We start from the raw sequence: 54,768 nt of genomic DNA on the forward strand, positions 1-54,768 counted from the left end.
TGCCGACCAGGATGGCGCGCTTGCGCTGATCGACGGGAAGGCCGGCTGCCGCAAGGCCGATCACAATTGCGTTGTCGCCGGCAAGCGCGAGATCGATTGCAACGACCTGGAGGAGAGCCGAAAGGCCTGCGGCAGTGAATATTTCCATCGACTAGAAATCCTTGCCTGAAATGAGCGTAGCCCTTTACCGGGACGGGCCTAAAGGCACGGTCCATCGGCGTCAAGACGCAGGGTTGGACATCGCCGGAAAACAAGGCCGGCGGCGTAGGCCCTGATGGAATTAGGGTGGTCGCCGGCAAGCTGGCGAGGCCGAAAACTAGAGCGTTTCACCGTTTCACGGAAACGGCGAACCGCTCTATCTCTTTGTTTTGACGCAATTCCGGACGGGAAACCGCTACGCACTTTCCCTGGTATTGCTCTAGTCGTAGAGGTTATATTTGGCCCAGTCGGATTCCGGAATCTCGTCGCCGATCTTGTAGCGGAACTGCAGCACTTGCATATGGTCCGGCGCGGTCTGGCATTTGAACTTCAGCCGGTACCATTGGCCATTGCTGCGGAAGGCGGCGCCCGAGCTCTTGATGGCATCGGCGCTCATCTGCGGCGTGGCGAAGGCGTAGGCCACGACGCGGTCGGCCTTGTAGTTGCGATCGTCGTGGCTGATCCGGTCGAGCACCTCGGCGTCACAGCGCTGTTCGAGGCGGGTCTGCGGATCGAGTTTCATCAGGCCGGCGCGCAAGGCATTGTCCATCGCCTTGGCCGGCAAGACCGGCGTCAGCGACGCCAGAACCATCAGGCAGAGCTTTTTCATGGGCGCGACAAGCAGCATATTTTATCCGATAAATCAAATAAACGGTGGTTTACCGCTGTCGGTCGCCAGCGCCGCATCGCTTCCAACGATTGCACCGTCTGCAACCCTTGATCGCCGCAAGCTGCGGGCTCATTAATTTGCGTGGAATGTCTGTCTCGTCGATGCCGGAAGCTACGGATTTCAGGCAACTGAACCAGTCGGACTTGCGCCTCTTCTGGAGGTCGCGAAAAGGCCGGTCGCAACGCGTAGTCCATGATAGGCTACATGTAACCATTGCGGAAAATGACTCATGGCATCGGCAAGAAGCGCGAAATCCACGCGTGTGAAGGTGCAGGAACATCGGGAGCGGCTACGCGCCCAGGGCCTGCGGCCCATCCAGATTTGGGTGCCGGACGTGCGCGCCGCGTCATTTAAGTCCGAGGCGCACCGACAGTCGGCGGCGGTGGCCGCGAGCGCCCGTGCGGCCGAGGATCAGGCGTTCATAGACGCGGTATCCGACTGGGACGATGAATGAGGCGGGGCGAGGTCTGGACCGTATCCGGCGGCAGGGACTATGCGGGCAAGCCGCGCCCGGTCGTCATCGTGCAGGATGACAGCTTTGACGCCACGGATTCGATCACGGTCTGCGCCTTCACCACGGACCCGACCGATGCGCCGTTATTTCGGCTTCCGGTGAGCCGAACGAGAGCAACGGGCTGCGCTCTCCTTCCCGGCTGATGGTGGACAAGATCACCTCGGTTCCGAAGTCGAAGGTCGGCGACCGGATCGGGCGGCTCGACGACGAGGATATGGTTCGGCTCAATCAGGCGGTGATGGTCTTTCTCGGCCTGGCGGTATCGCCGAGGCTTGGCCGGAAAGGGGAATGCTGGGCGCGCGTCGGCGCCCCCTAGATGGGGCGATTTCTCGTGGGAGATCGCGATTTGGTCAGGCGCAACAAGCCCAAGCAATTATCGGAATCAAAGCTGAGGCGGTTCCTGGCCGCAGCGGAGGCGCTGCATCTCAGCATCACCGGGCCGCTTATATCGCCGCACTGCGATCATTACCGGGCCACGCGAGGGTTGCATGAAGCGCTGTTGCGGGCGGTAAAGGAAATCACCGGCAAGGACGCCGAATTCATCCGCTGGAACACCACGGGGCCGGCTCGCTAAAAAGTGTCCACGCGGTTTGCCCTGGCCGTCCTATGCCCTTAAACGTCTTTCTCGATTGTCAATTTAAGGCGCGCCACATGGCAGATTTCGTTCGGGGAACAGTGATCCCCAATAAACTTGTCCCACTCATTGGACTATTCGTCGTCCGGTTTAGCGCGATGGAATCGGAAATGAACCGGCTCATTTGGCACGTGGCGGGACTAAGCGAAACGGCAGGACGTGCCGTCACTGCCAGCATCCCGAACTATTATCCGCGCGCTCGGCTTCTGGAATGGTTATCCCAGGAAATTGCAGACCCTACCGATAGCAAAAAGGTCAAAAAACTTGCCGATTCATTCATGAAAATCGGCGATTTTCGGAATAGGCTGATTCACGATGAAGCCCACTGGTATAGCCACAACAATGAAACTGTGGGGATGTGGCAAGCCGATATAGGATTTGTAACAAGAAAACCAACAGAGGTTTCCGAAGAAGCGATTAATTACTATTCTGCACTTTCGTGGGAGGTCCAAGCGCGAATGCAGCAATACAGTACCAAGAATTCAGTATGGTCCGATGACGCGCATTTTCCTTGGCATAGCAACCCTCCAAAGCCGCCTCAGAAAACGACGTTTAATAAGCAGGGCGGCACGCTTGGTTGACCTTTATCGGCGTGATTGCAATAGAGCATGAAATGAACGCCGTTGTTGTTGGGCTGAGTCGATAGCAGCGCTCATCCCGTGATCGTTATTCGGTGAAAGTCTTGGCGCTTCGTGCTGGCATTGATGCAGGTCGTTCTGGTTCAGGCATTTACGCTGTCGCCGCCGTTGCATTCAGCTATGGCCGAGCAAAAAAAGCAAACAAGCAATGGCAACGTCTGCTCGACGGGCGCACGTTCCATATGACCCACCTGAACGCCCGGAAAGGCGATTTCGAAGGCATAGACGATCGTAAAAAAAAACAGATAATGCATGGCATAGTCGAAATAATAAAGAACAACGCCTCCTACATAGTTTGTACATCCTATGATGACAGCACAATAGAGGAGAAATTTCCGAAGCTTTCCAACAATGAAAAGGCTGTTGATGAGTTTCTCTATAGGGCATTTAGGACAAAGTACGGCCCAATGATTCATATGTGCATGTGGACCTTGGGAGATTTTGCGAATGATGGCGCAATGAAGAGAAATCATATCTCGTATGTTCTGGAAACAGGAGATGATGGACAAGGAGGATTTATTGACTATATTCGATTCCTGAATAGTAATAAGGAAAGGCAACCTGTATATAAACACGTTTTGGAGCAATATTCTCTCGTTAAACTTATTGCGACACCCAAGGAGGAAATGGAAGGTGTCTTCCACGCGGCAGATTTCGTAGCGTGGGAGTGGGCGCGCCATGTCGAGCGCCAGCGACAAGATTTGCCTATGAGGAAGTCGCTCCAGGCGCTGACAAGCAAAATCCCGGCCCTGTCAGATTATTACGGATTAACGCTCGGCGATAAGAATAGAATTTTCTGCCGGCATTACGCCGAAAAACACGCTAACAGACTTGTCAAATTTCTCCGAGAAACAGCTGAGGCTAAATCAGAAGCGGACATTCGGGCCGCTAACGCCCATTGGGCGGAGACCCGTTTTTAGAAGTTAGCGGTGAGTTCGAACTGGGGGGGGCGATCAATGCTCCAAGCCTACGTTGATGAAAGCGTGTCGATCAATCCGGCAATCTACGTTTTGGCGGGCCTCATTGCCCCTGCCGAAAACTGGACGCGGTTCTCGGCGGATTGGGCCGATATTCTCTCTATGAAGCCTCGCATTGGCCGTTTCAAAATGAGCGAGGCAATGAATTGCGTCGGCGAGTTCGCCTCTTGGTCACAGGATCGGCGTGACGAGCGAATTTTGTTGCTGCAAAATGTAATTTCCGATCACGTCGAAGCGGGAGTTGTCGCTGCGGTTATGGTCGATGATTTCAGTCGGATTATCAAAGGAAGCCAGCTACCGCAGCAATTTCATAGTCCATACTATTTCCTTCTTTATCAGATGATTTTGAAGCTCGCCGATGGCCAAGACGCGCTCGAGCTGAAAGGTCCGGTAAATTTCATTTTCGATGACCAGATGATGGAAAAGAAGAAAGTCCGTAGGGATTGGGCTCGCTACAGATCCCTTTTGCAGGGGCGGCAAAAGCCAATTGGCAATATGCCTGTTTTCGAAAATGAGGAACGCGTGTTGCCGCTCCAAGCCGCGGATATGATGGCGTGGATTATCCGCGCTCATGCCGAGGACCAATTCCAGGGAAAGGAGCGCAGACCGATTCTCGCCGGCAAAAAATCGCGCTTGAACATCCCGGTGATAACGTCGATATGGCAGGCTCGCGAGTTGGAAAATTTGCTGCGCGAAATGCTGATAGCGGCGGGCATAATACGCGGCTCGGTAAAGCTGACGCTAAGCTAGGGTCAGCTGCGGTGGCATCTGAACGGCTAGGCGAAAGCGCCTTCTCCCGTTTACTAAATCCATACAGCGTTTCTGGGTAGGTTCGCGGATCAGGTAACCAAAATCTGAAAAACTCTATAATTTTCAACGGTATTTGGCGGAGGGAGTGGGATTCGAACCCACGGTGAACTTGCGCCCACGCCGGTTTTCAAGACCGGTGCCTTAAACCGCTCGGCCATCCCTCCATCGTGATCGTCACGAGGCGCTTCGTCCTGCCGACCTCAAAGCCCTGCCGGCAACGCAAGCGCCCAATCCTCTAGTGCGCTGTGCAAAGATCTGTCAATCGCGGGAATGGCCCAATGTGTTTGGGATGGCGGCTAGCCGGTTCATGCATTGACAATGCAGCCAACACGCGGCCAATTGGAACCTGTAGTATTTCAAGAGGGGAAGATCATGAAGAAAATCTATGAGAAACCTGTTTTGACGAAGCGCGAGAAGCTCTCGCAGGTCGCCGCCACCGTGTCGTCGGTGCCGCGATAACAGACCGGCAACCCGGTCGGGCCGACCTCGACGCCCGACAATCGTGGCCATGGTGATGCTTTGAAGCGTCGGTTATGGCGCGACGGCCGCTCGATCATCGCCCAGTTCCTATGTCTCGCCACAATCTCGCCCTGTTGCGGCCATAATCGATTAACATCGTGATAAGCAATTCCTGTGCAAAAGGGATTGGGGATCAAGGTGTTGGCCTGGAGGGCGACTTCTGGCCCCGTCTGGTGACAGCACGGTAGGGGACAATCGAGACATGCAGACCCTGACGCGCCCGCGTCTTCGTCGCGCTTCTGCTTTCGCCCTGTGCGCCCTTTCGGGCCTGCTGCTGGCTGCCTGCGCCTCGCAACCCGAACCGAAGGGGATGGTCTACAAGAAGGCCCGCTCCAAGGAATATTTCGCCGAATCCGAATATGGCGTGAAGGCGAGCCCGCGTGTCCAGTTCATGCGGCGCGGCGGTGGCCGCGACCAGCTCGGCAAGCCCTATCAAGTGCGTGGCAAGTGGTACTATCCCAAGGAAGACAAGGGCTACGCCAAGGTCGGCCTGGCTTCCTGGTACGGCGATGCGTTTCATGGTCGTCTGACCGCCAATGGCGAAGTCTATGACATGACGCATCTGACGGCGGCGCATCCGACGATGCCGCTGCCGAGCTATGCCCGCGTCACCAATCTGGAGACCGGCAGTTCGGTCATCGTGCGCGTTAACGACCGCGGCCCCTATCACGAAGGCCGCATCATCGACGTTTCCGAACGCGCGGCGCAGATGCTGGACTATGCCAAGGTCGGCACGGCCAGGGTCAAAGTGGAGTATGTCGGCCGCGCGCCGCTCGACGGCAATGACGACCAGTATCTGGTGGCCTCCTATCATCCCGGCAACAACCGGCCGGATCCTTCGGACGGCCTGCCGACCGGCGTGATGGTGGCCATGAACGGCCCGTCGCCGAGCATGCCGGTCGCGGCGTCTCCGGCCGCCGCGCCGTTTCCGGGCGAGTTGACCAATTCGGGGCGGGCCTTTGCAGCGCAGCCGGGGCTTTCGGATCAGCCGGCCGTGCAGCCGGCCGCATTCGCCGTCCAGGGCGCCAGCGATGTCGCGCTGCCGGATTTCGGTCCAATCGTCCCAGAACGGCCGGATTTCACGCTTCCGCCGAACTCGCCCTTCGCCATGGCCTCCCTGTCTTACGCGGATGAGCGCGTAGAGCGCGCCGATGTCTTTGCCGCGCTCGATTCCGGCGGCATGTCGCCGGCCGATATCCTGCGTTCATGGAAGAAATCGAACCGAGAGCTACAGACGCCTGCGTCCGACTATGTCGCCGCCGGTTCCTTCGACGAGGCCGCGCAGGCAAAGCGTGTGGCCGCAGCGCTCGAGCCGTTCGGCCGGACCGAGATCCAGCGCACCGAGCTCGACGGCAATGACTGGTATGCGGTCAATGTCTATCCGGACGGCCATGGCAGCGTCGACGACCTGCTCCAGGCAGCCTGGTCGCATGGCGCGCCGGACGCGCTTGTTGTGCGTAACTGATCAAATTCGCGCTGCCCGTTGATCCGGCCGGAAAAACCCTGATAGCTTGGCCGTGGGGTAGTCTTTGCGCATTCTGGAGTGGCTCTGCGCTTTCCGGGTTGCTCAGATCGGGTCGACATTTCATGCAGTTCCGCATTTTTCTGCCTTTCGCCAGCCTTCTGGGATTGGCGCTGGTGTTGCTTTGCGCGGCCCCGGCGAGCGCGCAGCTCTTCGAGACCAAGGCGGCGCAGGCGTTCATGATCGATGCGGACACCGGCACGGTGCTCTTCGCCAAGGACCCCGACAAGCCAATCCCGCCGGCCTCAATGGCCAAGCTGATGACGATGGAAATGGTCTTCAACGCCATCAAGTCGAAGCGGATCACGCTCGACGACACTTTCGTCGTGAGCGAAAACGCCTGGCGCACCGGCGGCGCGCCGTCCGGAACCTCGACCATGTTCGCCAAGCTCAAATCCGAGGTCCGCGTCGAGGATTTGATCCAGGGCGTCACCGTGCAGGCCGCCAATGACGGCTGTATCGTGCTGGCCGAGGGAATGGCGGGCTCGGAAGCGAATTTCGCCGCGCAGATGACCGATCGCGCCCGCCAGCTCGGCCTCTCGAAATCGACCTTCGTCAATTCGACCGGCCTGCCGGCCGACGGGCAGCAGACGACGGTGCGGGAGCTGACCATGCTGGCGCTGCATCTGTGGCGCGACTATCCGGAGTTCTTCCACTATTACGGCCAGCCGGACTTCACCTGGAATAAGATCTCGCAGAGGAACCGCAATCCGCTGATCGCCATGGGCATCGAGGCCGATGGCTTCGTGGCAGGTGCCAGCGAGCAGGCGGGCTTCGGCCTGGTCGGCACCGTCAGTCACAACGGCACGCGTGTGATCGCCGCGCTCAGCGGATTGGCCAATGACCGCGAGCGCTCCGAAGAGGCGCGCAAGCTGCTCGAATGGGGCTCGCGGTCATTCCAGAAGACCGAGATCTTCGCCAAGGACGAGGTGGTCGGAGAAGCACAGGTTTTCGGCGGCGCCAAGTCCGGCCTGGCCTTGAAAGCCAAAGGCCCCGTGGACATCTTTCTGCCGATAGCCAACCGCGACAAGCTGACCGCCAGGATCGTCTACCAGGGTCCGGTGTCGGCACCGGTCGAGGAGGGGCAACCGGTCGGGGAATTGCGCGTTTGGATAGGCGAGACGCTGAGCCAGCAGACGCCGCTCTATGCCGCAGAATCGGTGAAGGTGGGTACGCTGCCGCAGCGCGCGTTGGACGCGGCCAAGGAACTCGCTGTCGGCTGGCTGCGGCAGAAACATTTGTGATCGGGCAAGTTCGTGGACCTTTTGTCGGACGGGAGCTATGACAGCGGCCAGCACGGGCAAAGGCAGTCTCGATTGGCGAGCGGATTTTTCATCACCTTCGAGGGCGGCGAAGGAGCAGGCAAGTCGACGCAGATCGAGCGGCTGGCGCGGCGCATGCGCGCCAAGAAATACGAGGTCCTGGTCAGCCGCGAACCGGGTGGATCGCCCGGCGCCGAAGCCGTAAGGCATGTGCTTCTGTCCGGGGCGGCCGAGCCGTTCGGCCCGAAGATGGAGGCGATCCTGTTCGCCGCCGCGCGCTCCGACCATGTCGAGCAGGTCATCCGGCCGGCGGTCGAGCGCGGCTCGATCGTGCTGTGCGACCGTTTCATCGATTCCTCTCGCGTCTACCAGGGCGTCACCGGCGGGCTCGATGCCGATTTCATGAAGGCGCTGGAGGCGGTGGCCATCAACGGCATGATGCCCGACATGACGCTGATCTTCGACATCGATCCCGCTGAAGGCCTGAAACGGGCCGCCGCGCGGCGCGGCGCCGATGACGCCGCCGATCGCTTCGAGAAGGAGACTTTGGCCATCCACCGGCGGCGGCGCGAGGCTTTCCTGGCCATCGCCGCGGCCGAACCGGAGCGCTGCGTCGTCATCGACGCCTCCGCCGATCCCGATACGGTGGAGAACGTCGTCACCGCCGCCGTCTTCGCAGCGCTGGAAGAGCGGATGCCGGCGCAAAGGATTGAGACGGCGCCGGCATGATCTTCGAACGCATCGCCCCCGAACAGCACGACACGCTGGACGGCGTGCCCGAGCCCGCCGAAACGCCGCGGCTGATCGGCCACGCGACGGCGGCAGGGATGCTTGCCAGCGCCTACCGCACCGGCAAGCTGCCGCATGCGCTGATTTTCGCCGGGCCCCAAGGCATCGGCAAGGCGACGCTGGCGTTCCACATGGCGCATCATCTTCTGAGATATCCGGATTTCAAGACGGCGCCCGACACGCTTGCCGTTCCCGATCCGGCCTCCTCGCTGTTTCGCCAGATCGCCACCGGCGCGCATCCTTCGGTGCTGCACCTCACCCGTCCGGCCAATGACAAGACCAAGAGCTTCAAGACGGTGCTGACCGTCGACGAGATCCGCAAGGTCAGCCGCTTCCTGTCGATGACCTCGCATGACGGCAGCTACCGCGTCGTCATCGTCGATCCGGCCGACGACATGAACACCAACGCCGCAAATGCCTTGCTCAAGAATCTCGAAGAGCCGCCGGCGCGCACCCTGTTCATTCTGGTGGTGCATGCGCCGGGCAGCCTGTTGCCGACGATCCGCTCGCGCTGCCAGATGGTGCGGCTGGCGCCTTTGGCCGCCGACGAACTGATGGCGGTGCTGGAAAATGTCGAGCCGCCGCCGCCGGACGATCCGGGCGCGCGCGCGGCGCTCGCCGAGCGGGCAGGGGGCAGCGCCCGCAACGCGATCCTGCTCACCCAATATGGCGGGCTGGAGATCGCCGGCGCGCTCGACACGCTGGTGGCGGCCAGGAAGCCCGACATTGCCGGCGCCCATCGCCTTGCCGAAGCCGTGGCGGGACGCGATCAGGCAATCCAGTTCGACATCTTCAACCGTCGCGCGCTCGACCTGCTTTCGACCGCCGCCAGCGACGCCGCGCTTGCCGGCGATCTCGCCCGGGCCAAAACCCTGTCCGAGGCTTGGCACGAGGCGCTGAACACGATATCTGAGGCTGAGACCTACAACCTCGACAAGAAGCAGCACGCCCTGACCATGATCGACCGCCTGAATTCTGCGATGCGAATGTGACGGCTCGTTCGATGCATGCCGTTGGCCCAGTTTTGGGCGGCATGCATTGGCCTCGGGATGGCAATCGACGTTCCGATACGATATCCACCGCCACAACTCACATTCAGATATTCATGACGGTTCATTCATGTCACGCGACACATTCTACATCACGACCGCGATCTCCTACCCAAACGGCAAGCCGCATATCGGCCATGCCTATGAGCTGATTGCCACCGACGCGCTTGCCCGCTTCCAGCGGCTGGACGGCAAGGATGTCTTCTTCCTGACCGGCACCGACGAGCACGGCATCAAAATGCTGCAGACGGCGCGCAAGGAAGGCATCACGGCGCGCGAGCTCGCCGACCGCAACTCGGCCGAGTTCAGGCGCATGGCCACCGCGCTCAACGCTTCCAACGACGATTTCATCCGCACCACCGAGGAGCGGCATTACGCGTCCTCGCAAGCGATCTGGAAGGCGATGGCCGCCAATGGCGACATCTACAAGGGCGGCTATGCCGGTTGGTATTCGGTGCGCGACGAGGCCTATTACGGCGAGGAGGAGACCGAGGTTCGCCCCGACAATGTCCGCTACGGGCCGCAGGGAACGCCGGTGGAATGGGTCGAGGAAGAAAGCTATTTCTTCCGGCTGTCGGCCTACCAGGACAGACTGATTGCGCTTTACGAGAGCCAGCCCGATTTCATCGGTCCGGCCGAGCGCCGCAACGAAGTGATGAGCTTCGTCAAATCGGGGCTGAAGGATCTGTCGGTCTCGCGCACCACTTTCGACTGGGGCGTGCCGGTGCCGGGCGACGAAAAGCACGTGATGTATGTATGGGTCGACGCCTTGACCAATTACATCACCGGCGTCGGCTATCCCAATGAAAACGATGAGAAATGGCGGTTTTGGCCTGCCGATGCGCACATCATCGGCAAGGACATCGTGCGCTTCCACGCCGTCTATTGGCCGGCCTTCCTGATGTCGGCGGGAATCCCGTTGCCGAAGCGCGTCTTCGGCCATGGCTTCCTGTTCAACCGGGGCGAGAAGATGTCGAAGTCGGTCGGCAACGTCATCGACCCGTTCACCATGGTCGAGCACTACGGTGTCGACCAGGTGCGCTATTTCTTCCTGCGCGAGGTGCCGTTCGGCCAGGACGGCAATTACAGCCATGAGGCGATCGTCAACCGCACCAATGCCGATCTTGCCAACGGCCTCGGCAATCTGGCGCAGCGCTCGCTGTCGATGATTGCCAAGAACTGCGGCGGCAAGGTGCCGGCGCGCGGCGACCTTACCGAGGCCGACACGGCGATCCTCGACGAGGCGGTCGAAGCGCTGGCCGTTTCTCGTCGGGCGATGGCGGAGCAGGGCATCCATCTGGCGCTGGCGGCGATCTTCGGCGTTGTTGCCGAAGCCGACCGCTATTTCGCCTCTCAGGAGCCGTGGGCGCTGCGCAAGACCAATCCGGAGCGCATGGAAACCGTGCTGTGGACGACGGCCGAGCTGGTGCGCCGGGTGACGCTGCTTTGCCAGCCTTTCATTCCCGGATCGGCGGCCAAGCTGCTCGACCTGTTGGCCGTGCCCGCTGACAGCCGCGCTTTCGAGCACGTCCATGCCAACCACGCGCTGGAGCCAGGCACTGCCTTGCCGGCGCCGGAGGGCGTATTTCCGCGCTATGTCGAGCAGGATGGCAATAGCTGATGCTGGTCGACAGCCATTGCCATCTCGACTTCCCGGACTTCGCCGAGGAGCGGACGGCTGTAGTCGCCCGCGCTCTCGCCGCCGGGATCGGCCGCATGGTGACGATCTCGACGCGCGTGAAGCGTTTTCAGCAGGTCCTTGAAATTGCTGAATCTTTCAACGAGGTCTATTGCTCGGTCGGCACCCATCCGCACAATGCGGCGGAAGAGCTGGACGTCGCCACTGACGAGCTGGTGCGGCTTTCCGGCCATCCCAAGGTGGTGGCGATAGGCGAGGCCGGGCTCGATTATTACTATGACAAGGCGCCGCGCGATGCGCAGGCGCAAGGCTTTCGCACCCACATCGCCGCCGCGCGCCGGACCGGCCTGCCGCTGGTCATCCATGCGCGCGATGCCGACGATGACATGGCGGAGATCCTCGAGGACGAAACAGGGAAGGGCGCCTTCCCCTTCATCCTGCACTGTTTTTCGTCCGGACGCAGGCTGGCTGAAGTCGGCGTGGCGCTGGGCGGCTATGTCTCCTTCTCCGGCATCCTTACCTTCAAGAACTCCGCCGAACTGCGCGCCATCGCCGCCGATGTGCCGCGCCACCGGTTGCTGGTCGAGACCGACGCGCCCTACCTTGCGCCGGTCCCGCATCGCGGCAAACGCAACGAGCCGGCCTATGTGGCGAACACGGCCAAGGTGCTCGCCGAGACCATCGGCGTCAGCGAGGCTGAGATCGCCGATATTACCACCGGGAACTTCTTCAGGCTGTTCACCAAGATGCCGCGTCCCGAAACGGCTGCGGGCTGAGGCATGAGCGACCGGCTGCGCTTTACCGTTCTTGGCTGCGGCTCATCGCCCGGCACGCCGCGCATCACCGGCGATTGGGGCAATTGCGACCCCAAGAACCCGAAGAACCGGCGCATGCGCACGGCCGCGCTGGTCGAGCGGATTGCCGCCAACGGCGCGCGCACCACGGTCGTCATCGATACCGGGCCGGATTTCCGCGAGCAGATGCTGCTGGCCTCCGTCAAGCGCATCGATGCGGTCGTCTACACGCATCCGCATGCCGACCACATCCACGGCATCGACGATCTGCGCGGCTATGTGCTTGAGCAACGCCATCGCATCGACATCCATGCCGACGAGCCGACCATGCTGCGGCTGCGCCAGGCGTTCGGCTATTGCTTCGAGACGCCGCCAGGCAGTTCCTATCCGCCGATCGTCAAGTCGCATCTTATCGACCACGCCAGGCCGGTCGTGATCGAAGGCGAGGGGGGCGCCCTCACCCTCGAGCCGCTGCCGCAGTTCCATGGCGACATCATCTCACTCGGCTTCCGCATCGGCGGGCTTGCCTATTGCCCGGATATCAGCGGCTTCCCGGACGCCACCGTTGAGCGTTTGCGCGGCCTCGACACGCTGGTCATCGATGCGCTGCAGTACAACACCCATCCCAGTCATCTGTCGCTCGGCCAGGCGCTGGAGTGGATCGAAAAGCTGGCGCCGAGGAACGCCGTGCTGACCCATATGCATGTGCCGCTCGACTACGCCGTCGTGATGGCCGAGACGCCGGAGCACGTGGTGCCGGCCTATGACGGCATGGTGATCGAAATTCCTTACGAGTCAGAGCGGTAGCGATAGCTGTTCAGTCGGCGCCGCAGTTTGTCTGTTGAACCTTCTGCAGCGATCTCGAAGTCGAAGCGCTGCCGCGGCGTTTGTTGCCGGCAGCGAAAGCCGCAGCAATTCCTGGACGTGCCCGCCACGCCTCAGTTCCATAATCTATCTTATGCGACTTTTGGCATGGCCATGGGATGCCGGAAAGCGCGATGTCACGCAGCCCTGCTCGCCAGCCGCACGGAGCTGTTGCGCATTGACGGGTACGCACAGAATTTGTCCCTCGTTGCGGCAGCAAGTGCTCGGAACTCAACCGCCGAACCTCGCGTTGGCCTGGTGAGCGGTTTGAGGACCTTTGCATGCTTTCACGGCTTGAGTTGGCAAGCGGCACGGAATTGTCTTTCCTTACGGCTGGAGAGCCCTCCAAACCGGCTCTTCTGCTTCTTCACGGTTTTCCGAGTTCCTCCAGGACCTTTCGCCACGTCATTCCCGCATTGTCGAAGGTGGCTTATGTGGTTGCTCCCGACATGCCTGGGTTCGGCATGTCCGATGCTCTGCCCGAGCCGTCCTTTGATGGTTTTGCCGATGCGATCTCGGAGTTGCTCAGCCACCTCTCGGTCGGCCCGCGCTACATCTACCTGCATGACTTTGGCGCGCCGGTAGGTCTGCGGATAGCCATGCAGGTCCCCGATGCGGTGTTGGGCTTGATCATCCAGAACGCCAACGCACATCGGAGCGGAATGGGGCCATCCTGGAAGGCGACGCAGGACTTTTGGGCCAATCCCAACCCAGACAATGAAGCGAAAGCCACCGCGCATCTGACCTTCGAGGGCACGCGAGACCAGTATGTGGCAGGTGTTCCCGACGATGTGGCCGCACAAATTCCGGACGAGAACTGGGAGGAAGACTGGCGCGTGATGCAGCGCCCCGGAGGCATGGAGACGCAGCGCGCGCTCATTGCGGACTATGGCAACTACGTCGCTCGCTTCGACGCGATTGCCGACTATCTGCAGCACAGACAGCCTCGCGCCCTGATGCTGTGGGGCCGGCACGACACGTTCTTTGACCTGGCAGAGACGCTGTCATGGATGCAGGCCCTGCCGAGGATGGAAGCACACATTCTCGACGGGCCTCATTTCCTGCTGGAAACGCATGCCAACCAAGCTGCGTCGCTGATGGTCGACTTCCTGGAACGGCAATAGAACAGTCCTTGAGTCTGGCCAACCCGAACGCGGCCGACGCCTGGGGGCTACATTGTCCGGCATCAATGTTCTGGCCGCTGCCCTGTCCGTCATTTCCGCTCGGCGCCGTCTCGCTTGCCTGGCGCAGACCAGATTGGATAATTTATTTCATGGCTGCCGGAATCTCAGATCGGATATCCGCCTTCGTCGAAGCGCTTCCATTGAAGCAGGGACTTCGCGTCCTGGAGATCGGATGCGGTCCCGGCGTTGCCGCTCGCGACGTCGCTCGCCGCATCGGCGACGGCTTCATTCTGGCCGTCGACCGTTCGGAGAAGGCAATCCGATTGGCGCGGGCGCGATCGGCTGATGAGATGGCTTGGGGCTGCCTCGATTTCAGGCATGCGGCAATCGAAGACTTCGCATTGAATGCTGGCGAGGCTCTTTTTGACATCGCCTTTGCCATGCGAGTCGGCGCGCTCGACGGGCGCCACCCCGAGGCCAACCGTGCGGCCTTGATGCGGATCAAGGCGGCGCTGAAGCCGCATGGCAGGCTTTTCCTCGACGGCGGCGATCCGTTGAAAGAGATTGATTTGGTTCGTGGCTTGATGTCCCGCGAAGCGCCGCAAAACTCCACGCCGAAGCAACTACCCTGCCCCAAGCTGCCATCGCGCCGCGGCGCAACAAAGGAAGCATCCAGAAAATGACCGCCTCGCCTTCCTTTCTCGGCTTTCCCGATCGCCTCGCCGACGAGCGCGTGCCGCGAGCAGTGATCTTCGGGGCGGGTCATGGAAGCACCTATCGCGGTCAGAACAGCAGCGGCCATGCCTCAGCCGCTGACGCCATCCGAGCTGCAAGCCAGGATGACATTCCGCTGATGGAGCACTGGGATTTCGACCTCGGCGGCCCGCTGTTCGATGGCGGACCGGTCTGCTGCGTCGATGCCGGCGATGTCTTGGCCACCATGCATGACAATGCCGGCAACCGGGCCCGTATCGAGGCGAAGACGCGCGAGGTGCTGGTACTGCCGGCGGTGCCGATCCTGCTTGGCGGCGACGATTCCGTCGTCATTCCCTTCCTCGCCGGCTTTGCCGATCACGGGCCAATCTGGATCCTGCAGATCGACGCCCATATCGATTGGCGCGACGAGGTGCATGGCGAACGCTACGGCTACTCGAGCCCGATGCGCCGGGCGAGCGAGATGGCGCATGTCGCCGGCATGGTGCAGGTCGGCCTGCGCAGCGTCGGCAGCGCACGCATCGGCGAAATTGAAGCGGCGCGGCGCTACGGCAGCCGCTTCGTCACGGCTCGCGAGGTTCACGCCCAGGGCGTCGAAGCCGCTTTGCGGCATATTCCGGAAGGCGCGCGCGTCGTCGTCACCCTTGACTGCGACAGCCTCGATCCATCGATCATGCCGGGCGTGGCCGCGCGCACGCCTGGCGGCCTCAGCTACACGCAGGCGATCGACCTGATCGCAGGCCTCGGCAAGCGGGCGAGGATTGCGGGATTCGACCTTGTCGAGCTCTATCCTCCCGCCGACATTGACGGTCTGTCGGCCATCACCGCGTCGCGTCTTGTTGTCAACGCGATCGGCGCCATTGTCCGGCAGACCGGCTGAGATCCGATCGGATGGTCTAGAAAAAGCAGTTCAGAAACGCCGCCGTCACGTCCGAGATGCCGACGATCTTGTTGGTCGCCTGGCGGTAGAATTTGAAATTGAGCTCGGTCTCGGGCCGGCCGTCCTTCCAATCCTTGAAGCGCTTGAGCTCATTGCGACCCAAATGTCTCGTCGCCAAGGCGGTGCGGCGGACGGCAACGTTGACGCGCGGCGTCTGCCGTTCGAGATCCGGACGCCTGGGGGTGGCCTCGGAGGAGGTCACGATGCCGCGCGCGACAAGCCCCTGCCCGCCTTCGTTCTCGCTGGCGAACAGGAAGATGACGTCGCCCTCGGCGATGCGCTTGCCGCCATACATGGTTTTCTGGGCGGCGAACACGAATCTCTCCGCCGCCGGGTCCTGGATCTGGGTCTTGATGGCATATGCCATGCCCTACGGTACCCGGCTGAGGACGATCCGGTAACTCAGCACGCGCCGGCCGGCCGGCTCGATCAGCATCAGGCTCGGCTTGTCGCCGAACTCGCCATCGAAATCGATGAGACTGGCGATGCCGTGCCAGGGCTCGATGCACAGGAAGGGCGCGCCGCCAGGCTTGGACCAGATGCCCAGCTCATTGAATCCCTGCCACGACATCTCGATCGCCGGCCCGCGGCCGGCGGCGTAGCGCACGCTCTTGCTCACCGGCTTGTCGAGAATGACGGCATCGTCGTCGAACAGTCTTTCGGATAGCGGCAGCGTCCTGCCCTCGATGGGCGTCGGCTGCGGCGCCGGCAACAACAGGCCGTCCTTCAGGCGGCGGATCGGCGCCGGCTCATTTTCGGCGAAGGTCAGCCGATAGGCTTCCTTCGGCAGCTCCGGGAGCAGCGGCCAGTTGAACGCCGGATGCGCGCCGATCGAGGCCGGCAGAGGCTCGTCGCCGGTATTGGCGATCTCGAAGGTCACGCCGAGTTGCCGTGGTTTCAGCTCGTAGCTGATGGCGAGACGAAAGGCGAAGGGATAGTGCGTTCGCGTCTCGGCGTCGTCCGTCAGGACCAATGTGCAGGAGGCCGGCCCCTGCTCCGCCCAGGCAAAGCGCCGGTCGCGGGCAAAGCCGTGTTGCGTCATCGGATAGATTTGGCCGCGATGCCGCAGCTGATCGCCTTTGAGCCGGCCGACGATTGGGAACAGCACGGGCGAATGACGACGCCAGGCGGGGCCTGCCTCCCACAGAAGCTCGGTGCCTTCGCCATCGCGCAGCGAGACCAGTTCGGCCCCCTGCCCGACGATGGTCGCCGAAATGCCGTCAGCGTGAAGCGTCAGCTGGTCCATTGCGTCCTCGCGGCTGGCAGGTTTGGCCGGCAGGCTAGCAAAAGGCCGCGCGTGAACTCAAGCGCGGCAGACAGATCGCCCCTTGGTCGTCAACGCTTGATGCGCAGTCGACAAAAAAGTGGCCGGAGGTTTCCCTCCGGCCGTGGCGAGGTCAGCAGTGTTGCCTGCTGCGGTCCGGCCTATTCGCGCTCCCCGGTGAAATTCAGCAGCAGCTGGAAGATGTTGATGAAGTTCAGATAGAGCGAGAAGGCGCCGAAGACGGCAAGCTTCTGCTGCGATTCCGCATCGAAGTTCTCGGCATATTGCTCCTTGATCGTCTGCGTGTCCCAGGCGGTCAGGCCGATGAAGACGGCGATGCCGATCACCGAGATGGCGAACTGCAGCGCGGTCGAGCCGAGGAACAGGTTGACCAGGCTGGCGATGACCACGCCGATCAGGCCCATGATCAGGAAGGACGAGAACTGCGTCAGGTCGCGCCTGGTCGTGTAGCCGTAGAGGCTGGTGGCGCCGAACATCGTGGCGGCGATGAAGAAGGTGCGCGCGATGCTGGTCGAGGTGAAGACCAGGAACACCGAGGCGAGCGACAGGCCCATGACCGCGCAGAAGGCCCAGAACATCGCCTGCGCGCTCGCGGCCGACATGGTCTGCATCCTGAACGAGAACAGCATGACGAAGGCGAGCGGCGCCAGCATCACCACCCATTTCAGCGGGCTGGAGAAGATCGGTACATAAAGCGCCGGCGTCGAGGCCACGAAGAAGGCGACGAGGCCGGTAACGACGAGACCGAGGCCCATATAATTGTAGACGCGCAGCATGTGCTTGCGCAGGCCTTCGTCATAGACGGCTCCGGCCTGGACGCCGGTGCCCATTCGGTATCCCAGATTGGGGCTGTTCATTCGGTTTCTCCTTGGTTCTCGGTAGAGGGTTTGTTTTCAGTAGAGAGTTCTGGCGAGTTTCTCGGCGGCACGGTCGAGGCTGCCGGCGTCGCCGCGTCCGACCACCGCATAGGCGACCTCGCCGATCTGGAAATACGCGGTTGAGATGTCGTCGGAGGGCGCGATCGTCGGCTTCACCACATCGAACCTGCCCGGCCTGATGGCGAACAACGAGACAAGACCGAGGTCCTTGGTGTCGACCGCTACCTCGACGCTCGGCCCGAATTGCGAGGGATAGACCTGGACGTCGCGAATCTTCCAGTCGTCAGGCAGCGACGGCATGACGATCGCGGTGGCGGCGCGAATCTCGTCGGGATCGTAGCCCGGAGCCTCTTGCTGCGACGGCATCGTCTCGCGCACCAAGGTCGTCCTGTGCGCCCGGACCGCATCCTCGACATAGGCCGGCGGCTGCGTCGAGGCGACCACCTTGGTCACGGCGATCGGCCCGAAGGCGCCGTTGGCAAGCCAGCCTGCCGCGACCAGCACGGCCGCTGCCGCCGCCCGCTGCAGCACGGCAAGCATGCGTCCCCTGGCAAGGCCTCTTTCCAGCCGGCGCGCCGCTTCTGTCGTGGCCGGACGCGCCCTGCCGACAGGGCCGGCAAGCGCGACGCGCAGTTCGTCGCGCGTCCTCAGATCGGACATCACGCGCGCGGCCACTTCCGGGCGCGCGGCGAGGTGCGCCTCGACCTCGATGCGGCGGGCGACATCCAACTGATCGTCGACATAGGCGTCGAGATCGGCATCGGTCACGGGGTCGACAATAGCGGTCATTGATCGTCTCCCACGATCCTGAGATGAGGCCTGGCTTTCGGCGCCGCGCCCTCTTCCATCTCGCGCAACGTGGCGCGCGCGCGGCCGATGCGCGACATCAGCGTTCCGAGCGGCACGCCGATGATTTCGGCGGCCTGCTGATAGGAAAGCCCTTCGATGGCGACGAGGTGCAGCGCGGAGCGCTGTTCCTCCGGCAGCGAAAGAAACGCTTCCCGGACCTGCGACAGGCGCACCGAATGGTCCTGCGGGGCCGGCACGCTCCGGTCGGCGACAAGGCCCGCCTGTTCGATGCGCGCCGCCTCGGAGCGGCGCGAGCGCATGCGGTCGATGAAGATGTTGTGCACGATCGCCAGCAGCCAGGCGCGCAGATTGCCGCTTGACCGGAAGGTCGCGCGCCGCTCATAGGCGCGCACCAGAGCGTCATGGACGAGATCCTCGGCCTCAGTGCTGTCGCGCGTCAGCGAGCGCGCATAGCGCCGCAGCGAGCCCAACTGCCCGACGATATCGAAGCGTGCCATCGACCGTTTCATGCCCTGTTTACGGAGCATGTAGGGGTTTTAATCCCCTGCCCGGCATTTCTTTTCGTGTCGCCGCCACAGCGGAAACCGCTGGCGCGACAGGATCGATTTGCGTATCACTCCGCCGCCATTGGAGTCCTTTTCGATGTTCGAGACCCTGCAGCCCGCGCCCGCCGACAAGATCCTTGCCTTGATCGGCCTTTATCGCAACGACCCACGGCCGGGCAAAGTCGACCTCGGCGTCGGCGTCTACAAGGATATCGACGGCAAGACGCCGGTGATGCGCGCGGTGCGCGAGGCCGAGAAGCGGCTGCTGGCGAGCCAGGACACCAAAACCTATCTCGGCCTTGCCGGCGACACCGGCTTCAACGCCGCCATGATCAAGCTCGCCTTTGGCGAGAAGGCCGACCATTCGCGCATCCGCGCGGCACAGGCGCCGGGCGGATCGGGCGCGCTCAGGCTGGTGGCCGAGCTTGTGCAGCGCACGCGCCCCGGCGCGACGGTTTGGCTGTCCGATCCGACCTGGCCGAACCATCTGCCGGTGATGCGCGCCGCTGGTCTGCAGGTTCGCGACTATCCCTATTTCGATGCCGCATCGGGCGCTGTCCGCTTCGACGAGATGCTGGCGGCGCTAAAAGTTGCCGACAGCGGCGATGTCGTGCTCCTGCATGGCTGCTGTCACAACCCGACCGGCGCCAACCTCGATATCGCGCAGTGGGCCAAGGTCGCCGATGTGCTTTTGGATCGCGGCTTGCTGCCTTTCGTCGACATTGCCTATCAGGGTTTTGGCGAAGGCCTCGATGCCGACGCCGCCGGCCTGCGGCTGCTTGCCGGCAAGGTGCCGGAAATGGTCGTCGCCTCGAGCTGCTCGAAGAATTTTGCCGTATATCGCGACCGCGTGGGCGCGGCGATGATCATGGCCAAGGATGGCGCCCAGGCCGACGTGGCGATGAGCCAGATGCTGGCGGCCGCGCGCGCGCTTTATTCGATGCCGCCGGATCACGGCGCGGCGGCGGTGCGCATGGTGCTCGAAGACGCCGGCCTGAAAAAGGACTGGGAGACGGAGCTCGAGGAGATGCGGCTGCGCATGCTTCGGCTGCGCGTCGCTTTTGCCGAGGCGTTGCGCCGGCAGTCCAATTCCGACCGCTTCGATTTCGTCGCCAGCCATCGCGGCATGTTTTCGAGGCTTGGGTTGACCGAGGCGCAGGTCGAACGCCTGCGTGCCGAGCACGCCGTCTATATGGTCGGCGACAGCCGCATCAACGTGGCCGGCCTGCCGGAGGACGGCATGGACGATCTCGCCAAGGCGATCGTCTCAGTGCTTGACTGAGGCTGTGGACAACCCGTTTCGGTGTCTGGCCAGGATTGGTCGGGCGCTGGCCGCGGGATAGGCTCAATTCATGAAGCCCTCCAAGGACATTTCACGCCTGATCGAGATCATGGCGGCGCTGCGGGCGCCGAAGACCGGCTGCCCTTGGGATATCGAGCAGAATTTCGCTACCATCGCGCCCTACACGATCGAGGAAGCCTATGAAGTGGCCGACGCGATCGCGCGCGGCGATCTCGACGATCTGCGCGAGGAACTGGGCGATCTGCTGCTTCAGGTCGTCTATCACGCGCAGATGGCTGAGGAGATCGGCGAGTTCGCTTTCGGCGATGTCGTCGAGGCCATCACCACCAAGATGATCCGCCGCCATCCGCACGTCTTCGGCGACGAGAAGGCGCGCAGCGCCGGCATGGCCAAGGGCATGTGGGAGAAGATCAAGACGGTTGAAAAAACCGAGAAGCGCGATGCCCGCATCGCCCGTGGTCTCGACCCGGAGGATCACGGCAAGGGCTATCTCGACAGCGTGCCGGTAGCGCTCCCTGCCCTGACGCGTGCCCTGAAACTGCAGGAAAAGGCGGCACGCGTCGGCTTCGACTGGAGCGAGGCAGGTCCCATCCTCGACAAGATAGAGGAAGAGATCGGGGAATTGCGCGAGGCGCTCGCTATCGGTGACGCGGCCCCCATCAAGGACGAGTTCGGTGACATGCTGTTTGCCGTCGTCAATCTCGGCCGCCACCTCAAGCTCGATGCGGAAGCGGCGCTCAGCGGCACCAACGAAAAGTTCCGTTCGCGATTCCACTATGTCGAGCAGGCTCTGGAGGCCTCGGGCAAGTCGCTGGAGAAGGCAACGCTCGACGAGATGGAAGCGCTCTGGCAGCAGGCCAAAAGCACCAAATAAACAGCCGGTTAGCTGCCGCTCCTGCGATGCAGGCGGTTCTCTATCTCTTGCCTGGCGCTGTGCGTGGCTGTCAGCGAGAGCGTGACGCTGCCGTCTTCATTGTCGGTGCGCGAAACGACGTCGCCGTTGCGGTAGAGCCAGTCGACCTGGCCAAGCTGGGCGGGGCTCAACGTCACCGTCATCTTTTCCAGCTCGCCCGACAAGCGCGTCTCGATGAGCGCTTTCAGCGCGTCGATTCCTTCGCCGGTGACGGCCGATATCGCGATCGGCGGCGCCTTGCCGCTGGCGCTCTCGGCAAGCAGGCGCTCGCGATTGCCTTCGTCGAGCAGGTCGACCTTGTTCCAGACCTCGATCACGCGGTTCGCATCGGCAGCGTCGACGCCGAGATCGCCGAGGATGCGTTCGACGTCCTCGGCCTGGGCGGCGGTGTCCGGATCGGAGATGTCGCGCAGATGCAGCACCAGATCCGCCTCGACGACTTCTTCCAGCGTTGCCCGGAAGGCCGCCACCAGATGCGTCGGCAGGTCGGAAATAAAACCCACCGTGTCCGACAGGATAACCGGTGTGCCGTGCGGCAGCCGCACGCGCCGCAGCGTCGGATCGAGCGTCGCGAACAGCATGTCCTCGGCCAGCACCCCTGCCCCGGTCAGCCGGTTGAACAGCGTCGACTTGCCGGCATTGGTGTAGCCGACGATCGCCACGACCGGGAACGGCACCTTCTTGCGCTTGGCGCGGTGCAGGTCGCGCGTGCGCCGAACCGTCTCCAGCTCGTGCTTCAGCTTGGTGATCTTGTCCTGCAGGATGCGCCTGTCGGATTCGATCTGGGTTTCGCCCGGACCGCCGAGGAAGCCGGCGCCGCCGCGCTGCCGCTCGAGGTGGGTCCAGCTCCGCACCAGACGACCCTTCTGATAGTTGAGATGCGCAAGCTCGACCTGCAGCGTGCCTTCCTTGGTGCGCGCCCGCTCGCCGAATATCTCGAGAATGAGCCCGGTGCGGTCGAGCACCTTGGCGTTCAGTTCCTTTTCGAGATTGCGCTGCTGCACCGGCGTCAGCGGATGGTCGACGATGACCAGCTCCGCCTTGCGCTCCTTCACGATTTCAGCAAATTCAGCAACCTTGCCGCTGCCGAGCAGCGTGGCCGGCCGCGGATCGGCAACCGTCACCACTGCGGTGTGAACCGGGTTGAGGTCGATGGCGCTGGCAAGTCCGACCGCTTCGTCGTGGCGTGCATCCGCCGAACGGCTCAGGCGCGGACGGCTCGACTCATCGTCGCGCGGCTGGCGGGTAAGCACCGGCACAATGACAACTGCGCGGGTCGGATCCTTGGATTCCGGCCCGAGTTGATGTCCTTGTTTTCCGCGAACGCTGCGGTCCGCGTCCTTATCACGTGCCAATCAGGCGCCCTGGCTTTCCTCGCCATCGAACATCTGAACCGGCTGGCTCGGCATGATCGTGGAAATAGCGTGCTTGTAGACGAGCTGGGAGTGCCCGTCGCGCCGCAACAACACACAAAAATTGTCGAACGAAGTGACGACCCCGGTCAGCTTCACGCCGTTGATGAGGAAGATGGTAAGTGGATTTTTGCTCTTGCGAACTGAATTCAGGAACAGGTCCTGAAGGTTTTGCGATCGTTCCGCCATTTTTCTTGTCTTTCGCCGATCCCCTTCGGTTTACGGGCCAATGCGCCAAATTACGAGGCACCTGTCAAGCGCGCAAACCCCCTCTTGCCGACACAATGGCAAGCAGAATGAGATAGTTGAGGTTACTTCCAGTTGTGCGGTTATCAGGCTGGACTTTTTTCCGCAACGTGAAAAAAGGCCTGCCGCAACGAAAGTGTCATCGAACCGGGATGGCCATTTGCGATCGGCGCCCCGTCGATTTCGACCACCGGCATGGCGATTGTGGTCGCCGAACTGATGAATGCTTCCCTTGCCGCCTTGGCTTCGGCGACCGAAAACCCGCGTTCCTCGATCTTGAGGCCAAGCTTGGCGGCGACATCGAAAAGCGTCGTACGAGTGATGCCGCGCAGGATGCCATGCTCGGCCGGCCGGGTCACAAGGACGCCGTCCCGGGTGACGATCCAGGCGTTGGACGAGCCGCCTTCCTTGACGTTGCCGTCGGTGTCGACGAACCACGCTTCCTGGGCGCCGGCTTCCTTGGCCTTCTGTTTGGCGAGCACATTGGGCAAGAGGCCGGTGCTCTTGATGTCGACGCGGTCCCAGCGATTCTCCGGGACGGTGATGACCTTGATGCCGGTCTCCACCCGCTTCGCGCTCGCGGCCGGATCGGCTTTCCTGGCGGTTATGACCAGGGAAGGCCTTGTGCCCGCGGGCGGAAACACGAACTCGCGGCTGGCGACGCCGCGCGTCACCTGCACATAGACAAGGCCGTCGACCACGCCGTTGCGATTGACCACCTCGCGCAGCAGCATCGGCAAGACGCTTTCCGAGACTGGCCAGGCGATCGACAGTTCCTTCAGCGAGCGCTTGAGCCTGGCAAGGTGGCGCGGCATGTCGACGATATGGCCGCGCGCCACCTCGCAAACCTCATAGACGCCGTCCGCGAACTGGTAGCCGCGATCCTCGATATGGACGCTGGCTTGAGCATGGACGACATAGCGCCCGTTGACATAGGCAATGCGCGGCATGGGCATCCTCAGGGAAAATGTCCGGCTTTCTTAGGCGATTCCGCCCCTGCCGTAACGAACAATCGCGTGGGCCAAGGGCTCGCTACACACCCAGCGACTTCAGCTTGCGGTGGAGTGCCGATCGTTCCATGCCGATGAACTCGGCGGTCTTCGAGATATTGCCGCCGAAGCGGTTGATCTGGGCGATCAGATAATCCTTCTCGAATTGCTCGCGGGCCTCGCGCAGCGGCAGCGCCATGATGTGCTGGTCCGACTGGTTGGGCGTGCGCGGCATGACGTCGCCGATCTCGGACGGCAGAAGGTCGGCGGTGATCGGCGCATCGGCGTCTTCGCCGCGCGCCAGGATCATCAGCCGCTCGACATTGTTGCGCAATTGGCGAACATTGCCCGGCCAGTTGTGCGCCTGCAGCACGGCCAGCGCATCGTCGCCGATGCGGCGCGGCCTTATGCCGGCCTGGCGCGCAATCTGCTTCATGAAGTTGTCGACGAGGTAGGGAATGTCCTCGCGCCGCTCAGCGAGCCCCGGCACTATGACCGGAACCACCGCCAGGCGATGGTAAAGATCCTCGCGGAAGCGGCCGTCGGCGATCATTGCTTCGAGGTTCTGCGAGGTCGAGGAAATGATGCGGACATCGACCTTGACGCGCTTGGTGCCGCCTACCCGCTCGAATTGCTGCTCGACCAGCACGCGCAGGATCTTGTTTTGCGTTTCGCGCGGCATATCGGCGACTTCGTCGATGTAGAGGATGCCGCGATGCGCCTCCTCCAGCGCGCCGACCTTGCGCTCGGTGCCGTTCGATTCGGTACCGAACAGCTCGATCTCCATGCGCTCGGGCGTGATGGTGGCCGCGCTCAGCGTGACGAACGGACCGGACTTGCGCGACGACAGCGTGTGGATGGCCCGCGCCGTCAGTTCCTTGCCTGAGCCGGAGGGGCCGATGATCATGACGCGGCTGTTGGTCGGCGCGACGCGCTCGATGGTCTGCCGCAGCTGGCTCATCGCCGACGACATGCCGATCAGGTCGAAAGTCTCGCCGCTGCGCTGCTTGAGGTCGGAGACCTCGCGCCGCAGCTTGGACGTCTCCAGCGCGCGCTCGGCGATCAGGATGAGGCGATCGGCCTTGAACGGCTTCTCGATGAAATCATACGCGCCGCGCCGGATGGCCGACACTGCCGTTTCGATGTTGCCGTGGCCGGAGATCATGACCACCGGCATGTTCGGATGCATGGTCTTGATCTCGTCGAGCAGCGCCAGGCCATCGAGGCGCGAGCCCTGCAGCCAGATATCGAGGAAAATCAGCCGCGGCGCGCGATCGGCAATCGCTGCAAGCGCGCTGTCGGCATCATGGGCCGTGCGGGTTTCGTGACCCTCGTCGCTCAATATACCGGCGACAAGTTCGCGGATGTCTTCCTCGTCATCGACGATGAGAATGTCAGACGCCATTACCGACCTTTTCAGTTTCTCGTTCGTGTTCGCTTCGACCTTCACCGCGTGGCGGCGCGGCTACGATCGTGGCCGGGGGCAGGATGATCGAGATCATCGCGCCCCGGCCGCCATGGAAATCCGCCGGCGCGTCGTGCAATTCGAGACGGCCGCCATGGTCCTCCACGATCTTTTTGACGATAGCGAGGCCAAGCCCGGTGCCCTTCTCGCGCGTCGTCATATAGGGCTCGAGAAGCCTTTGGCGATTCTCGCGCGGCAGCCCCTTGCCGTTATCGATAACGTCGATTCGTATGGCGCCATCTTGCCGTCCGGCCTGAATCCGGATTGTGCCGCCCGAACGGTCCTGCGCATCAAGTCCGTCGATCGCCTCGGCCGCGTTCTTGATGACGTTGCCGAAGGCCTGAGCCATCAGGCGGCTGTCGAAAGTGCCTTTCAACGGCTCGCTGCCGAAGTCGCGCTGGAAGGCAATGTCCGAGCGGCTGACCTCGACCAGGAAGGACGCCTCGCGCAACGACTCACGAAGGTCGATCGCCTTCATCTCCGGCTTCGGCATGCGGGCGAAGGCCGAGAATTCGTCGACCATGCGGCCGATGTCCTCGACCTGGCGGATGATGGTGTCGGTGCACTGGTCGAACACCTCGCGATCCTCGGTGATGACCTTGCCGTAGCGGCGCCTGATGCGCTCGGCCGAAAGCTGGATCGGCGTCAGCGGGTTCTTGATCTCATGCGCGATGCGCCGCGCCACATCGGCCCAGGCCGACGAACGCTGCGCCTGGACGAGATCGGTGATGTCGTCGACCGTCACCACATAGGATTTCTCTTCTTCGCCGTCGTCGCCGGATTCGACGGTTACCTGGACATTGAAGGTGCGCTCCAGACCGGTGCGGAAGAAGGTCACCTGCTCGCGATAGACCGGCTTGCCGGACTGCCGCCCGATCTCGAACACGCGCCCGACAAGCGGCAGGACTGTCGAAAGGTTCTGGCCGAGCGTCGCATTCGCCGAAATCGTCAGCATGGTCTCGGCCGAGCGATTGACGATGGTGATGATGCCGTAGGGGTCGACGCCGATGACGCCGGCAGTGACGCCGGCAAGCACCGCCTCGGAGAAACGCCGGCGCTCGTCGATCAGATCCTTGGCCGAGAGCAGCTCGTTGCGTTGCGACTTGAGCTCCAGGATCATGTTGTTGAAGGTCTCGCCGAGCGAGGCGACGTCGCCATCGGACTGGCGCACTGGAACGGCAACGTCGAGATTGCCGGTCGCCACCTCGTCGGCGGCGCCGATCAGCTGGCGGATCGGCCGCACGATCCGGTCGGCGACTGCAATGCCGGTCCAGATCGCCGAAAGTGTGATGATCAGCGTGAGCGACAGATAAGGCAACGCGAAGGCGACCTGCGAGGTCCGGCGGTTGTCTTCCAGGTTGCGGTATTCGTCGGTGTTGCCCCTGACGATCTGGCGCGCCTTGATCACGTCGGGATCGACCAGCCGGATCGTGTAGAGGTAAAGCCCTTCGATCTCGCGCAGTTTAGTGATGGCACCCATGATGTTGCGGGTACGCGGCTCGATCAGCACCGGCTTGCCGCCGGCCGCGGTCTCGACAGCACCCGCGGGCGGCTCCGGCATCGGAAAATCGGCATCGGTCTTGGCATTCATGACGAACGAGCCGTCAGGCTTGATCAGGGCCGCATGCGCCAGTCCGCGGCCTATGGCTTCCTTGTTCAGCAGATCGAGGAAACCGCCCTTGTCGAGACCATAGAGCGTGCGCGAGGCATCGAGATCGTATGCCATGGACAGTGTTGTGCCCTGGAGGTTGCGCGCATTCTCCTGCACATAGGCGTCGGCAATCGACAGCGACGAGTTGACGATCGTCTTGGTGCGGATTTCGAACCAGCGGTCCAGGCCGATGTCGAGCGTGATCGAGGCGACGATCGCCACCATGATGGCCGGGATGGCGGCAACCAGCGCGAACATGGCGACGATGCGCACATGCAGCCGCGAGGCAGCCCTGCCGTGGCGCCGCGCCAGGACGATGCGACGCACCTCGCGGGCGATCAAGGCGATCAGGAACAGGACAAACACGGCATTGGCCGCGATCAGGGCCCAGGTCGCACCGGCGGTCGGCGCGATCGGCGTCGCGCCGACCAGGATCGCAAACGAGATGGCTGCCGTGATCACCGCGCCGGCAATGGCGACCACGCCGGGCAACGCCAGCAACCGTCGCCCGTCACGCGTGCCGGTCTGGTTGAAAAGCGGTTGGGTCAGGGTCGGAGCCTCAGCTGCCATGTCGCGGTACGGAGTCAGTCATCGCGTCGGATGTATGCAACGCATTGTGGCGATTATGCAACAAGTGTGGCCGGGAAGATAATCTTTCCCAGACAAAATCACCGACGGGACGAGGTGACGTTACGGCTGCCTGGCCGATTTGTAGACGTTGACGCCGAGCTCGCGGATCTTCTTGCGCAGCGTGTTGCGGTTGAGCCCCAAAAGCTCCGCCGCCTTGATCTGGTTGCCGCGCGTCGCCGTCATCGAAGCCAGCACCAGCGGATACTCGACCTCGGCAAGAATGCGCTGGTAGAGCCCGGCCGGCGGCAATTCGCCGGCGAAGGAGGCGAAGTAGCGCTGCAGGAAATGCTCGACAGCCTGGCCGATCGACAGATCGTCGGGGATGAGCGCGCCGCCATCGGGCACGACCGGCCTTTCGCCGGTTTTCAGCTCCGATTCTATGATTTCAGATGAAATCTCGTCCTGCGAGTAGAGGGCGGCCAGCCGGCGCACCAGGTTTTCAAGCTCGCGCACATTGCCCGGCCAGGGATAGCGTTTCATAAGCTCGATGCCGCCGGAGGATATGCGCTTGGTCTGCAGGCCCTCGTTGGCGCCCTGCTTGAAGAAATGCCGCACCAGGTCGGGAATGTCCTCGGAACGCTCGCGCAGCGCCGGCAGCCTGAGCGGCACGACGTTGAGACGATAGAACAGGTCCTCGCGGAACAGGCCCTGGTTGATGAGCGTGCGCAGGTCCTTGTTTGTGGCCGCGACGATACGGACGTCGGTCTTGATCGGCGTGCGGCCGCCGACAGTGGTGTATTCGCCCTGCTGCAGCACGCGCAGCAGCCGGGTCTGCGCTTCCATCGGCATGTCGCCGATCTCGTCGAGGAACAGCGTGCCGCCCTCGGCCTGTTCGAACCGGCCGCTGGAGCGGTTCTGTGCCCCGGTGAAGGCGCCCTTCTCGTGGCCGAACAATTCCGATTCGATCAGGTCGCGCGGGATCGCCGCCATGTTGATGGCCACGAACGGGCCGCCGCGACGGCGGCCATATTCGTGCAGCGCGCGCGCCACCAGCTCCTTGCCGGTGCCGGACTCGCCGCTGATCATGACCGTGAGGTCGGTCTGCATCATGCGCGCCAGCATGCGGTAGATGTCCTGCATGGCGGCGGATCGGCCGACCAGCGGCATCGTCTCCGGCTGGTCTTCCGCGCGGCCATCGAGCTTCGGCCGCTTCGGCTCGGCCAGCGCCCGGCTGACGATGTTGAGCAGCTCCGTCAGGTCGAACGGCTTCGGCAGATATTCGTAGGCGCCGGTCTCGGAGGCGCGGATGGCGGTCATGAACGTGTTCTGGGCGCTCATGACGATGACCGGCAGCTCGGGCCGCGCCTTCTTGATGCGCGGCAGCATGTCGAAGGCGTTTTCGTCGGGCATCACCACGTCGGTGATGACGAGATCGCCCTCGCCCGCCGCAACCCAACGCCACAGCGTCGAGGCATTGGAGGTCACGCGCACCTCGTGGCCGACGCGTGACAGCGCCTGGTTGAGCACGGTGCGGATGGCCGCATCGTCATCGGCGACGAGAATATTGCCGCGAGCGGTCATGTGCGGTCTCCTTCAGCTTCATCGCCGGCGCTTGGTGCGGCCTCCTTCCAGGCTGGAAGCAGGATGCGAAACGTCGTCCCGCGCGGCGTCGAATCGCATTCGATGATGCCGCCATGCTCGCCGACGATCTTGGCGACCAGCGCAAGGCCAAGTCCGGAGCCGTTCGGCTTGGTGGTGATGAACGGATCGAACAGGATCGGCAGGATGTCCTCGGAAACGCCTGGACCGTTGTCATGCACGCAGAATTCCAGCGGCAACGACACCCGGTCCTGCGTTCCGGGTACCGAGACGCGGATGCCTGGGCGGAAGGCCGTCGACAGCGCGATCTCGCCTTGCGGGTCGGCGCCGATCGCCTCGGCGGCGTTCTTGACCAGGTTGAGGAAGACCTGGATCAGTTGATCGCGGTTGGCGAAGACCGGAGGCAATGATGGATCATATTCCTCCAAGATCTTGATCCGTCTTGCAAAACCGTTCTTGGCAATCGCCTTCACATGGTCGAGCACGACATGGATGTTGACCGGATAGCGTTCGATCGGCCGCTCATCGGAGAACACTTCCATGCGGTCGACCAGTGAGACGATGCGGTCGGTCTCGTCGGTGATCAGGCGGGTCAGCGCGCGGTCTTCATCGGAGGCGGAAAGCTCGAGCAACTGGGCGGCGCCGCGAATGCCGGAGAGCGGGTTCTTAATCTCATGCGCCAGCATCGCGGCAAGACCGGTGACGGAGCGCGCCGCACCGCGATGCGTCATCTGGCGGTCGATCTTGTCGGCCATCGAGCGTTCCTGGAACATGACGACGACCGAGCCCGGAAATTCCGGCACCGGCGCGACGTAGAGATCGACCATCTTTTCGATGCCGAGGCGCGGCGACGAGACGTCGACGCGGTATTCGTTGACCGGCGCGCGGCGTTCGCGCACTTGGTCGACCAGCGTCAGCAACGGGCTGCCGAAGGGCACCAGCTTGGAGAGCGTGTTGCGCGCGAGCATATTCGCGCTGGAGCGGAAGAAGTCCTCGGCATCGGCGTTGGCGAATGTGATGAAGCCGTCGGGATCGACCATGATCACCGGGCGGCGGATGGTGTTGAGCACGATATTGGCGGCATCCGCCATATCGGCCTGCTGTGGCACGTCCGCCTTCATGCCGCGCTCCGCAGGCTGTCCGGGTGCGCGCCATCGGCGAAGACGCGGCCCAGTTCGGCAACGACTTCACCCGGCTTGAAGGACGTGAGAATGGCTTTGCGCTGCTCGGCTGAGACATCGGGAGCGTGACGGTCGAGATACCAGCCGAGATGTTTGCGCGCCTGACGCAGGCCGCTTTCGGCGCCGTAGAGCGAGAGCATGTCCTCGTAATGCAAGGTGACGTATTCGGCGAGCGCCTGCGGCGCGTGCGGAATGCCGGGCGCAGATACACCACCGGCAATTGAGGCGATGCTTCCTGCAATCCACGGCGCGCCGTAATGCGCGCGACCGATCATCACCGCGTCGGCGCCGGACTGTTCGAGGATTGTCGCCGCCTCTTCCGGCGAGCCGACATCGCCATTGGCCACGACCGGGATCGAGACGGCTTGCTTGACGCGGGCGATGGCGCGCCAGTCGGCCTTGCCCTGATAGAACTGGCAGCGCGTGCGGCCATGCACGGTCACCATGCTGACGCCGGCCTGTTCGGCGCGGCGCGCCAGCATCGGCGCGTTGAGCGCGCTTTCGTCCCAGCCGAGCCGCATTTTGACGGTCACCGGCACCGAAACGGCGCCGACCACCGCCTCGATTAGCGACAGCGCATGGTCGAGGTCGCGCATCAGCGCCGAGCCGGCATAGCCGCCGGTCACCTTCTTCGCCGGGCAGCCCATATTGATGTCGATGATATCGGCGCCCTCGCCCGTCGCGATTCGCGCGCCCTCTGCCATGTGCGCGGCCTCGCGGCCGGCAAGCTGCACCATATGCACCGGCAGACCGGAATGACGGATGCGAAGGTCGCAGCCTGCCCTGCCCTTGGCCAGTTCGCCGCTCGCCACCATTTCCGAAACGACCAATCCCGCGCCATGCGCGTGCGCGCGCTGCCGGAACGGCTCGTCGGTGATGCCCGACATCGGCGCCAGGAAAACCCGATTACGGATTTTCACGCCGCCGACATCAAGAGGCGATGCCAATTTGGTCAGTTCAGCCATGCACAAAAACCAAGCATGTTCGATCGTTGCACATTCTCTAGCCAGAAGTGTGGCATTGTGCAACGCGCAATGACGTCACATTAAGGCGCATTTTGGAAAAAGCTGGCCTTCGGCCATCACCCCGACTAGGACCGATCGGAATGAGCGAGGCAAGTGAAAAGCAAGCGACAGGCCTGAACGGCGGGATCGGGGTGGTGATCGTTGCCGCCGGCCGTGGCGCGCGCGCCGGACAGGCGGACGGTCCGAAGCAATATCAGCGCATCGGCGGCCGTGCCGTTATCGCGCATACGCTGGATATCTTCCTCTCCCATCCGATGATCGGTCCCGTGGTCGTGGCCATCCATGCCGACGATGCCGAACTCTTCGAACGCGCGGCCGAAGCGCATGGCGACCGTCTTGTCGCCGTGATCGGCGGCCCTTCGCGCCAGGCGTCCGTCCGGCTCGGCCTCCTGGCGCTGAGGGACCAGGCACCGGCAAAAGTGCTGGTGCATGACGCCGTGCGACCCTTCGTCGACGCCGGGCTGATCGACCGCACCATCGAAGCCATCGGCGAGCGCCAGGGCGCGTTGCCGGCGCTGCCTGTCGCCGACACGCTGAAGCGGGAATCGGCCGCCGGCATGATCGACGAGACGGTGTCGAGAGCCGGCCTTCATGCCGCGCAGACGCCGCAGGGCTTTCCGTTCTGGCCGCTGCTCGCCGCGCATGAGAAGGCGCATCATCTGGGCAAGACGGAGTTCACCGACGACGCGGCGATCGCCGAATGGGCACAGATACCGGTCAAGATCGTTCCCGGATCGCCGGACAATGTCAAACTCACCTGGGCAAGGGACATCGCATTGGCCGACCAGCGGCTTTCGAGCGCGCAGCAGCGCTTCCCGGATATTCGCACCGGCAACGGCTATGACGTGCACGCGTTCGAGCCCGGCGACCATGTAACGCTCTGCGGCGTCTCCATTCCCTATGATCGCAAACTCTCCGGGCATTCGGACGCCGATGTCGGGCTGCATGCGCTGACCGATGCGTTGCTCGCCACCTGCGGCGCCGGCGATATCGGCACGCATTTCCCACCGTCCGATCCGCAATGGAAGGGTGCTGCCTCGAAGATATTCGTCGAGCACGCGGCGAAGCTGGTGCGCGAGCGCGGCGGCCGTATCGCCAATGCCGACATCACACTGATCTGCGAGGCGCCGCGCGTCGGGCCGCATCGCGCGGCGATGACGCAAGCGCTCGCAGCCATGCTCGGCATCGCGCCCGAGCGCATTTCGATCAAGGCGACAACCAACGAGAAGCTCGGCTTCGTCGGGCGCGGCGAAGGTATCGCCGCGATCGCCACCGCCAGTGTCGTCTATCCGGGCGAGGTGCCGGCATGAGCAACGCCGAACTCGCAAATGCGCTGCTCCAGGCCTGCCAGCAGCGCGGTGTTATGCTGGCGACGGCCGAAAGCTGCACCGGCGGCCTGATCATCGCGGCGCTCACCGATATCGCCGGGTCTTCCGCCGTGGTCGATCGCGGCTTCGTCACTTATTCCAACGAAGCAAAGATGGAGATGCTCGGCATCTCCGCCGCCACGCTCGACGCGCATGGAGCGGTGTCGCGCGAGACGGTGCTGGAGATGGCCGCAGGCGCGCTGGCGCATTCGCAAGCGAGCCTGTCGCTCGCCGTCACCGGCATTGCCGGCCCCAGCGGCGGCTCGGCCGACAAGCCGGTCGGTCTTGTCTGGTTCGGGGTAGCGCTTGCAGGACAACCGGTTATCGCTGAGCGGCAGTTGTTCGGCCACAAGGGCCGCGAATTCATCCGGCACGAGACGGTGCGGCATGCGCTGCAACTCGGCTTGCGCGCGCTCGGCGAACGTTAGGCGGGCTTTGGACCGTAAATCACGTTTGCCCGTTTCTCGAAGGCTTCCGAGAACATGCGGAAAGCACGGTCGAACATCGTGCCCATCACGGCGCCGAGTATGCGGCTCTTGAATTCGTAGTCGATGAAGAAATGCACCTCGCAGCCGCTGGCCGCGGGGTCGAAGCGCCAGATGTTGCTGAGATATTTGAACGGGCCGTCTATGTATTTGACGTCGATCGCTTTCTCGTCGGGCTTTAGCAGCACTTGGGTCGTGAAAGTCTCGCGGATCGCCTTGTAGCCGATGCTCATGTCGGCAACCAGGATAGTGCGGCCGTCACGCTCCTTGCGCGAGCGCACGGTGAGCGATTCACAGAGCGGCAGGAATTGCGGGTAAGCCTCGATATCCGCCACCAGCGCGAACATCTCGTCGGGTGAATGCGCGACGCGGCGTGTCGCCTCGAATTTCGGCATTGAAGGTCAGCTGGCCTTCGCGAGCTGCGCCTCGCGCGCCGCGCGCAGCCTGGCGAAATCCTCGCCGGCATGGTGCGAGGAGCGCGTCAGCGGGCTCGACGCCATCAACAGGAAACCCTTGGTCTTGCCGATGGTCTCGTAGGACTTGAACTCGTCCGGCGGGATGAAGCGGATCACCGGATGGTGCTTCTTCGAAGGTTGCAGATACTGGCCGATGGTCATGAAGTCGACATTGGCAGAGCGCAGATCGTCCATCAACTGCAGCACTTCGTTCCGCTCCTCGCCGAGGCCGACCATGATGCCGGATTTGGTGAAGATCGAGGGGTCGATTTCCTTGACCCGCTGCAAAAGCCGGATCGAATGGAAATAACGCGCGCCGGGGCGAACCGTCAGATAATTCGACGGCACGGTTTCGAGATTGTGGTTGAAGACGTCGGGCTTGGCGGCAACGACGATCTCCAGCGCGCCGTCCTTGCGCAGGAAGTCGGGTGTCAGGATCTCGATCGTCGTCGAAGGCGTTGCCTTGCGGATGGCGCGGATAACATCGGCGAAGTGCTGCGCGCCGCCGTCGGCAAGATCGTCGCGGTCGACGGAGGTGATGACGACATGGCTCAATCCCATCTGCTTGACGGCATGCGCCACGCGCGCCGGCTCATCCGGATCGAGCGCGGTCGGGATGCCGGTCGCGACATTGCAGAAGGCGCAGGCACGCGTGCAGATCTCGCCCATGATCATGAAGGTGGCGTGCTTCTTGTCCCAGCATTCGCCGATATTCGGGCAGCCGGCTTCCTCGCACACCGTTACCAGCTTGTGCGACTTCACGATCTCGCGCGTTTCGGCATAGCCCTTCGAAACCGGCGCTTTGACGCGGATCCAGTCGGGCTTGCGCAGCACCTCCTGGTCGGGCCTGTGCGCCTTCTCGGGATGCCGCGGGCGCGGCCGGTTGGCGATCGTGTCTACGACTGTGACCATCTCAAACCCTTCGCGGCCGCGATTTCGCCAGCCGCCTGTCTTGCGTCATCTAGGACTTTTCGAGACAAAGAAAAAGGCCGCGGCAGCGCATGCCGCCACGGCCATTTTCGCATAACGGTGGCTTTGGGTCAGCGACGCACGAGCCGTCCGACGAAGATCAGCAGGCAGGCACCGATGAAGCCGGTGATCAGATAGGCGACCCAGCCGACGCCGAATGACTGGATGTTGAGGGCCTGCAGGATCGCGTTCAGCACTATGGCACCGACAATCCCCATGATGATGTTCATGAAGATACCAGTGTTGCTCTTCATGACCATCTCGGCCAGCCAACCCGCCAGGCCGCCGACAATGATGGCTGCGATCCAGCCGACGCCATTCATATGCATGTGCCAATTCCTCCTCGATCAGGTGAAAATGCATCCGGATACGAACCGCCTTGCCGTCAGCTTTCTCCGGCTGCCGCGTGTGAGTCTCGCCCGACAACGTTAGCACGGATTGGCCGTCGATCACCGACTGGTGACTTATCACCGATTGGTTGCTCATCAGGCGTTCAAAGCGCGGCCATAGGCGTCGAGCACGCTCTCCTTCATCATCTCCGACAGTGTCGGATGCGGGAAGATCGTGTGCATCAGCTCTTCCTCGGTGGTCTCCAGGTTCATCGCCACGACAAAACCCTGGATGAGCTCAGTCACCTCGGCGCCGACCATGTGCGCGCCGAGCAGCTGGCCGGTCTTCTTGTCGAAGATGGTCTTGACGAAGCCCTGGTCCTCGCCGAGCGCGATGGCCTTGCCGTTGGCGCTGAAAGGGAAGCGGCCGACGCGGATATCCTTGCCTTCCGCCTTGGCCTTCGCTTCGGTCAGGCCGACGGACGCGACCTGCGGGCTGCAATAGGTGCAGCCGGGGATCTTCAGCTTGTCGATGGGGTGCACGCCCGGGAAATTGGCTATCTTCTCGACGCAGACAACGCCCTCATGCTCGGCCTTGTGGGCGAGCATAGGCGGGCCGGCGACGTCGCCGATGGCGTAGATGCCGGGCACATTGGTCTTGCCGTAGCCGTCGACGACCACGCAGCCGCGATCCGTCTTCACGCCAAGCGCTTCAAGGCCGAGATTCTCGATGTTGCCCTGCACGCCGACGGCCGAGATCATGCGGTCGGCGGTGATCTTCTCGACCTTGCCGTCCTTCATCTCGACATGCGCGGTGACCGAATTGGCGCCCTTTTCAACCTTGGTCACCTTGGCCTCGAGGAGGATCTTCATGCCCTGCTTCTCGAACTGTTTTTGCGCGAATTTCGAGACCTCGGCGTCCTCGACCGGCATTACCGCCGGCAGCAGCTCGACCACCGTCACATCGGCGCCCATGGTGCGGTAGAACGAGGCGAATTCGATGCCGATGGCACCCGAACCCATCACCAACAGCGATTTCGGCATTTCCTTCGGCACCATGGCCTCGAAATAGGTCCAGATCAGCTTGCCGTCCGGCTCGATGCCGGGCAGCGCGCGCGGCCTGGCGCCCGTCGCCAGGATGATGTGCTTGGCCGTGTAGGTGCCCTCGCCCTTGACGCCTTTCGGCACCGGCGGCTGCGGCTCCATCGCCTTCTTCGCGGTCTTTGAGACGACGACCTCGCCCGGTTTGTCACCGGCTGGGGCTTTGGAAAGCTTGGCCTCGCCCCAGATGATGTCGACCTTGTTCTTCTTCATCAGGAAGCCGACACCGGTGTTCAGCCTGAGCGAGACTTTTCGCGAGCGGTCGACCACGGCAGCGGTGTCGGGCATAATTTTACCGCCTTCAAGCTTAAGCCCGTAATCCTTCAGATGATCCGAATAATGCATGATCTCGGCCGAGCGCAGCAGCGCCTTGGTCGGAATGCAGCCCCAATTCAGGCAGATGCCGCCAAGATGCTCGCGCTCGACGATTGCCGTCTTGAAGCCGAGCTGGGCGGAACGCACGGCCGTGACATAGCCGCCGGGGCCTGAGCCGATGATGATGACGTCGTAGGATTCAGCCACGGGTTTTCTCCCTGATCTTTCTGAGGGTTAGAGCGAGAGCATGACGCGCACGAGCGGCGCCAGAGCCTTGCCGATGTTTCGCGTGTTCTCGGCATCGAGATGGACGCCGTCGAGCGGCGTGGTGGTTGCGACCGTGCCGGCGTCGAAGAAGCCGCAGCCGGCCTCGTCGGCCAGCAAGGAATACTGCGGCGCAAGACGCTTGGAAGCGTCGTCGCCGCCGGCGAACATTTCCTTGAACTCGGCATTGTCGGTGCGTGTCACGACAGGCGGCGCGACAATGAGGATCTGCGGCGCTGGCCAATCGAACGGATAGTCATGGCCGCGCACGATATCGATCAGCCGCTGCACGCCTTGCTTGGCTGCGACCGGATTGCCGTGAATCCAAGGCTTCATGTCGTTGGCGCCGAGCATGATGATAACGAGATCGAGCGGCGCATGGCTGGTCAGGATCGTCGGCAGAATGCGGGCGCCGTTGCGATCGGCGCCGGCCAGATGGTCGTCGAAGGCCGTGGTGCGGCCGTTGAGGCCTTCGGCGATGACTTCGACATCGTTGCCGAGTTCAGCCCCAAGCACGCTCGGCCAGCGGTCCTCGAGCGCATGGCGGCCGAGATTGGCGGCGTCATAGCCCCAGGTCAGCGAGTCGCCATAACAGAGAATTATCTTCATGCGATTGCCCCACCTTGCCGAAAGCTGGCTGCGAGCGCCTGCCGCGCCGGCGTGCGAAGAGCTCGCCGTCGGGATTGAAAATAATCAGGGTGAAAAGGCTGGTGAAGAATTTCCGCACCGCCTTTTCCCTTCTTACACCAGCATGCCCATCGGGTTTTCGATCAAGCGCTTGAAGGCGCCAAGCAGTTCCGCGCCAAGCGCGCCGTCGACGGCGCGATGGTCGGTCGACAAGGTCACCGACATCACCGTGGCTATTCTGATCTCGCCCTCCTTCACCACCGCCCGTTCCTCGCCGGCGCCGACCGCCAGAATCGTCGCATGCGGCGGGTTGATGACGGCGGCAAAGTCCTTGACGCCGAACATGCCGAGATTGGACACTGCCGTCGTGCCGCCCTGATATTCTTCCGGCTTCAGCTTGCGGCTGCGGGCGCGGCTGGCCAGGTCCTTCATCTCGTTGGAGATGACCGACAGCGTCTTTTCGTCTGCATGCCGGATGATCGGCGTGATCAGGCCGCCGGGGATCGAGACGGCAACGCCGACATCGGCGTGCTTGTGCTTGACCATGGCGCTGTCGGTCCAGGAGGCGTTAGCGTCCGGCACCGCCATCAGCGCCATCGCCATGGCCTTGATGACCATGTCGTTGACCGAGAGCTTGTAGGCTGGAACCTCGCCCTTCTCGGTCTTCTTCATCGGGGCTGCGGCATTGAGCTGCGTGCGCAGCGCAAGCAGCGCGTCGAGCTCGCAATCGAGCGTCAAATAGAAATGCGGGATGGTCGACTTCGCCTCGACCAGGCGGCGCGCGATGGTCTTGCGCATGTTGTCGTGCGGCACGAGCTCGTAGGAGCCTTCGGCGAACAGCTTCAGCACCTGGTCGTCCGACATCGGCTTGGCTGCGGCCGGAGCGGACGGGGTGCCGGCGGGCGCCTTCGCAGCCGGAGCGCCGCCGGAAGCGATCGCCGCCTCGACATCGACCTTCACGACGCGGCCATGCGGGCCGGAACCGGTCAGCGCCGTCACGTCGACGCCGGCGTCCTTGGCGATGCGGCGGGCCAGCGGCGATGCGAAGACGCGATCGCCTGCGGCGTGGCCGTTGGCGACGGGAGCAGGCTCGGCCTTCGCCGGCGCGGGCGCCGCGGCGGCTGCTGCCGGCTTGGGCGCTTCCTTGGGCGCGGCGCCGCCGCCGCCGCTCTTGGCCGCTGCGGCAGTATCCTCGCCCTCGCCGACCAGGATGGCGATCAGCGCGTTGACCTTGACGCCTTCGGTGCCGGCCGGAACCACCAGCTTGGCGACTGTGCCTTCATCGACGGCTTCGACCTCCATCGTCGCCTTGTCGGTCTCGATCTCGGCGATCACGTCACCCGGCGAAACCTTATCGCCTTCCTTGACCAGCCATTTTGACAGATTGCCCTCTTCCATGGTCGGGGAGAGCGCCGGCATGGTGATGTTGATTGGCATGATGTCCTCCCGACCGGCTCAGCGATAAGTGACGGCTTTGACGGCCTCGACGACTTCGCCGACGTTGGGCAGCGCCAGCTTCTCGAGGTTCGCCGCGTAAGGCATGGGAACGTCCTTGCCGGCAATGGTGATCACCGGCGCATCGAGGAAATCGAAGGCGCGCTGCGAGACCTGGTTGGCGATGTGATCGCCGACCGAGTTCTGCGGAAAACCTTCTTCCACCACCACGAGACGGTTGGTCTTCTTCACCGAGGCGATGATCGTGTCGAAGTCGAGCGGGCGGATGGTTCTCAAATCGATGATCTCGGCGTCGATGCCCATGCCGCGCAACTCGGCTTCCGCCTTGAGCGCATAGGTCATGCCGATGCCGAAGGAGACGAGGGTGACGTCCTTGCCCTGCTTGTGGATACGCGCCTTGCCGATCGGCAGCACGAAGTCGTCGAGCTTCGGCACGTCGAAGGAATGGCCGTAGAGGATCTCGTTCTCCAGGAAGATGACCGGGTTCGGGTCGCGGATCGCGGCCTTGAGCAGGCCCTTGGCGTCGGCAGCCGTATAGGGCATCACCACCTTCAGGCCGGGGATATGGCTGTACCAGGCGGCATAGCATTGCGAGTGCTGGGCGGCGACGCGGGCCGCCGCACCGTTGGGACCACGGAACACGATCGGCGCGCCCATCTGGCCGCCGGACATATAGAGCGTCTTGGCGGCCGAGTTGATGATCTGGTCGATCGCCTGCATGGCGAAGTTGAAGGTCATGAACTCGACGATCGGCTTCAGCCCCGCCATCGCGGCGCCGACGCCGACACCGGCAAAGCCGTGCTCGGTGATCGGCGTGTCGACGACGCGCCTCGGCCCGAATTCCTGCAGCAGGCCCTGCGTGATCTTGTAGGCGCCTTGGTACTCGGCGACTTCCTCGCCCATGACGAAGACATCGCCGTCGCGGCGCATCTCCTCGGCCATGGCGTCACGAAGCGCTTCGCGCACCGTGGTGGAAACCATCTCGGTGCCGGCTGGAATATCCGGATCGGCGGCGATCTCCGCCTTCGGCGCGGCGGCGACAGCGGCAGACGCCTCGCTTTTGGCCGAAGCTTGCGCCGGGGCCGGCGCGGCTTTTTCAGCCTTGGCGGGCTCTTCTTCGCCGATGCCCTCGCCGGCCTTGTCGACGTCCTCGCCGTCGACGGCAAGCACGGCGATGACCGCGTTGACCTTGACGCCTTCGCTGCCGGCGGGAACCACGATCTTGGCCAGCGTGCCTTCGTCGACAGCTTCGACCTCCATCGTCGCCTTGTCGGTCTCGATCTCGGCGATCACATCACCGGCGACGACCTTGTCGCCTTCGTTCTTCAGCCATTTGGAAAGATTGCCCTCTTCCATCGTCGGCGACAGCGCGGGCATGAGAATTTCGATCGGCATGTCCTTGCCCTCTCCTTAGAGTACGATGTCGGTCCAGAGCTCGGACGGATCCGGCTCGGCGTCGTTCTGGGCGAATTCGGCGGCGTCGGCGACGATGTCGCGGACTTCCTTGTCGATGGCCTTGAGCTCGTCCTCGCTTGCCCACTTCTTGTCGAGCAGCCGCACCCGGACCTGCTCGATCGGGTCATGCTCGGAGCGCATCTTCTGCACTTCCTCCTTGGAGCGGTATTTCGCCGGGTCGGACATCGAATGGCCTCTATAGCGGTAGGTCTGCATCTCGAGGATGAGCGGACCGTTGCCGGCACGGCACCATTCGGTCGCGAGATCGGCCGCCGACTTCACGGCGCGGACGTCCATGCCGTCGACCTGGATGCCGGGAATCTTGAAGGAAGCGCCGCGATGCGAGAAGTCGGTCTCGGCCGACGAGCGCGACACGGACGTGCCCATGGCGTAGCGGTTGTTCTCGATAATGTAGATCACCGGCAGCTTCCACAGCGAGGCCATGTTGAAGCTTTCATAGACCTGGCCCTGGTTGGCGGCGCCATCGCCGAAATAGGTCAGCGAGACATTCTTGTTGTCGCGGTAGCGGTTGGCGAAGGCGAGACCGGTGCCGAGCGACACCTGCGCGCCGACAATGCCGTGGCCGCCATAGAAATGCTTTTCCTTGGAGAACATGTGCATCGAGCCGCCCTTGCCCTTCGAAAGACCGCCACGGCGACCGGTGAGCTCGGCCATGACGCCGCGCGGCGACAGCTCCATCGCCAGCATGTGGCCATGGTCGCGATAGGCGGTGATCATCTGGTCGCCTTCGACCAGCGCCATCTTCATGCCGGTGACGACGGCCTCCTGGCCGATATAGAGGTGGCAGAAGCCGCCAATGAAGCCCATGCCGTAGAGCTGGCCCGCCTTCTCCTCGAAGCGGCGGATCAAAAGCATGTGACGGTAGGCGGAAAGCTCTTCTTCTTTGGTGAAATCCGCCGGTTTGGGCGCTGACAGATTGGGCTGTTTGTCGGATCTGGATTTTGCGGGCGCTTTTTTGGCGGCGGTGGCCATGCGTCACTCCCTGTTGGCGTCTCTTCGCGGACATTCAGGGAGATCGATCGTCTCCCCACCGATTGCGGAAAGCTAACATGCAAGGATGCATTGCGCCATGCTGAAAAACGCATGGCTGGCATGCATCTAAGCGATTAGAATCATTGAAAATAAAGGCGATTAACCGAAATTCGGTTATTTCGTCGAGGTAGGCAGCATAATGGTGATTTCGTCCGGATGGGACAGATTGAGCGCCTTTCGGGCCTGCTCGTCAAGCATATCCTTCTCCAGCGTACCCTCATGCATCAGCTGGACACGGCGCTCGAAGTCGATCCGGCGCGCCTTCACGGCGTCAAGCTGGGCCTGCAATTCAACCGCACGGGCCTGCAGCCGATATTTGGAATAGATGCCGAATTCGCCGTGATAGGCATGGAAGCCGAAATAGGCCAGGAAGAGCACGCAAAGCGAGGGAATGATCAGCCTGCCGGTGTTTCTCTGCTTGTGCTGACGTGTCCACATGACCCGAACCCTCGCGGCCGCGTACGCAAGCGACCATGAGTCGTATTTCGCCCGATTGTGCTTAATGGACGGTTACGGACGACCTGTTGCGGGATCGCCGGAAACGAAAAAGGGCGGGAATAACCCGCCCTTTCCAGACTGTTCGAACAGGCCGGATCAGCCCTTGACCACCGACTTGCCGGCGTAACGCGCCTGCTTGCCGAGCTCTTCCTCGATGCGGATGAGCTGGTTGTATTTGGCCATGCGGTCCGAACGCGACAGGGAGCCGGTCTTGATCTGCCCGCAATTGGTGGCGACGGCGAGGTCGGCGATGGTCGAATCCTCGGTCTCGCCCGAGCGATGCGACATGACGGCGGTGTAGCCGGCCTTGTGCGCGGTCTCGACGGCGTCGAGCGTCTCGGTCAGCGAGCCGATCTGGTTGACCTTGACCAGGATCGAATTGGCGACGCCCATGCGGATACCGTCGCGCAGCCGCGCCGTGTTGGTGACGAAGAGATCGTCGCCGACGAGCTGGGTCTTCTTGCCGATCAGATCGGTCAGGATCTTCCAGCCTTCCCAATCGTCCTCGGCAAGGCCGTCCTCGATGGTGATGATCGGATAATCGGCAGCGAGCTTGGCAAGGTACTTGGCCTGCGCCTTCGGATCGCGGGTCTTCTTCTCGCCCTCATAGACGTAATTGCCGTCCTTGAAGAACTCGGTCGCCGCGCAATCGAGACCGAGGGCCACGTCCTCGCCGGGCCTGAAGCCTGCCTTCTCGATCGATTCCATGATGAAATCGAGCGCCGAAGGCGCGCTCTTCAGGTTGGGGGCGAAGCCGCCCTCGTCGCCGACATTGGTGTTGTGGCCGGCGTCCTTCAGCTTCTTCCTGAGCGTGTGGAAAATCTCCGAGCCCCAGCGCACGCCGTCGCGCAGGGTCGGCGCGCCGATAGGCAGGATCATGAACTCCTGGAAGTCGATCGGGTTGTCGGCATGCGCGCCGCCGTTGATGATGTTCATCATCGGCACCGGCAGGATGTGCGCCTTAGTGCCGCCGACATAGCGGTAGAGCGGCAGGCCCGCGGCTTCCGCAGCGGCCTTGGCGACCGCCAGCGATACGCCCAGTATGGCGTTGGCGCCAAGGCGGCTCTTGTTCGGCGTGCCGTCGAGCTCGATCATCGTCTGGTCGATATGGATCTGGTTCTCGGCTTCCATGCCGCCAATCGCCTCGAACAGCTCGCCGTTCACCGCTTCGACGGCGCGCTGCACGCCCTTGCCGAGATAGCGCGGCCCGCCGTCCCGGACTTCGACCGCCTCATGCGCGCCGGTCGATGCGCCCGACGGCACAGCGGCGCGGCCCATGGAGCCGTCCTCCAGCACCACGTCGACCTCGACGGTCGGATTGCCACGGCTGTCCAGGATTTCACGCCCGACAATGTCGATGATGGCGGTCATTTGCGATGTCCCCGATTGATCGATTGAAGCGTCGCGCCCCTCTTAGCCAAAGCAGAGCAAAAGGCAATCGGCGGGCCCCGCATTTATTGCCGCGGGCGTGATTCACGAAGCGCAATTTTCTGTCATCATAAGTCATGCGCGCTGTGTGACCATCTCATCTATGGTCGCGTTCGCGCGGGGCGAAACAGGAGGAGTTTCGCCATGTCCCAGTTGAGCGGTATCGTGAGTTTGTTCCTGATCGCGGCAGCGTTCCTGACGTCATGCGACGATCAGAAACCCCAGCAGAGCTCGGTGGAGCTATCGACTCTCAACGCGGCGGAGTAGCTAAACGTCAAAGGCCCCCGGCTTTGTGTCGGGGGCCTTTCGATTCCCAGCTTGCCGATCTGCGATCAATGCCAATAGGGCTTCACATGGTAATACTGGAATGAAGCATCGCGGGCGGCTTCGCCGTCGGCGCCGGTCAGCTCGTCGATCGAATAGGCGGGCGCGGCCTGAAGCTGTTCCTTGGTGAACGGCACGACGTAGCCGCCTCTGTCCTCGTCATAGTCGAGCGTCGCCCACGGAACGGCGTGGTATTTCTCGCCCATACCGAGAAAGCCGCCGAAGCCGATCACGGCGAACATGATGCCATTCGACATCTTGTCGAGCATCACGTCCTCGATGCTGCCGATGCTCTTGCCTTCGGTGTTATAGACCGACGTGCCGATGACGCGCGAGGCGGCAATGGCTTCGGTATGCCGGGACGGAGTAGTCATGATGGTGCTCCTCTCGTTGAATGCCTGCACCGACAATGAGAGGAGCGCGCTAAGGTTCCCGACGATTTGCTCGGCTGTCGGTGAGGCAGCCCCCGCTCACCACAAGCCGGCGCCGGATCGAGGTCCGCCGCTGCAATCAGTGGCCCTTGGCAATCCGGTCAAAGGCCATGAGCTTTTCCAGCAACGCCGGCATGTCCTTGAGAGGCAGCATGTTGGGGCCATCCGAAGACGTCGAATTGTCCGGGTCCTGATGGGTTTCGATGAAGACGCCGGCGACACCGACGGCAACGGCCGCGCGCGCGAGCGTCGCGACAAAGCGCCGTTCGCCGCCGGAGGAGCCGCCCTGCCCGCCCGGCTGCTGCACGGAATGGGTGGCGTCGAAGATTACCGGGGCGCCGATCTCGGCCATGACCGGCAGAGCGCGCATGTCCGAGACCAGCGTGTTGTAGCCGAACGAGACGCCGCGCTCGGTGGTGAGCACATTCGGGTTGCCGGAGCCGGTGATCTTGGCGACGACGTTCTTCATGTCCCAGGGCGCGAGGAACTGCCCCTTCTTCACGTTGATGACCTTGCCGGTCCTGGCGGCGGCGACCAGCATGTCAGTCTGGCGCGACAGGAAGGCGGGGATCTGCAGGACATCGACATGGGGTGCTACGATCGCGCATTGCTCCTCGTTGTGGACGTCGGTCAGCACAGGAAGGCCAAACTCGTTGCGCAGATCGTCGAAGATCGGCATCGCCGCATCGAGCCCGGCGCCGCGGGTCGCCGACAGCGAGGTGCGGTTGGCCTTGTCGTAACTGGTCTTGTAGACGAGGCCGATTCCCAGACGTTCCGTCAGTTCCTTCAGCGCGCCGGCCATGTCGAAAGCGTGCTGGCGCGATTCAAGCTGGCACGGGCCGGCGATTAGCGACAGCGGCGCATTGTTGGCGAAGACGACCTCGCCGACGGTTACCGATGAATTGGGCGCCAAGGGCTTGCTCATGGGATCTCCCGGAAAATGAAGGCGGCGCCCTGTCCGGGCGCCGGCGCAACGACGATGTCATTGCCGCTCATGTCGTGCTCGATGGCCCCGGCCGCAAGCGCGTGCGCAACTGAAGCTTTGTCGCGGATCGAGAAAACGACCGCCTGAAAGCGCAAATGCGGCGAAGGCTCGGCCGCCAGGCCGAAGCGCTGCGCGTAGGTTTCGGGCGTGACCACGCTCAAGATTGCGTTCGGCAACCGCACCATGTCGCCGTCTGCCTCCGACCCGGCGGCGATCGAGATCAATGCGATCTGTGCGGAAGGCACATCGCTGACGGCGATCACCTCGACGATGCCGGTCACGCCATTGGCATGCGCCTGCAGCGCCGTGCGATCGATCTTCGGCGCGTTGATGCGTTGGCAGGCAAAGAGGAAGGCGTCCGTCGCTCCCTTGCCGGCCGCGAAGGCCAGCTTGAAGGATGCCGTGTCGCTCTTTCCGTTCGCATCTGTGAACGCGCGCGAGAAACGCAGCGTATCGCCGGCTGACAGATCGGCTTCGACAAAACGCATATGGTCGGCATCGGCATTGCCGGCTCCAAGCACGACGGCGGAAAAACCTTCATCGCCCAGTCGTTCGCGATAAAGGCGGTCGCGCGCTACGAAGACATTGCCGGCCGCAATCGCCTGTTCCGTCGCCTGCGCATCTCCTACCGCCAACGGCTCGAGATAGGTGCCGTCGGCGAAAAAGACGCAGGCATTCTCCGTGCCGAACGGGTGGATGCCCGTGGGGGCGACGACAAAGCCGAGCGAGGCCAGACGCGACCGCGCGGCATCGAGGCTCCGTGTCGGCAGCACGAGATGGTCGAGCGGATGGGCGGAGTTTCTGGTCATGCCGGCGCGGTGTGCCTCATTCCGGCCGGCGGTTCAAGAGCGGCCGCCCGACGGACCGTGCTCTGCCGCTTCAGGCAGCGGCCACTACATCCGCAGAATAGCGCAGTTCGCGCAGCGGCTTCACTTTGCTGGTCGTATCCGCATAGATCGGGTGCGCCTTGTAAGCGGCAAGCGCCGCCTCGTCCTCGAACTCGGCATAGACGACGACATCGATCGCATTGGAGAACTGATCGACCTTGGTATTGAGCGTCACCTCGAAATGCTTCGAGTGCGGAATCTTGCCGAGCGCCAGCAGGCCCGAGCGCACAGTCTCCACATCTTCCTTGCGCCGCACGCTGAAGAAAACGATGTGCCGGATCAAGCCAGCCTCCCTGGTCTTCGCTTCAGCGGCGTTTTTGTGGGAGCAATTCCCAGGCGTCAACCGGCAACGATGTCGCGCCCGCAGAGCGCAAACGTCAAGGCCTCACCCCGTAACGAGGCGCACGATGCGCGACGTTTCCCGCACGGTCACATCGAGGTAATGGCCATGGTTGTAGAGGCCATCCCAGATCAGAAAGAAGGCGATGGCGGCGATGACGATCACATAACGCATGGCTAAAACTATCGCATGTGGAGGTGGGGAACCAGAGGGGGAGCAACGGCAGCCGTTCCAGTTCACCGCTTTTTGCCCGGGCGCTTTCGGCCAGCGGAGCCTGCGCAAGAGGGGCCGGCCGCAGAGCGCGAAGCCACGCTCTTGAGGCGACGGTATGAAACCGCGATCGGCCATCAAGCATCTCCCCTGCCCGCAGGCGGCGGCCTGGGAATCAGCTTTTGTCGTCGTCGCCCTGTGTGATCAGGCGCGCGCTGCGCTGGCCCGTAAAGTATATCCATAGCCAGCTAAGCGAGACCGCCAGACGGTTGCGGAAGTCGATCAGGAAATAGATGTGCGCTATGCCCCAGAGCCACCAGGCGAGCCAGCCGGTGAGCTTGATCCAGCCGAAATCGATTGCCGCGGCGCGCTTGCCGATCGTCGCCAGATCGCCGTCATGACGGTATTGGAAAGGACGCATCGCCGTGTCGCCGGCGAGCCGCGCCTTGATCGTCGCGGCAACATGCTTGCCCTCCTGCTTGGCAGAGGGCGCCACACCCGGCACCGGCTTCCCATCCGGCCGCAGCACATGCGCGGTGTCGCCGATGACGAAAATGTCGGGACTGCCTGGCACGGTGAGGTCCGGCTCGACGATTACCCTGCCCGCCCGGTCGGCCGGCGCTCCCAGCCATTCGGCCGCCGGCGAAGCGGCAACGCCAGCCGCCCAGATGATCGTCCTTGCCGGCAAGCGCGTGTCGCCGAAGACGACACCTTCGGCATCGAGGTGCGTGACCGGACGCCCGAGCTCGATGGTGACGCCCAGCCGTTCCAGCGCCTTGCGGGCATAGTCGGAAAGCTGCGGCGCGAAATTGGCCAGGATCCGGTCGCCGGCTTCGATCAGCACGACGCGCGCCTGGCTTGGATCGATGTTGCGGAACTCGCCGCGTAACGTGTCATGCGCGAGCTCGACAATGGTACCGGCGAGCTCGACACCGGTCGGCCCGCCGCCGACGATGGCCAGGGTCAGCAGCGCCTGGCGCCTGGCCGGATCGGTTTCGCGCTCGGCCTGCTCGAAAGCGAGCAGGATACGGCGCCGGATCGTCGTGGCATCCTCAAGCGTCTTCAGACCCGGCGCGAACGGCTCCCATTCGTCATGGCCGAAATAGGCGTGGCGCGCGCCGGTGGCGAGCACCAGCGTGTCATAGGGGATCGAACTGCCATCCTCGAGCAGCACGCGCTTGCCGGCGCGGTCGACGCCGGTGACATTGCCGAGAAGCGTCGTCACGTCCTTGCGCCTGCGCAGAAGATGGCGGATCGGCCAGGCGACTTCCGAGGTCGCCAGCGACGTCGTCGCCACCTGGTAAAGCAGCGGTTGGAAGAGATGGTGGTTGCGCTTGTCGATCATGGTGATGCGCACCGGAGCTCCCGCCAGCGCGCGCGTGAGTTCGAGGCCGCCGAAGCCGGCGCCGACGACAACGACTTTATGCTCGGTTTCGCTCATTTCATTCCACCTCGCCAAAGTGCAATCCTGCCGATGATGTAAGTATTTTTGTGCACCGCAGCAATATTGCGCATGGCAACGGTCATGCCCGGGAGTCGTCGTGCGGCGTCGTGAATGCACATGCGGTCGCACAGGTGCGAGTATAGCGTGAAACAAAACGACAGGAGCCAAGCATGGCTGACAAACACGACGACGAAGGCCCGGCCCAATATGCCTCGCCGCCCTGTTTCATGCACGAACTCGACCCGGAATACCGGGAGCCGCTCTCCGACTGGACGGATGTTCGGCGATGGCGCAAGGCCGAGCGTGAGCGGCTCATCACCGGGCGCCTCGCCGTTTCAGCCGATGCGCGCGCCGCGATGTCGGCACGCATCGCGGAAGGCCTCGACGCGTTGATCGGCGACATAGCCGGCCGGATGGTCAGCCTCTACTGGCCGTTTCGCGGCGAGCCGGATCTGCGTGGCTGGATGGCCTCGATCAACGAGCGCGGTGGGCGCACCGCGCTGCCCGTCGTCATCGAGAAGGGACAGCCGCTGGTGTTTCGCGCCTACAAACAGGGCGACCGGCTGGAAAAGGGCGTGTGGAACATTCCGATCCCGGCCGAGGGCGACCCGGTGCTGCCCGACATCGTGATCTCGCCGATCGTCGGCATCGATCCAGGCAACTATCGGCTGGGTTATGGCGGCGGCTTTTACGATCGCACGCTTGCCGCAATGCCGTTCAGGCCGCTGGTGATCGGCGTCGGCTACGAATTGCAGCGCATCCCGACCATCTACCCGCAGCCGCACGATATCCCAATGACTACTGTGGTGACCGAAGCCGCAGCGGTTTAAGCCATCTCAGGCCGCAGCCCGACCGCCGTGCGATCGACGATCTCGCGCAGCGCGAAGGACGAGTTGATCTTGGTGACGTGCGGCATGGCTGACAACCATTCCTTGTGGATGCGCTCATAGTCGACGAGATCCTTCGCCGCGATGCGCAGGATGTAGTCGTATTCGCCCGACATCAGATGGCAGGAGAGCACGTTCGGGCAGCGCTTGATCGCCGCCTCGAAATCCGACAGCGTCTTTTCGAATTGCCCCGACAGCGATATGTGCACGATCGCCGTCATCTGGTGGCCGAGCGCGGAATTGGACAGCCGCGCGTGGTAACCGCGGATGGTTCCGGACTTCTCCAGATTGTCGAGCCGGCGCGAACAGGCCGATTGGGAAAGGCCTACCTTCTCCGCGAGCGCCGCATTGGGGATCCGGCCATCCTTCTGCAAAGTCTCCAGAATGGCGATATCAATCCTGTCGAGCCGCATTTTTCGTGGTTCCTGCGAATTTCAAGTCATTTTGCGCAACGATTATCGAAGAGCGACCATTACCGCAAGTGCATTCGCAAACACATACGGAACGATTCGTGGTTGACTGCGGTTACTGCGTGTCCACCCTCCGCATTTTCGACCCGGTGACATGCACGAGCGACAGTGAGAGCGCCCCCCTGAAGGGCGCGGACAGGGAGAAGAAAAATGCGTGTCGGCTGCCCCAAGGAAATCAAGAACCATGAATATCGCGTCGGCCTGACGCCGGGCTCGGTCCGCGAATATGTCGCCCATGGCCATGAAGTGCTGGTCGAGACCGGTGCTGGCGCCGGCATCGGCGCCGACGACAACGCCTATCGCGCCGCCGGCGCTACTATCGCCAAGACGGCCGCCGACGTGTTCGCCAAGTCCGACATGATCGTCAAGGTCAAGGAACCGCAGCCAAACGAATGGGTCCAGCTGCGCGACGGCCAAATCCTCTACACCTATCTTCATCTGGCTCCGGATCCGGAGCAGACCAAGGGTCTTCTTGGCTCGGGCGTCACCGCGATCGCCTATGAGACCGTGACCGACGACCGCGGCGGCCTGCCGCTGCTCGCGCCGATGTCGGAAGTCGCCGGCCGCCTGTCGATCCAGGCCGGCGCGACTGCGCTGCAGAAGGCCAATGGCGGCCGCGGCGTGCTGCTCGGCGGTGTGCCCGGCGTGCTGCCCGGCAAGGTCACGGTGCTCGGCGGCGGCGTCGTCGGCCTGCATGCCGCCAAGATGGCGGCCGGCCTCGGCGCCGACGTCACCATTATCGACCGTTCGATCCCGCGGCTGCGCCAGCTCGACGACATTTTTGGCGGCCGCGTCCATACGCGCTACTCGACCGTCGAAGCGCTGGAGGAAGAATGCTTCTCGGCCGACGTCGTCATCGGCGCCGTGCTGATCCCGGGCGCCGCCGCGCCCAAGCTCGTCACCCGCGAAATGCTTTCCGGCATGAAGAAGGGCTCGGTGCTGGTCGACGTCGCGATCGACCAAGGCGGTTGCTTCGAGACCTCGCATGCCACGACACACGCCGATCCGACCTATGAGGTCGACGGCGTGATCCACTATTGCGTCGCAAACATGCCTGGCGCCGTGCCGGTCACTTCGGCGCACGCGCTCAACAACGCGACGCTGCACTATGGCCTGCAGCTCGCCGACAAGGGCCTCAAGGCGCTGGTCGACGACCACCATTTGCGTAACGGCCTCAATGTTCATAAGGGCAAGATCACCAACCGCGCCGTCGCTGAGGCGCTCGGCTACGAAATGGTCGAACCGAAGGCGGTCCTTGCCGCCTGATCATTCGCAACGATTTCCTTCAGTCGCCCGCCGGGTCATTCCGGCGGGCTTTTTCTTGCGCGGAAACTGCGCTTCCGTCGAAAAATCCGGTCAACAAAAAAGCGGAGCAAAAAGCCCCGCTTCCTCGACTGTCGCGATCTGCCGCCGGTCCATCCGCGGTCGACACATCGCAACCGCTGCGTTTTAGCGCAGTAGTACGACGAGAATACGACGGTCTTGAAAATGCGCTTCTTTTCGTTCTTCCGCCATTATGCGGCCTTGTGTGAAATGCTTCACATTCGCTCGACGAGAAAGCTGCCTAGAGACGGACCGTTACTGGCGGTCTGAGCTGCTTGCCGGGTCGGGCAAGTCCGGCCCGGACGGCACTGGCCCGACAGCTTCTGTCAGACCCTCCAACGGCCCGCCCGACCATCGGCGGGCTTCTTTTTTGGTCATGCCCGCTCGATGCGGCATTGATAGCAATTGTTGCGGGCCGAGCGGACATGGATGTAGGCGATGTCGTCGCGCCCAAACAGCGTCCGCGCGCGGGCGGCAATCTCGCTGGTCGGCGTGACGGCGCCGCTGCCATAAACGATGCGATCGTCCCTGCCGTAACCCCTGACGATATAGTCGCTGCTTTCGAGCATCTCCGGCAGCGCATCCCCTTCGGCTGCGCGCTCGCATTCCTCCGCATGCAGGAAGATTGGGCCGGTTTCGGCATAGGGCTGCAGTTCCGGAAACGGGCGGTAGGCAACGATCAGATAGCCGTCACCCTCGGCGACGTTCCTGAGGCAATGTCTGCAAGGCACGCCGTCGCCGTCGGAGATGCGGTGCTCCGGGGTGCGGCCGTAGGCATCGGGCCCTCCCCGCTGCAAGGCGCGCACGGCTTCGGTCGGCAAGGCTTTGAACTGGATGCTCATGGCAGATCTCCGGTGTCGATCTCCGGAAGCTATGCCTTGGCGATAGTGCCTCCCACCCGATTCCTGACTGGCGGAACCGTTTCTCACTAGTCCTGGAATTGCTCTAGTCTCGCATGACGCTGGCCGACCGCTCGGCGAAGCTCAGCGGATGCACGACCTCTCTCTTCTGCGCCACCGGCGTGAAGCCCAGCTTCTGATAAAGCGGAAGTGCCGCCGGATGGTCGAGCGTGCAGGTCTGCACGGTGACGCGCCTTGGCCCATATGCCCAGGCCGCCGAGATGGCGGCGCCGAGGAACCAGCGACCGATGCCTTGACCATGCGCATGCTCCATCATGCCGAAATAGGCGAGCTCCACCTCGTCAGGCAGATGCGGCTTCAGGTCGAAGAAACCGGCGGGAGCACCGTCGAGATAGAGCACGCGGATGTCGCGGTCCTCGCGGTGCAAGCCGGCGGCAAGCTCCTCGTCGCTCAGCCTCAGCACATTGACCCAATGCCATTTGCGACCGACGCGATCCATCAGATAGCGGTAGAAATGAAGCGGGATATCTTTCGTCTTCAGCAGCGCGATCTGGCGATTGTAAGGGATCGGCGGCGAAACCGCCGGAGCCGCGTGCATCTCCAGGAATGTGACCGTGACTTCGATATCCTGCAGCGCGCCGTTTTCCATCATTCTTTCCCCGTCACCACTGGTGTGTCGCTGAGACCGCCCCACTCAGTCCAGGATCCATCGTAAAGCCGGTTGTCGGTTTGGCCGAGCGTCTCCAGCGCCAGCGTGATCGCCGCCGCCGTGATGCCCGAGCCGCAGGACGTGACAACGGGCTTCGAGAGGTCGATGCCGGCATCCTCGATCACCTTGCGCAGACGGTCCTTGGGCAGCAGCTCGCCATTCTCGGCTAGCGCCGTGACCGGAACATTACGCGCACCCGGCATATGGCCCGAACGGACGCCCGGACGCGGCTCCGGATCGGTTCCGGCAAAGCGGCCGGCCGAACGCGCGTCGGCGATCTGGCTCTCATGGCTGCCGACGATCCTGCGCATCTCGTGGAGGCCGACAACCCGGCCGGCATCGAAATCGGCATAAAAGACGCTCGGCGCGATCTTTGTCGGCTCGGCCGTCACAGGTCGCCCCTCGGCCTTCCAGCGATCGATGCCACCGTTCAGGATGTAGACTTGGAACACGCCCATGACGCGGAACATCCACCAGGCGCGCGGTGCCGAGAACAGGCCGGGCCCGTCATAGACGACGATGGTGTCGTCAGCCGAAACGCCCATGGCGCCGACATATTGGGCGAAGTGCTGCGGCGATGCCAATGTGTGCGGCAGTTTCGAATCCGGATCGGAAACTGCGTCCTGGTCGAGGAAGCGCGCTCCGGGAATGTGGGCGGCATCGTATTCGGCGCGGGCGTCGCGCTTTTGCGCCGGCAGGTACCAGGAGGCGTCGATGATGGTGAGACCCGGCTCGCCAAGTCGCTTTTCCAGCCAATCGGCGTCGACGATGAAGGGACTGTCCTGCGCCATTTTATTCTCCTGCCCCGCCTAGCTTTAACGTCAGTTCGCCGGCATCGGTCCGAATCGGATGCGGAAGCGCCGGTTCTCGCGGCCTTTCTTCTCGATTTTGCCGATATGAATCTCGCCAACCTCGCCGGTCGACCTCACATGCGTTCCGCCGCATGGCTGGCTGTCGATCGAGCCGTTGTCGCCGATGCAGACCAGGCGGATCTTGCCGGTGCCGACCGGTGGGCGGACGTTCTTCGATTTGACCAGGCCGGGATTGGCGGCGAGTTCCTCGTCGGTGATCAGCCGGGTGAAGATCGGATGGTCGGCGCGCACCAGCTCCATCAGCCTCGCCGTCACATCCTCCTTGGTGAAGCCGGCGTCGGGAATGTCGAAGTCGACGCGGCTGTCGTCCTCTGCGACCGCTGCCCCGGTGATTGGGAAAGGGCAAACGACAGTCAGCAGGTGACAGGCGGAGTGCATGCGCATCAGGAGGTGCCGCCGCTCCCAGTCGATCAGGAGCTTCAGCTTTTCGCCGACCGCGGGCAGCGCCTGCTCCGGCGCCGGCACATGGACGATCTCGTCCTTGGTCTCGCCGGTGATGGTGGCGGCGATCGCGATGCGGCCGCCATCGGCGCGCTCAAACGTCCCGGTGTCGCCCGGCTGCCCACCGGACGTTGCATAAAAGACTGTCCGATCGAGAAGGATGCCGCCACGATCGTTGATCGCGACGACCTCGGCCTCCGCCGTCTTCTGATAGGCGTCGTCGCGAAACTGCGCCTCGGTTTTGTACGCCATCATGCCACCTTTTCGAACGGCACTGAAATATCGGCTTTTTCTTCCATCCAGCCCGGCACCGGAAGATTCTTGCCGCGCAGGAACTCCGGATTGAAGAGCTTGGCCTGGTAGCGCGTGCCGTAGTCGGCCAGGATCGTCACGATGGTGTGGCCGGGTCCGAGCTCGCGCGCCAGCCGGACGGCGCCGGCGATGTTGATGCCGGTCGAGCCGCCGACGCAGAGCCCCTCTTCCTGGATCAGGTCGAAGATAATCGGCAAAGCTTCCTCGTCCGGGATCTGGTAGGAGAAATCCGGCGTGAAGTCTTTCAGATTGGCGGTGATGCGGCCCTGGCCGATACCTTCGGTGATCGAGCTGCCATCGGATTTCAGCTCGCCGCTGGTGTAGAAACTGTAGAGGGCGGCACCCAGCGGGTCGGCGAGCGCGATCTTGACGTCCTTGCTCTTGCCCTTGAGCCCGAGCGCGACACCCGCAAGCGTGCCGCCGGAGCCGACGGCCGAGACGAAGCCATCGATCTTGCCGCCGGTCTGAGCCCATATCTCCTGGGCAGTCGTGCGGACATGGCCGTCGCGATTGGCGACATTGTCGAACTGGTTGGCCCAGATCGCGCCGTTCGGCTCCGAGCGCGCCAGTTGCTCGGCAAGACGGCCGGACAGCTTCACGTAATTGTTCGGATTCTTGTAGGGCACCGCCGGCACTTCGATCAGCTCCGCGCCCAGGATTTTGATCGTGTCCTTCTTTTCCTGGCTCTGCGTGTCGGGGATGACGATGACTGTGCGATAGCCAAGCGCCTTGGCGACCAACGTCAAACCGATGCCGGTGTTGCCGGCAGTGCCTTCGACGATCAGCCCCCCGGGCTTGAGCAGGCCGCGCTGCTCGGCATCGCGGATGATGAACAGGCCCGCCCGATCCTTTACTGATTGCCCCGGATTCATGAACTCGGCCTTGCCGAGGATCTCACAGCCGGTCGCTTCCGAAGCCTTGTTGAGCCGGATCAGGGGCGTGT

At 62.9% G+C, this 54,768-nt stretch carries 60 protein-coding genes, 1 tRNA gene and 1 pseudogene (2 of these 62 running past the window's edge); 23 read left to right on the forward strand and 39 right to left on the reverse strand.

What is annotated here, in order from left to right:
• Together FJ423_RS17215 and FJ423_RS17225 are read right to left on the reverse strand one after the other, a co-directional pair.
• Positions 1–148: the start of a TerC family protein gene (locus FJ423_RS17215; protein WP_140843347.1), read on the reverse strand. The gene continues 533 nt to the left of window position 1, outside the view; only the first 148 of its 681 coding nucleotides appear in the window; it begins with the start codon at positions 146–148; the stop codon falls past the left edge of the window.
• 270 nt (positions 149–418) lie between these two features.
• A complete protein-coding gene (locus FJ423_RS17225) occupies positions 419–826 on the reverse strand; it encodes a DUF930 domain-containing protein (protein WP_181174818.1) in 408 nt (135 codons plus the stop codon).
• A gap of 271 nt (positions 827–1,097) precedes the next feature.
• Between FJ423_RS17225 and FJ423_RS17230 the strand changes: the two genes are divergently transcribed.
• The 6 genes and pseudogenes from FJ423_RS17230 to FJ423_RS17255 all read left to right on the forward strand — a co-directional run bounded on the left by FJ423_RS17230 (position 1,098) and on the right by FJ423_RS17255 (position 4,381).
• Positions 1,098–1,322, forward strand: a complete 225-nt coding sequence (locus FJ423_RS17230) for an antitoxin MazE family protein (protein WP_140843349.1) — start codon at positions 1,098–1,100, stop codon at positions 1,320–1,322.
• Positions 1,319–1,698 (forward strand): annotated as a pseudogene (locus tag FJ423_RS17235) (type II toxin-antitoxin system PemK/MazF family toxin). Before FJ423_RS17230 ends, FJ423_RS17235 begins: the two are co-directional and overlap by 4 nt.
• Before the next feature lie 30 nt (positions 1,699–1,728).
• Positions 1,729–1,956 (forward strand): hypothetical protein, encoded by a 228-nt coding sequence (locus tag FJ423_RS17240; RefSeq protein WP_224628254.1) that lies wholly within the window; start codon positions 1,729–1,731, stop codon positions 1,954–1,956.
• A 77-nt stretch (positions 1,957–2,033) separates the two neighbouring features.
• On the forward strand, positions 2,034–2,597 hold the full coding sequence (locus FJ423_RS17245) for a hypothetical protein (protein ID WP_140843353.1): 564 nt from the start codon (positions 2,034–2,036) through the stop codon (positions 2,595–2,597).
• Positions 2,598–2,698: 101 nt separating this feature from the next.
• Positions 2,699–3,574, forward strand: a complete 876-nt coding sequence (locus FJ423_RS17250; protein ID WP_140843355.1) for a hypothetical protein — start codon at positions 2,699–2,701, stop codon at positions 3,572–3,574.
• 36 nt (positions 3,575–3,610) lie between these two features.
• Complete coding sequence (locus tag FJ423_RS17255) at positions 3,611–4,381, forward strand: DUF3800 domain-containing protein (protein WP_140843357.1); 771 nt, start codon at positions 3,611–3,613, stop codon at positions 4,379–4,381.
• 134 nt (positions 4,382–4,515) lie between these two features.
• On the opposite strand, the gene FJ423_RS17260 is transcribed toward FJ423_RS17255, so the two are convergent.
• A tRNA-Ser gene (locus tag FJ423_RS17260) sits at positions 4,516–4,605 on the reverse strand.
• Positions 4,606–4,824: 219 nt separating this feature from the next.
• Positions 4,825–4,998, reverse strand: a complete 174-nt coding sequence (locus FJ423_RS33590) for a hypothetical protein (RefSeq protein ID WP_181174819.1) — start codon at positions 4,996–4,998, stop codon at positions 4,825–4,827.
• Positions 4,999–5,162: 164 nt separating this feature from the next.
• Here FJ423_RS33590 and FJ423_RS17265 point away from each other — a divergent pair, with 164 nt between their 5' ends.
• The 10 genes from FJ423_RS17265 to FJ423_RS17310 all read left to right on the forward strand — a co-directional run bounded on the left by FJ423_RS17265 (position 5,163) and on the right by FJ423_RS17310 (position 15,597).
• Complete coding sequence (locus FJ423_RS17265; RefSeq protein ID WP_140843359.1) at positions 5,163–6,425, forward strand: septal ring lytic transglycosylase RlpA family protein; 1,263 nt, start codon at positions 5,163–5,165, stop codon at positions 6,423–6,425.
• A gap of 122 nt (positions 6,426–6,547) precedes the next feature.
• Entirely contained in the window at positions 6,548–7,726 is a 1,179-nt protein-coding gene (locus FJ423_RS17270; protein WP_140843361.1) for a D-alanyl-D-alanine carboxypeptidase family protein, read from the forward strand.
• Positions 7,727–7,798: 72 nt separating this feature from the next.
• Positions 7,799–8,473 (forward strand): dTMP kinase, encoded by a 675-nt coding sequence (gene tmk, locus FJ423_RS17275; protein ID WP_140843363.1) that lies wholly within the window; start codon positions 7,799–7,801, stop codon positions 8,471–8,473.
• Positions 8,470–9,525, forward strand: coding sequence for a DNA polymerase III subunit delta' (locus FJ423_RS17280; RefSeq protein ID WP_140843365.1), 1,056 nt, complete (start codon positions 8,470–8,472; stop codon positions 9,523–9,525). Before tmk ends, FJ423_RS17280 begins: the two co-directional genes overlap by 4 nt.
• Positions 9,526–9,652: 127 nt before the next feature.
• Positions 9,653–11,203 carry a methionine--tRNA ligase gene (gene metG, locus FJ423_RS17285; RefSeq protein WP_140843367.1) on the forward strand — a complete coding sequence of 517 codons (1,551 nt, stop codon included), beginning with the start codon at positions 9,653–9,655 and terminating at the stop codon, positions 11,201–11,203.
• A complete protein-coding gene (locus FJ423_RS17290) occupies positions 11,203–11,997 on the forward strand; it encodes a TatD family hydrolase (protein WP_140843368.1) in 795 nt (264 codons plus the stop codon). Before metG ends, FJ423_RS17290 begins: the two co-directional genes overlap by 1 nt.
• A 3-nt stretch (positions 11,998–12,000) precedes the next feature.
• Positions 12,001–12,822, forward strand: coding sequence for an MBL fold metallo-hydrolase (locus tag FJ423_RS17295; protein ID WP_140843370.1), 822 nt, complete (start codon positions 12,001–12,003; stop codon positions 12,820–12,822).
• Between the two features lie 338 nt (positions 12,823–13,160).
• Positions 13,161–14,003, forward strand: coding sequence for an alpha/beta hydrolase (locus FJ423_RS17300; protein ID WP_140843372.1), 843 nt, complete (start codon positions 13,161–13,163; stop codon positions 14,001–14,003).
• A gap of 149 nt (positions 14,004–14,152) precedes the next feature.
• Positions 14,153–14,686, forward strand: coding sequence for a class I SAM-dependent methyltransferase (locus FJ423_RS17305; RefSeq protein WP_140843374.1), 534 nt, complete (start codon positions 14,153–14,155; stop codon positions 14,684–14,686).
• Positions 14,683–15,597, forward strand: a complete 915-nt coding sequence (locus tag FJ423_RS17310) for an agmatinase (RefSeq protein WP_140843376.1) — start codon at positions 14,683–14,685, stop codon at positions 15,595–15,597. The genes FJ423_RS17305 and FJ423_RS17310 overlap by 4 nt, the downstream gene beginning before the upstream one ends.
• A gap of 16 nt (positions 15,598–15,613) precedes the next feature.
• Here the strand turns inward: FJ423_RS17310 and FJ423_RS17315 are convergent, their stop codons facing one another.
• From FJ423_RS17315 to FJ423_RS17335, 5 genes are all read right to left on the reverse strand, one after another.
• A complete protein-coding gene (locus tag FJ423_RS17315; protein WP_140843378.1) occupies positions 15,614–16,024 on the reverse strand; it encodes a hypothetical protein in 411 nt (136 codons plus the stop codon).
• Between the two features lie 3 nt (positions 16,025–16,027).
• The gene (locus tag FJ423_RS17320) at positions 16,028–16,903 is read right to left on the reverse strand and encodes an aldose 1-epimerase family protein (protein WP_140843380.1); all 876 of its coding nucleotides are present in this window, start codon (positions 16,901–16,903) and stop codon (positions 16,028–16,030) included.
• Between the two features lie 179 nt (positions 16,904–17,082).
• Positions 17,083–17,799, reverse strand: a complete 717-nt coding sequence (locus tag FJ423_RS17325; RefSeq protein ID WP_095765448.1) for a Bax inhibitor-1/YccA family protein — start codon at positions 17,797–17,799, stop codon at positions 17,083–17,085.
• 36 nt (positions 17,800–17,835) lie between these two features.
• Complete coding sequence (locus tag FJ423_RS17330; RefSeq protein ID WP_095765449.1) at positions 17,836–18,609, reverse strand: anti-sigma factor; 774 nt, start codon at positions 18,607–18,609, stop codon at positions 17,836–17,838.
• Entirely contained in the window at positions 18,606–19,127 is a 522-nt protein-coding gene (locus tag FJ423_RS17335) for a sigma-70 family RNA polymerase sigma factor (RefSeq protein ID WP_246680190.1), read from the reverse strand. The genes FJ423_RS17330 and FJ423_RS17335 overlap by 4 nt, the downstream gene beginning before the upstream one ends.
• A 145-nt stretch (positions 19,128–19,272) precedes the next feature.
• On the opposite strand from FJ423_RS17335, the gene FJ423_RS17340 reads away from it, so the two are divergent.
• Together FJ423_RS17340 and mazG are read left to right on the forward strand one after the other, a co-directional pair.
• On the forward strand, positions 19,273–20,457 hold the full coding sequence (locus tag FJ423_RS17340) for an amino acid aminotransferase (RefSeq protein WP_140843384.1): 1,185 nt from the start codon (positions 19,273–19,275) through the stop codon (positions 20,455–20,457).
• A gap of 70 nt (positions 20,458–20,527) precedes the next feature.
• On the forward strand, positions 20,528–21,352 hold the full coding sequence (gene mazG, locus FJ423_RS17345; RefSeq protein ID WP_140843386.1) for a nucleoside triphosphate pyrophosphohydrolase: 825 nt from the start codon (positions 20,528–20,530) through the stop codon (positions 21,350–21,352).
• A gap of 8 nt (positions 21,353–21,360) precedes the next feature.
• Here mazG and hflX read toward each other — a convergent pair whose 3' ends face one another.
• From hflX to dusB, 8 genes are all read right to left on the reverse strand, one after another.
• The gene (gene hflX / locus FJ423_RS17350; protein WP_140843388.1) at positions 21,361–22,746 is read right to left on the reverse strand and encodes a GTPase HflX; all 1,386 of its coding nucleotides are present in this window, start codon (positions 22,744–22,746) and stop codon (positions 21,361–21,363) included.
• Positions 22,747–22,992, reverse strand: coding sequence for an RNA chaperone Hfq (hfq, locus tag FJ423_RS17355; protein WP_006202172.1), 246 nt, complete (start codon positions 22,990–22,992; stop codon positions 22,747–22,749).
• 143 nt (positions 22,993–23,135) lie between these two features.
• Entirely contained in the window at positions 23,136–23,999 is an 864-nt protein-coding gene (locus FJ423_RS17360) for a D-amino-acid transaminase (protein WP_140843390.1), read from the reverse strand.
• An 82-nt stretch (positions 24,000–24,081) separates the two neighbouring features.
• On the reverse strand, positions 24,082–25,443 hold the full coding sequence (locus tag FJ423_RS17365) for a sigma-54 dependent transcriptional regulator (RefSeq protein ID WP_095765455.1): 1,362 nt from the start codon (positions 25,441–25,443) through the stop codon (positions 24,082–24,084).
• A complete protein-coding gene (locus tag FJ423_RS17370; RefSeq protein WP_140843392.1) occupies positions 25,433–27,724 on the reverse strand; it encodes a PAS domain-containing sensor histidine kinase in 2,292 nt (763 codons plus the stop codon). Before FJ423_RS17370 ends, FJ423_RS17365 begins: the two co-directional genes overlap by 11 nt.
• A gap of 120 nt (positions 27,725–27,844) precedes the next feature.
• Complete coding sequence (ntrC, locus tag FJ423_RS17375) at positions 27,845–29,305, reverse strand: nitrogen regulation protein NR(I) (RefSeq protein WP_140843394.1); 1,461 nt, start codon at positions 29,303–29,305, stop codon at positions 27,845–27,847.
• On the reverse strand, positions 29,302–30,444 hold the full coding sequence (locus FJ423_RS17380) for a nitrogen regulation protein NR(II) (protein ID WP_140843396.1): 1,143 nt from the start codon (positions 30,442–30,444) through the stop codon (positions 29,302–29,304). Before FJ423_RS17380 ends, ntrC begins: the two co-directional genes overlap by 4 nt.
• Positions 30,441–31,469 (reverse strand): tRNA dihydrouridine synthase DusB, encoded by a 1,029-nt coding sequence (gene dusB, locus FJ423_RS17385; RefSeq protein ID WP_140843398.1) that lies wholly within the window; start codon positions 31,467–31,469, stop codon positions 30,441–30,443. Before dusB ends, FJ423_RS17380 begins: the two co-directional genes overlap by 4 nt.
• 140 nt (positions 31,470–31,609) lie before the next feature.
• Between dusB and FJ423_RS17390 the strand changes: the two genes are divergently transcribed.
• Positions 31,610–32,839 (forward strand): bifunctional 2-C-methyl-D-erythritol 4-phosphate cytidylyltransferase/2-C-methyl-D-erythritol 2,4-cyclodiphosphate synthase, encoded by a 1,230-nt coding sequence (locus tag FJ423_RS17390; protein WP_095765460.1) that lies wholly within the window; start codon positions 31,610–31,612, stop codon positions 32,837–32,839.
• Positions 32,836–33,324 carry a CinA family protein gene (locus tag FJ423_RS17395; protein ID WP_140843400.1) on the forward strand — a complete coding sequence of 163 codons (489 nt, stop codon included), beginning with the start codon at positions 32,836–32,838 and terminating at the stop codon, positions 33,322–33,324. Before FJ423_RS17390 ends, FJ423_RS17395 begins: the two co-directional genes overlap by 4 nt.
• On the opposite strand, the gene FJ423_RS17400 is transcribed toward FJ423_RS17395, so the two are convergent.
• The 10 genes from FJ423_RS17400 to eno all read right to left on the reverse strand — a co-directional run bounded on the left by FJ423_RS17400 (position 33,321) and on the right by eno (position 43,273).
• Positions 33,321–33,776: a type II toxin-antitoxin system RatA family toxin gene (locus FJ423_RS17400; RefSeq protein ID WP_140843402.1), complete on the reverse strand. Its 456-nt coding sequence runs from the start codon at positions 33,774–33,776 to the stop codon at positions 33,321–33,323. The two genes, FJ423_RS17395 and FJ423_RS17400, sit on opposite strands and share 4 nt — an antisense overlap.
• 6 nt (positions 33,777–33,782) lie before the next feature.
• Positions 33,783–34,748 (reverse strand): lipoyl synthase, encoded by a 966-nt coding sequence (lipA, locus tag FJ423_RS17405; RefSeq protein WP_140843404.1) that lies wholly within the window; start codon positions 34,746–34,748, stop codon positions 33,783–33,785.
• A gap of 128 nt (positions 34,749–34,876) precedes the next feature.
• The gene (locus tag FJ423_RS17410; protein WP_095765464.1) at positions 34,877–35,134 is read right to left on the reverse strand and encodes a GlsB/YeaQ/YmgE family stress response membrane protein; all 258 of its coding nucleotides are present in this window, start codon (positions 35,132–35,134) and stop codon (positions 34,877–34,879) included.
• A gap of 156 nt (positions 35,135–35,290) precedes the next feature.
• On the reverse strand, positions 35,291–36,757 hold the full coding sequence (lpdA, locus tag FJ423_RS17415; RefSeq protein ID WP_140843406.1) for a dihydrolipoyl dehydrogenase: 1,467 nt from the start codon (positions 36,755–36,757) through the stop codon (positions 35,291–35,293).
• A gap of 27 nt (positions 36,758–36,784) precedes the next feature.
• Entirely contained in the window at positions 36,785–37,423 is a 639-nt protein-coding gene (locus FJ423_RS17420; protein ID WP_140843408.1) for an SGNH/GDSL hydrolase family protein, read from the reverse strand.
• A 132-nt stretch (positions 37,424–37,555) separates the two neighbouring features.
• Complete coding sequence (locus FJ423_RS17425) at positions 37,556–38,878, reverse strand: pyruvate dehydrogenase complex dihydrolipoamide acetyltransferase (protein ID WP_140843410.1); 1,323 nt, start codon at positions 38,876–38,878, stop codon at positions 37,556–37,558.
• An 18-nt stretch (positions 38,879–38,896) separates the two neighbouring features.
• The gene (locus FJ423_RS17430) at positions 38,897–40,291 is read right to left on the reverse strand and encodes a pyruvate dehydrogenase complex E1 component subunit beta (RefSeq protein ID WP_095765468.1); all 1,395 of its coding nucleotides are present in this window, start codon (positions 40,289–40,291) and stop codon (positions 38,897–38,899) included.
• A gap of 15 nt (positions 40,292–40,306) precedes the next feature.
• Entirely contained in the window at positions 40,307–41,344 is a 1,038-nt protein-coding gene (gene pdhA, locus FJ423_RS17435) for a pyruvate dehydrogenase (acetyl-transferring) E1 component subunit alpha (RefSeq protein ID WP_095765469.1), read from the reverse strand.
• A 174-nt stretch (positions 41,345–41,518) separates the two neighbouring features.
• Complete coding sequence (locus tag FJ423_RS17440; RefSeq protein ID WP_095765470.1) at positions 41,519–41,842, reverse strand: septum formation initiator family protein; 324 nt, start codon at positions 41,840–41,842, stop codon at positions 41,519–41,521.
• Positions 41,843–41,998: 156 nt separating this feature from the next.
• Positions 41,999–43,273 carry a phosphopyruvate hydratase gene (gene eno / locus FJ423_RS17445; protein WP_140843412.1) on the reverse strand — a complete coding sequence of 425 codons (1,275 nt, stop codon included), beginning with the start codon at positions 43,271–43,273 and terminating at the stop codon, positions 41,999–42,001.
• A gap of 201 nt (positions 43,274–43,474) precedes the next feature.
• Between eno and FJ423_RS34620 the strand changes: the two genes are divergently transcribed.
• The gene (locus FJ423_RS34620) at positions 43,475–43,597 is read left to right on the forward strand and encodes a hypothetical protein (protein WP_263490149.1); all 123 of its coding nucleotides are present in this window, start codon (positions 43,475–43,477) and stop codon (positions 43,595–43,597) included.
• A 65-nt stretch (positions 43,598–43,662) separates the two neighbouring features.
• Here FJ423_RS34620 and FJ423_RS17450 read toward each other — a convergent pair whose 3' ends face one another.
• The 6 genes from FJ423_RS17450 to FJ423_RS17470 all read right to left on the reverse strand — a co-directional run bounded on the left by FJ423_RS17450 (position 43,663) and on the right by FJ423_RS17470 (position 47,948).
• Positions 43,663–44,028: a PRC-barrel domain-containing protein gene (locus FJ423_RS17450; protein ID WP_140843414.1), complete on the reverse strand. Its 366-nt coding sequence runs from the start codon at positions 44,026–44,028 to the stop codon at positions 43,663–43,665.
• 136 nt (positions 44,029–44,164) lie between these two features.
• Positions 44,165–45,010, reverse strand: a complete 846-nt coding sequence (kdsA, locus tag FJ423_RS17455) for a 3-deoxy-8-phosphooctulonate synthase (RefSeq protein ID WP_140843416.1) — start codon at positions 45,008–45,010, stop codon at positions 44,165–44,167.
• A complete protein-coding gene (locus FJ423_RS17460) occupies positions 45,007–45,879 on the reverse strand; it encodes a VOC family protein (protein ID WP_140843418.1) in 873 nt (290 codons plus the stop codon). The genes kdsA and FJ423_RS17460 overlap by 4 nt, the downstream gene beginning before the upstream one ends.
• A gap of 70 nt (positions 45,880–45,949) precedes the next feature.
• Entirely contained in the window at positions 45,950–46,240 is a 291-nt protein-coding gene (locus FJ423_RS17465) for a Dabb family protein (RefSeq protein ID WP_095765474.1), read from the reverse strand.
• 102 nt (positions 46,241–46,342) lie between these two features.
• Positions 46,343–46,471 carry a hypothetical protein gene (locus FJ423_RS34625; protein ID WP_263490148.1) on the reverse strand — a complete coding sequence of 43 codons (129 nt, stop codon included), beginning with the start codon at positions 46,469–46,471 and terminating at the stop codon, positions 46,343–46,345.
• A gap of 211 nt (positions 46,472–46,682) precedes the next feature.
• On the reverse strand, positions 46,683–47,948 hold the full coding sequence (locus FJ423_RS17470) for an NAD(P)/FAD-dependent oxidoreductase (RefSeq protein ID WP_140843420.1): 1,266 nt from the start codon (positions 47,946–47,948) through the stop codon (positions 46,683–46,685).
• Between the two features lie 173 nt (positions 47,949–48,121).
• Here FJ423_RS17470 and FJ423_RS17475 point away from each other — a divergent pair, with 173 nt between their 5' ends.
• Positions 48,122–48,781 (forward strand): 5-formyltetrahydrofolate cyclo-ligase, encoded by a 660-nt coding sequence (locus FJ423_RS17475; RefSeq protein WP_095765476.1) that lies wholly within the window; start codon positions 48,122–48,124, stop codon positions 48,779–48,781.
• Here the strand turns inward: FJ423_RS17475 and FJ423_RS17480 are convergent.
• Entirely contained in the window at positions 48,778–49,251 is a 474-nt protein-coding gene (locus FJ423_RS17480; RefSeq protein WP_040982960.1) for an Lrp/AsnC family transcriptional regulator, read from the reverse strand. The genes FJ423_RS17475 and FJ423_RS17480 overlap by 4 nt on opposite strands.
• Before the next feature lie 207 nt (positions 49,252–49,458).
• Between FJ423_RS17480 and ald the strand changes: the two genes are divergently transcribed.
• Positions 49,459–50,574 carry an alanine dehydrogenase gene (ald, locus tag FJ423_RS17485; RefSeq protein WP_140843422.1) on the forward strand — a complete coding sequence of 372 codons (1,116 nt, stop codon included), beginning with the start codon at positions 49,459–49,461 and terminating at the stop codon, positions 50,572–50,574.
• Between the two features lie 431 nt (positions 50,575–51,005).
• On the opposite strand, the gene FJ423_RS17490 is transcribed toward ald, so the two are convergent.
• The 5 genes from FJ423_RS17490 to FJ423_RS17510 all read right to left on the reverse strand — a co-directional run.
• Positions 51,006–51,473: a DUF1203 domain-containing protein gene (locus FJ423_RS17490; protein ID WP_140843424.1), complete on the reverse strand. Its 468-nt coding sequence runs from the start codon at positions 51,471–51,473 to the stop codon at positions 51,006–51,008.
• 103 nt (positions 51,474–51,576) lie between these two features.
• Positions 51,577–52,140: a GNAT family N-acetyltransferase gene (locus FJ423_RS17495; protein WP_140843426.1), complete on the reverse strand. Its 564-nt coding sequence runs from the start codon at positions 52,138–52,140 to the stop codon at positions 51,577–51,579.
• The gene (gene sseA / locus FJ423_RS17500) at positions 52,140–52,991 is read right to left on the reverse strand and encodes a 3-mercaptopyruvate sulfurtransferase (protein ID WP_140843428.1); all 852 of its coding nucleotides are present in this window, start codon (positions 52,989–52,991) and stop codon (positions 52,140–52,142) included. Before sseA ends, FJ423_RS17495 begins: the two co-directional genes overlap by 1 nt.
• Before the next feature lie 30 nt (positions 52,992–53,021).
• A complete protein-coding gene (locus tag FJ423_RS17505) occupies positions 53,022–53,765 on the reverse strand; it encodes an alanyl-tRNA editing protein (protein ID WP_140843430.1) in 744 nt (247 codons plus the stop codon).
• Positions 53,765–54,768: the 3' portion of a cysteine synthase A gene (locus FJ423_RS17510; RefSeq protein WP_140843432.1), read on the reverse strand. The gene runs 31 nt beyond the window's last position; the window shows 1,004 of its 1,035 coding nt (coding positions 32–1,035); its start codon lies beyond the right edge, outside the window — the gene reads right to left on this strand; it ends in the stop codon at positions 53,765–53,767. Before FJ423_RS17510 ends, FJ423_RS17505 begins: the two co-directional genes overlap by 1 nt.

Source organism: Mesorhizobium sp. B2-8-9 (assembly GCF_006439475.1).
GTDB lineage: Bacteria > Pseudomonadota > Alphaproteobacteria > Rhizobiales > Rhizobiaceae > Mesorhizobium.

Excerpts from the sequence above, each read along its gene's own strand:
- FJ423_RS17225 (WP_181174818.1), bottom strand. The coding sequence starts at position 826 with ATGCTGCTTGTCGCGCCCATGAAAAAGCTCTGCCTGATGGTTCTGGCG.
- FJ423_RS17230 (WP_140843349.1), top strand. The coding sequence starts at position 1,098 with ATGGCATCGGCAAGAAGCGCGAAATCCACGCGTGTGAAGGTGCAGGAA.
- FJ423_RS17245 (WP_140843353.1), top strand. The coding sequence starts at position 2,034 with ATGGCAGATTTCGTTCGGGGAACAGTGATCCCCAATAAACTTGTCCCA.
- FJ423_RS17255 (WP_140843357.1), top strand. The coding sequence starts at position 3,611 with ATGCTCCAAGCCTACGTTGATGAAAGCGTGTCGATCAATCCGGCAATC.
- FJ423_RS33590 (WP_181174819.1), bottom strand. The coding sequence starts at position 4,998 with ATGATCGAGCGGCCGTCGCGCCATAACCGACGCTTCAAAGCATCACCA.
- FJ423_RS17265 (WP_140843359.1), top strand. The coding sequence starts at position 5,163 with ATGCAGACCCTGACGCGCCCGCGTCTTCGTCGCGCTTCTGCTTTCGCC.
- FJ423_RS17270 (WP_140843361.1), top strand. The coding sequence starts at position 6,548 with ATGCAGTTCCGCATTTTTCTGCCTTTCGCCAGCCTTCTGGGATTGGCG.
- FJ423_RS17280 (WP_140843365.1), top strand. The coding sequence starts at position 8,470 with ATGATCTTCGAACGCATCGCCCCCGAACAGCACGACACGCTGGACGGC.
- metG (WP_140843367.1), top strand. The coding sequence starts at position 9,653 with ATGTCACGCGACACATTCTACATCACGACCGCGATCTCCTACCCAAAC.
- FJ423_RS17290 (WP_140843368.1), top strand. The coding sequence starts at position 11,203 with ATGCTGGTCGACAGCCATTGCCATCTCGACTTCCCGGACTTCGCCGAG.
- FJ423_RS17295 (WP_140843370.1), top strand. The coding sequence starts at position 12,001 with ATGAGCGACCGGCTGCGCTTTACCGTTCTTGGCTGCGGCTCATCGCCC.
- FJ423_RS17300 (WP_140843372.1), top strand. The coding sequence starts at position 13,161 with ATGCTTTCACGGCTTGAGTTGGCAAGCGGCACGGAATTGTCTTTCCTT.
- FJ423_RS17305 (WP_140843374.1), top strand. The coding sequence starts at position 14,153 with ATGGCTGCCGGAATCTCAGATCGGATATCCGCCTTCGTCGAAGCGCTT.
- FJ423_RS17310 (WP_140843376.1), top strand. The coding sequence starts at position 14,683 with ATGACCGCCTCGCCTTCCTTTCTCGGCTTTCCCGATCGCCTCGCCGAC.
- FJ423_RS17315 (WP_140843378.1), bottom strand. The coding sequence starts at position 16,024 with ATGGCATATGCCATCAAGACCCAGATCCAGGACCCGGCGGCGGAGAGA.
- FJ423_RS17320 (WP_140843380.1), bottom strand. The coding sequence starts at position 16,903 with ATGGACCAGCTGACGCTTCACGCTGACGGCATTTCGGCGACCATCGTC.
- FJ423_RS17325 (WP_095765448.1), bottom strand. The coding sequence starts at position 17,799 with ATGAACAGCCCCAATCTGGGATACCGAATGGGCACCGGCGTCCAGGCC.
- FJ423_RS17330 (WP_095765449.1), bottom strand. The coding sequence starts at position 18,609 with ATGACCGCTATTGTCGACCCCGTGACCGATGCCGATCTCGACGCCTAT.
- FJ423_RS17335 (WP_246680190.1), bottom strand. The coding sequence starts at position 19,127 with ATGGCACGCTTCGATATCGTCGGGCAGTTGGGCTCGCTGCGGCGCTAT.
- FJ423_RS17340 (WP_140843384.1), top strand. The coding sequence starts at position 19,273 with ATGTTCGAGACCCTGCAGCCCGCGCCCGCCGACAAGATCCTTGCCTTG.
- mazG (WP_140843386.1), top strand. The coding sequence starts at position 20,528 with ATGAAGCCCTCCAAGGACATTTCACGCCTGATCGAGATCATGGCGGCG.
- hfq (WP_006202172.1), bottom strand. The coding sequence starts at position 22,992 with ATGGCGGAACGATCGCAAAACCTTCAGGACCTGTTCCTGAATTCAGTT.
- FJ423_RS17360 (WP_140843390.1), bottom strand. The coding sequence starts at position 23,999 with ATGCCGCGCATTGCCTATGTCAACGGGCGCTATGTCGTCCATGCTCAA.
- FJ423_RS17365 (WP_095765455.1), bottom strand. The coding sequence starts at position 25,443 with ATGGCGTCTGACATTCTCATCGTCGATGACGAGGAAGACATCCGCGAA.
- FJ423_RS17370 (WP_140843392.1), bottom strand. The coding sequence starts at position 27,724 with ATGGCAGCTGAGGCTCCGACCCTGACCCAACCGCTTTTCAACCAGACC.
- ntrC (WP_140843394.1), bottom strand. The coding sequence starts at position 29,305 with ATGACCGCTCGCGGCAATATTCTCGTCGCCGATGACGATGCGGCCATC.
- FJ423_RS17380 (WP_140843396.1), bottom strand. The coding sequence starts at position 30,444 with ATGAAGGCGGACGTGCCACAGCAGGCCGATATGGCGGATGCCGCCAAT.
- dusB (WP_140843398.1), bottom strand. The coding sequence starts at position 31,469 with ATGGCTGAACTGACCAAATTGGCATCGCCTCTTGATGTCGGCGGCGTG.
- FJ423_RS17390 (WP_095765460.1), top strand. The coding sequence starts at position 31,610 with ATGAGCGAGGCAAGTGAAAAGCAAGCGACAGGCCTGAACGGCGGGATC.
- FJ423_RS17395 (WP_140843400.1), top strand. The coding sequence starts at position 32,836 with ATGAGCAACGCCGAACTCGCAAATGCGCTGCTCCAGGCCTGCCAGCAG.
- FJ423_RS17400 (WP_140843402.1), bottom strand. The coding sequence starts at position 33,776 with ATGCCGAAATTCGAGGCGACACGCCGCGTCGCGCATTCACCCGACGAG.
- lipA (WP_140843404.1), bottom strand. The coding sequence starts at position 34,748 with ATGGTCACAGTCGTAGACACGATCGCCAACCGGCCGCGCCCGCGGCAT.
- FJ423_RS17410 (WP_095765464.1), bottom strand. The coding sequence starts at position 35,134 with ATGCATATGAATGGCGTCGGCTGGATCGCAGCCATCATTGTCGGCGGC.
- FJ423_RS17420 (WP_140843408.1), bottom strand. The coding sequence starts at position 37,423 with ATGAAGATAATTCTCTGTTATGGCGACTCGCTGACCTGGGGCTATGAC.
- FJ423_RS17425 (WP_140843410.1), bottom strand. The coding sequence starts at position 38,878 with ATGCCAATCAACATCACCATGCCGGCGCTCTCCCCGACCATGGAAGAG.
- FJ423_RS17430 (WP_095765468.1), bottom strand. The coding sequence starts at position 40,291 with ATGCCGATCGAAATTCTCATGCCCGCGCTGTCGCCGACGATGGAAGAG.
- pdhA (WP_095765469.1), bottom strand. The coding sequence starts at position 41,344 with ATGGCCACCGCCGCCAAAAAAGCGCCCGCAAAATCCAGATCCGACAAA.
- FJ423_RS17440 (WP_095765470.1), bottom strand. The coding sequence starts at position 41,842 with ATGTGGACACGTCAGCACAAGCAGAGAAACACCGGCAGGCTGATCATT.
- eno (WP_140843412.1), bottom strand. The coding sequence starts at position 43,273 with ATGACCGCCATCATCGACATTGTCGGGCGTGAAATCCTGGACAGCCGT.
- FJ423_RS34620 (WP_263490149.1), top strand. The coding sequence starts at position 43,475 with ATGTCCCAGTTGAGCGGTATCGTGAGTTTGTTCCTGATCGCGGCAGCG.
- FJ423_RS17450 (WP_140843414.1), bottom strand. The coding sequence starts at position 44,028 with ATGACTACTCCGTCCCGGCATACCGAAGCCATTGCCGCCTCGCGCGTC.
- kdsA (WP_140843416.1), bottom strand. The coding sequence starts at position 45,010 with ATGAGCAAGCCCTTGGCGCCCAATTCATCGGTAACCGTCGGCGAGGTC.
- FJ423_RS17460 (WP_140843418.1), bottom strand. The coding sequence starts at position 45,879 with ATGACCAGAAACTCCGCCCATCCGCTCGACCATCTCGTGCTGCCGACA.
- FJ423_RS34625 (WP_263490148.1), bottom strand. The coding sequence starts at position 46,471 with ATGCGTTATGTGATCGTCATCGCCGCCATCGCCTTCTTTCTGATCTGG.
- FJ423_RS17470 (WP_140843420.1), bottom strand. The coding sequence starts at position 47,948 with ATGAGCGAAACCGAGCATAAAGTCGTTGTCGTCGGCGCCGGCTTCGGC.
- FJ423_RS17475 (WP_095765476.1), top strand. The coding sequence starts at position 48,122 with ATGGCTGACAAACACGACGACGAAGGCCCGGCCCAATATGCCTCGCCG.
- FJ423_RS17480 (WP_040982960.1), bottom strand. The coding sequence starts at position 49,251 with ATGCGGCTCGACAGGATTGATATCGCCATTCTGGAGACTTTGCAGAAG.
- ald (WP_140843422.1), top strand. The coding sequence starts at position 49,459 with ATGCGTGTCGGCTGCCCCAAGGAAATCAAGAACCATGAATATCGCGTC.
- FJ423_RS17490 (WP_140843424.1), bottom strand. The coding sequence starts at position 51,473 with ATGAGCATCCAGTTCAAAGCCTTGCCGACCGAAGCCGTGCGCGCCTTG.
- FJ423_RS17495 (WP_140843426.1), bottom strand. The coding sequence starts at position 52,140 with ATGGAAAACGGCGCGCTGCAGGATATCGAAGTCACGGTCACATTCCTG.
- sseA (WP_140843428.1), bottom strand. The coding sequence starts at position 52,991 with ATGGCGCAGGACAGTCCCTTCATCGTCGACGCCGATTGGCTGGAAAAG.
- FJ423_RS17505 (WP_140843430.1), bottom strand. The coding sequence starts at position 53,765 with ATGGCGTACAAAACCGAGGCGCAGTTTCGCGACGACGCCTATCAGAAG.